56 protein-coding genes, 1 tRNA gene and 1 pseudogene (1 of these 58 cut by a window edge) are annotated in these 54,067 nt (G+C 72.4%); 22 read left to right on the top strand and 36 right to left on the bottom strand.

What is annotated here, in order from left to right; genetic code table 11:
• On the bottom strand, positions 1–379 hold the 5' portion of the coding sequence (locus tag IF29_RS0139455) for a DNA-3-methyladenine glycosylase (RefSeq protein ID WP_030266678.1). The gene continues 263 nt to the left of window position 1, outside the view; the window shows 379 of its 642 coding nt (coding positions 1–379); the start codon lies at positions 377–379; its stop codon lies beyond the left edge, outside the window.
• A 114-nt stretch (positions 380–493) separates the two neighbouring features.
• Between IF29_RS0139455 and IF29_RS0139450 the strand changes: the two genes are divergently transcribed.
• A complete protein-coding gene (locus tag IF29_RS0139450; protein ID WP_030266676.1) occupies positions 494–1,027 on the top strand; it encodes a YbhB/YbcL family Raf kinase inhibitor-like protein in 534 nt (177 codons plus the stop codon).
• A 137-nt stretch (positions 1,028–1,164) separates the two neighbouring features.
• Positions 1,165–1,665 (top strand): HNH endonuclease, encoded by a 501-nt coding sequence (locus tag IF29_RS0139445; protein WP_030266672.1) that lies wholly within the window; start codon positions 1,165–1,167, stop codon positions 1,663–1,665.
• Between the two features lie 104 nt (positions 1,666–1,769).
• On the opposite strand, the gene IF29_RS0139440 is transcribed toward IF29_RS0139445, so the two are convergent.
• From IF29_RS0139440 to IF29_RS0139415, 6 genes are all read right to left on the bottom strand, one after another.
• Positions 1,770–3,776, bottom strand: coding sequence for an outer membrane protein assembly factor BamB family protein (locus tag IF29_RS0139440; RefSeq protein ID WP_030266669.1), 2,007 nt, complete (start codon positions 3,774–3,776; stop codon positions 1,770–1,772).
• A gap of 61 nt (positions 3,777–3,837) precedes the next feature.
• On the bottom strand, positions 3,838–4,164 hold the full coding sequence (locus IF29_RS0139435; RefSeq protein WP_037598451.1) for a 4a-hydroxytetrahydrobiopterin dehydratase: 327 nt from the start codon (positions 4,162–4,164) through the stop codon (positions 3,838–3,840).
• Between the two features lie 106 nt (positions 4,165–4,270).
• A complete protein-coding gene (locus tag IF29_RS0139430) occupies positions 4,271–5,026 on the bottom strand; it encodes a sulfite exporter TauE/SafE family protein (protein WP_030266663.1) in 756 nt (251 codons plus the stop codon).
• A 128-nt stretch (positions 5,027–5,154) separates the two neighbouring features.
• A complete protein-coding gene (locus IF29_RS0139425; protein ID WP_030266660.1) occupies positions 5,155–6,123 on the bottom strand; it encodes an SPFH domain-containing protein in 969 nt (322 codons plus the stop codon).
• Positions 6,124–6,209: 86 nt separating this feature from the next.
• Positions 6,210–6,620, bottom strand: a complete 411-nt coding sequence (locus tag IF29_RS0139420; RefSeq protein ID WP_030266657.1) for an NfeD family protein — start codon at positions 6,618–6,620, stop codon at positions 6,210–6,212.
• Positions 6,621–6,753: 133 nt separating this feature from the next.
• Positions 6,754–7,545, bottom strand: coding sequence for an ABC transporter ATP-binding protein (locus IF29_RS0139415; protein ID WP_030266655.1), 792 nt, complete (start codon positions 7,543–7,545; stop codon positions 6,754–6,756).
• Between the two features lie 99 nt (positions 7,546–7,644).
• On the opposite strand from IF29_RS0139415, the gene IF29_RS0139410 reads away from it, so the two are divergent.
• Complete coding sequence (locus IF29_RS0139410; protein ID WP_037598447.1) at positions 7,645–8,460, top strand: hypothetical protein; 816 nt, start codon at positions 7,645–7,647, stop codon at positions 8,458–8,460.
• A 90-nt stretch (positions 8,461–8,550) separates the two neighbouring features.
• Here IF29_RS0139410 and IF29_RS0139405 read toward each other — a convergent pair whose 3' ends face one another.
• From IF29_RS0139405 to IF29_RS0139395, 3 genes are all read right to left on the bottom strand, one after another.
• On the bottom strand, positions 8,551–8,787 hold the full coding sequence (locus tag IF29_RS0139405) for a chaplin (RefSeq protein ID WP_030266650.1): 237 nt from the start codon (positions 8,785–8,787) through the stop codon (positions 8,551–8,553).
• 195 nt (positions 8,788–8,982) lie between these two features.
• On the bottom strand, positions 8,983–9,633 hold the full coding sequence (locus IF29_RS0139400; protein WP_030266647.1) for a response regulator: 651 nt from the start codon (positions 9,631–9,633) through the stop codon (positions 8,983–8,985).
• Positions 9,626–10,729: a GAF domain-containing sensor histidine kinase gene (locus tag IF29_RS0139395; protein ID WP_232242839.1), complete on the bottom strand. Its 1,104-nt coding sequence runs from the start codon at positions 10,727–10,729 to the stop codon at positions 9,626–9,628. Before IF29_RS0139395 ends, IF29_RS0139400 begins: the two co-directional genes overlap by 8 nt.
• Positions 10,730–11,018: 289 nt before the next feature.
• Here IF29_RS0139395 and IF29_RS0139390 point away from each other — a divergent pair, with 289 nt between their 5' ends.
• From IF29_RS0139390 to IF29_RS0139380, 3 genes are all read left to right on the top strand, one after another.
• Positions 11,019–11,717 carry an SDR family oxidoreductase gene (locus IF29_RS0139390; RefSeq protein ID WP_030266642.1) on the top strand — a complete coding sequence of 233 codons (699 nt, stop codon included), beginning with the start codon at positions 11,019–11,021 and terminating at the stop codon, positions 11,715–11,717.
• Between the two features lie 185 nt (positions 11,718–11,902).
• Positions 11,903–12,982 (top strand): S-adenosylmethionine:tRNA ribosyltransferase-isomerase, encoded by a 1,080-nt coding sequence (locus tag IF29_RS0139385; RefSeq protein ID WP_380525119.1) that lies wholly within the window; start codon positions 11,903–11,905, stop codon positions 12,980–12,982.
• Positions 12,983–13,012: 30 nt separating this feature from the next.
• Positions 13,013–13,381 carry a winged helix-turn-helix transcriptional regulator gene (locus IF29_RS0139380; protein WP_232242833.1) on the top strand — a complete coding sequence of 123 codons (369 nt, stop codon included), beginning with the start codon at positions 13,013–13,015 and terminating at the stop codon, positions 13,379–13,381.
• Positions 13,382–13,395: 14 nt separating this feature from the next.
• Here IF29_RS0139380 and IF29_RS0139375 read toward each other — a convergent pair whose 3' ends face one another.
• Positions 13,396–14,196, bottom strand: a complete 801-nt coding sequence (locus tag IF29_RS0139375; RefSeq protein WP_030266634.1) for an MHYT domain-containing protein — start codon at positions 14,194–14,196, stop codon at positions 13,396–13,398.
• Between the two features lie 220 nt (positions 14,197–14,416).
• Positions 14,417–16,948 (bottom strand): FHA domain-containing protein, encoded by a 2,532-nt coding sequence (locus IF29_RS0139370; RefSeq protein WP_030266631.1) that lies wholly within the window; start codon positions 16,946–16,948, stop codon positions 14,417–14,419.
• Positions 16,949–17,132: 184 nt separating this feature from the next.
• On the opposite strand from IF29_RS0139370, the gene IF29_RS0139365 reads away from it, so the two are divergent.
• Both IF29_RS0139365 and serB read left to right on the top strand, forming a co-directional pair.
• Positions 17,133–18,941, top strand: a complete 1,809-nt coding sequence (locus IF29_RS0139365) for a streptophobe family protein (protein ID WP_051726630.1) — start codon at positions 17,133–17,135, stop codon at positions 18,939–18,941.
• Between the two features lie 76 nt (positions 18,942–19,017).
• Entirely contained in the window at positions 19,018–20,259 is a 1,242-nt protein-coding gene (gene serB / locus IF29_RS0139360) for a phosphoserine phosphatase SerB (protein WP_030266626.1), read from the top strand.
• Positions 20,260–20,337: 78 nt separating this feature from the next.
• On the opposite strand, the gene IF29_RS0139355 is transcribed toward serB, so the two are convergent.
• The 3 genes from IF29_RS0139355 to IF29_RS0139345 are packed head-to-tail and all read right to left on the bottom strand — an operon-like array spanning position 20,338 to position 22,430.
• On the bottom strand, positions 20,338–20,859 hold the full coding sequence (locus IF29_RS0139355; protein WP_030266622.1) for a SixA phosphatase family protein: 522 nt from the start codon (positions 20,857–20,859) through the stop codon (positions 20,338–20,340).
• A 52-nt stretch (positions 20,860–20,911) separates the two neighbouring features.
• The gene (locus IF29_RS48710; RefSeq protein ID WP_269665112.1) at positions 20,912–21,034 is read right to left on the bottom strand and encodes an SGM_5486 family transporter-associated protein; all 123 of its coding nucleotides are present in this window, start codon (positions 21,032–21,034) and stop codon (positions 20,912–20,914) included.
• 52 nt (positions 21,035–21,086) lie between these two features.
• Positions 21,087–22,430 carry an MFS transporter gene (locus tag IF29_RS0139345; protein ID WP_063757726.1) on the bottom strand — a complete coding sequence of 448 codons (1,344 nt, stop codon included), beginning with the start codon at positions 22,428–22,430 and terminating at the stop codon, positions 21,087–21,089.
• Between the two features lie 113 nt (positions 22,431–22,543).
• Between IF29_RS0139345 and IF29_RS0139340 the strand changes: the two genes are divergently transcribed.
• Positions 22,544–23,221: a FadR/GntR family transcriptional regulator gene (locus IF29_RS0139340; RefSeq protein ID WP_030266614.1), complete on the top strand. Its 678-nt coding sequence runs from the start codon at positions 22,544–22,546 to the stop codon at positions 23,219–23,221.
• A gap of 90 nt (positions 23,222–23,311) precedes the next feature.
• On the opposite strand, the gene fabI is transcribed toward IF29_RS0139340, so the two are convergent.
• From fabI to IF29_RS0139325, 3 genes are all read right to left on the bottom strand, one after another.
• A complete protein-coding gene (gene fabI / locus IF29_RS0139335; protein WP_030266611.1) occupies positions 23,312–24,079 on the bottom strand; it encodes an enoyl-ACP reductase FabI in 768 nt (255 codons plus the stop codon).
• A 5-nt stretch (positions 24,080–24,084) separates the two neighbouring features.
• Positions 24,085–24,789, bottom strand: coding sequence for a 3-oxoacyl-[acyl-carrier-protein] reductase (gene fabG, locus IF29_RS0139330; protein ID WP_030266608.1), 705 nt, complete (start codon positions 24,787–24,789; stop codon positions 24,085–24,087).
• A 107-nt stretch (positions 24,790–24,896) separates the two neighbouring features.
• A tRNA-Met gene (locus tag IF29_RS0139325) sits at positions 24,897–24,970 on the bottom strand.
• A gap of 104 nt (positions 24,971–25,074) precedes the next feature.
• On the opposite strand from IF29_RS0139325, the gene IF29_RS0139320 reads away from it, so the two are divergent.
• From IF29_RS0139320 to IF29_RS0139295, 7 genes and pseudogenes are all read left to right on the top strand, one after another.
• Positions 25,075–26,607: a TldD/PmbA family protein gene (locus IF29_RS0139320; protein ID WP_030266605.1), complete on the top strand. Its 1,533-nt coding sequence runs from the start codon at positions 25,075–25,077 to the stop codon at positions 26,605–26,607.
• Positions 26,607–27,992, top strand: coding sequence for a metallopeptidase TldD-related protein (locus IF29_RS0139315; RefSeq protein ID WP_030266602.1), 1,386 nt, complete (start codon positions 26,607–26,609; stop codon positions 27,990–27,992). The genes IF29_RS0139320 and IF29_RS0139315 overlap by 1 nt, the downstream gene beginning before the upstream one ends.
• A 110-nt stretch (positions 27,993–28,102) precedes the next feature.
• Positions 28,103–28,456 (top strand): DUF3099 domain-containing protein, encoded by a 354-nt coding sequence (locus tag IF29_RS0139310; protein ID WP_030266599.1) that lies wholly within the window; start codon positions 28,103–28,105, stop codon positions 28,454–28,456.
• 275 nt (positions 28,457–28,731) lie between these two features.
• Entirely contained in the window at positions 28,732–28,917 is a 186-nt protein-coding gene (locus IF29_RS0139305) for a hypothetical protein (protein WP_030266596.1), read from the top strand.
• Positions 28,918–28,935: 18 nt separating this feature from the next.
• Positions 28,936–30,096: pseudogene (locus IF29_RS49145) on the top strand (FxsB family cyclophane-forming radical SAM/SPASM peptide maturase); the annotation flags it as partial.
• 675 nt (positions 30,097–30,771) lie between these two features.
• Entirely contained in the window at positions 30,772–31,404 is a 633-nt protein-coding gene (locus IF29_RS49140; RefSeq protein ID WP_380525121.1) for an aKG-HExxH-type peptide beta-hydroxylase, read from the top strand.
• On the top strand, positions 31,404–32,660 hold the full coding sequence (locus IF29_RS0139295; protein WP_157624161.1) for an MFS transporter: 1,257 nt from the start codon (positions 31,404–31,406) through the stop codon (positions 32,658–32,660). The genes IF29_RS49140 and IF29_RS0139295 overlap by 1 nt, the downstream gene beginning before the upstream one ends.
• A 228-nt stretch (positions 32,661–32,888) precedes the next feature.
• Here the strand turns inward: IF29_RS0139295 and IF29_RS0139290 are convergent, their stop codons facing one another.
• Positions 32,889–33,098, bottom strand: a complete 210-nt coding sequence (locus tag IF29_RS0139290; RefSeq protein ID WP_030266586.1) for a hypothetical protein — start codon at positions 33,096–33,098, stop codon at positions 32,889–32,891.
• Between the two features lie 18 nt (positions 33,099–33,116).
• Positions 33,117–34,124, bottom strand: coding sequence for a GTP 3',8-cyclase MoaA (gene moaA / locus IF29_RS0139285; protein WP_030266583.1), 1,008 nt, complete (start codon positions 34,122–34,124; stop codon positions 33,117–33,119).
• 241 nt (positions 34,125–34,365) lie between these two features.
• On the opposite strand from moaA, the gene IF29_RS0139280 reads away from it, so the two are divergent.
• Entirely contained in the window at positions 34,366–34,593 is a 228-nt protein-coding gene (locus tag IF29_RS0139280) for a hypothetical protein (RefSeq protein WP_030266581.1), read from the top strand.
• 52 nt (positions 34,594–34,645) lie between these two features.
• Here IF29_RS0139280 and IF29_RS0139270 read toward each other — a convergent pair whose 3' ends face one another.
• Positions 34,646–35,689, bottom strand: coding sequence for a zinc-dependent alcohol dehydrogenase family protein (locus tag IF29_RS0139270; RefSeq protein ID WP_030266577.1), 1,044 nt, complete (start codon positions 35,687–35,689; stop codon positions 34,646–34,648).
• Positions 35,690–35,822: 133 nt separating this feature from the next.
• Between IF29_RS0139270 and IF29_RS0139265 the strand changes: the two genes are divergently transcribed.
• The 4 genes from IF29_RS0139265 to IF29_RS0139250 all read left to right on the top strand — a co-directional run bounded on the left by IF29_RS0139265 (position 35,823) and on the right by IF29_RS0139250 (position 40,479).
• On the top strand, positions 35,823–36,857 hold the full coding sequence (locus tag IF29_RS0139265; RefSeq protein WP_051726628.1) for a DEDDh family exonuclease: 1,035 nt from the start codon (positions 35,823–35,825) through the stop codon (positions 36,855–36,857).
• A 67-nt stretch (positions 36,858–36,924) separates the two neighbouring features.
• Positions 36,925–37,863: an SURF1 family cytochrome oxidase biogenesis protein gene (locus tag IF29_RS0139260; protein ID WP_051726627.1), complete on the top strand. Its 939-nt coding sequence runs from the start codon at positions 36,925–36,927 to the stop codon at positions 37,861–37,863.
• A 48-nt stretch (positions 37,864–37,911) separates the two neighbouring features.
• Positions 37,912–39,714: a glycoside hydrolase family 15 protein gene (locus IF29_RS0139255; RefSeq protein ID WP_030266568.1), complete on the top strand. Its 1,803-nt coding sequence runs from the start codon at positions 37,912–37,914 to the stop codon at positions 39,712–39,714.
• A gap of 3 nt (positions 39,715–39,717) precedes the next feature.
• Positions 39,718–40,479 carry an SDR family oxidoreductase gene (locus IF29_RS0139250; RefSeq protein WP_030266565.1) on the top strand — a complete coding sequence of 254 codons (762 nt, stop codon included), beginning with the start codon at positions 39,718–39,720 and terminating at the stop codon, positions 40,477–40,479.
• Between the two features lie 129 nt (positions 40,480–40,608).
• Here the strand turns inward: IF29_RS0139250 and IF29_RS0139245 are convergent, their stop codons facing one another.
• The 10 genes from IF29_RS0139245 to IF29_RS0139200 form a co-directional block, all read right to left on the bottom strand.
• The gene (locus IF29_RS0139245) at positions 40,609–41,205 is read right to left on the bottom strand and encodes a hypothetical protein (protein WP_030266563.1); all 597 of its coding nucleotides are present in this window, start codon (positions 41,203–41,205) and stop codon (positions 40,609–40,611) included.
• Positions 41,202–41,831, bottom strand: coding sequence for a DUF6286 domain-containing protein (locus IF29_RS0139240; RefSeq protein WP_063757725.1), 630 nt, complete (start codon positions 41,829–41,831; stop codon positions 41,202–41,204). Before IF29_RS0139240 ends, IF29_RS0139245 begins: the two co-directional genes overlap by 4 nt.
• Positions 41,828–42,202, bottom strand: coding sequence for a hypothetical protein (locus IF29_RS0139235; RefSeq protein WP_051726626.1), 375 nt, complete (start codon positions 42,200–42,202; stop codon positions 41,828–41,830). The genes IF29_RS0139240 and IF29_RS0139235 overlap by 4 nt, the downstream gene beginning before the upstream one ends.
• Positions 42,202–42,393: a hypothetical protein gene (locus tag IF29_RS0139230; protein ID WP_030266555.1), complete on the bottom strand. Its 192-nt coding sequence runs from the start codon at positions 42,391–42,393 to the stop codon at positions 42,202–42,204. The genes IF29_RS0139235 and IF29_RS0139230 overlap by 1 nt, the downstream gene beginning before the upstream one ends.
• Positions 42,390–42,845, bottom strand: coding sequence for an Asp23/Gls24 family envelope stress response protein (locus IF29_RS0139225; protein WP_030266551.1), 456 nt, complete (start codon positions 42,843–42,845; stop codon positions 42,390–42,392). The genes IF29_RS0139230 and IF29_RS0139225 overlap by 4 nt, the downstream gene beginning before the upstream one ends.
• Positions 42,846–42,981: 136 nt before the next feature.
• A complete protein-coding gene (locus IF29_RS0139220; RefSeq protein WP_030266547.1) occupies positions 42,982–43,785 on the bottom strand; it encodes an enoyl-CoA hydratase/isomerase family protein in 804 nt (267 codons plus the stop codon).
• Between the two features lie 180 nt (positions 43,786–43,965).
• Positions 43,966–44,199 (bottom strand): helix-turn-helix domain-containing protein, encoded by a 234-nt coding sequence (locus tag IF29_RS0139215; protein ID WP_030266545.1) that lies wholly within the window; start codon positions 44,197–44,199, stop codon positions 43,966–43,968.
• A gap of 345 nt (positions 44,200–44,544) precedes the next feature.
• Positions 44,545–46,143, bottom strand: coding sequence for an ABC-F family ATP-binding cassette domain-containing protein (locus IF29_RS0139210; RefSeq protein WP_030266543.1), 1,599 nt, complete (start codon positions 46,141–46,143; stop codon positions 44,545–44,547).
• A 78-nt stretch (positions 46,144–46,221) separates the two neighbouring features.
• Complete coding sequence (locus IF29_RS0139205; RefSeq protein ID WP_030266541.1) at positions 46,222–46,998, bottom strand: hypothetical protein; 777 nt, start codon at positions 46,996–46,998, stop codon at positions 46,222–46,224.
• A gap of 115 nt (positions 46,999–47,113) precedes the next feature.
• Positions 47,114–47,446, bottom strand: a complete 333-nt coding sequence (locus tag IF29_RS0139200; RefSeq protein ID WP_030266538.1) for a YnfA family protein — start codon at positions 47,444–47,446, stop codon at positions 47,114–47,116.
• A 113-nt stretch (positions 47,447–47,559) separates the two neighbouring features.
• Between IF29_RS0139200 and IF29_RS0139195 the strand changes: the two genes are divergently transcribed.
• Positions 47,560–48,573 carry a glycoside hydrolase family 26 protein gene (locus tag IF29_RS0139195; protein ID WP_030266535.1) on the top strand — a complete coding sequence of 338 codons (1,014 nt, stop codon included), beginning with the start codon at positions 47,560–47,562 and terminating at the stop codon, positions 48,571–48,573.
• Here IF29_RS0139195 and IF29_RS0139190 read toward each other — a convergent pair.
• The 5 genes from IF29_RS0139190 to murJ all read right to left on the bottom strand — a co-directional run.
• Positions 48,560–49,753 carry a GNAT family N-acetyltransferase gene (locus IF29_RS0139190; protein ID WP_084715510.1) on the bottom strand — a complete coding sequence of 398 codons (1,194 nt, stop codon included), beginning with the start codon at positions 49,751–49,753 and terminating at the stop codon, positions 48,560–48,562. The genes IF29_RS0139195 and IF29_RS0139190 overlap by 14 nt on opposite strands.
• The gene (locus tag IF29_RS0139185; RefSeq protein WP_051726624.1) at positions 49,750–50,535 is read right to left on the bottom strand and encodes a Wzz/FepE/Etk N-terminal domain-containing protein; all 786 of its coding nucleotides are present in this window, start codon (positions 50,533–50,535) and stop codon (positions 49,750–49,752) included. The genes IF29_RS0139190 and IF29_RS0139185 overlap by 4 nt, the downstream gene beginning before the upstream one ends.
• A gap of 18 nt (positions 50,536–50,553) precedes the next feature.
• A complete protein-coding gene (locus tag IF29_RS0139180; RefSeq protein WP_030266524.1) occupies positions 50,554–51,759 on the bottom strand; it encodes a glycosyltransferase in 1,206 nt (401 codons plus the stop codon).
• Complete coding sequence (locus tag IF29_RS42890) at positions 51,756–52,670, bottom strand: polysaccharide deacetylase family protein (RefSeq protein WP_084715509.1); 915 nt, start codon at positions 52,668–52,670, stop codon at positions 51,756–51,758. Before IF29_RS42890 ends, IF29_RS0139180 begins: the two co-directional genes overlap by 4 nt.
• Positions 52,660–54,067 (bottom strand): murein biosynthesis integral membrane protein MurJ (gene murJ, locus IF29_RS0139170; protein WP_037598435.1); only part of this gene is annotated, 1,408 nt, incomplete at its 5' end. The genes IF29_RS42890 and murJ, both read right to left, overlap by 11 nt.

Below are 54,067 nucleotides of genomic sequence, written 5' to 3'. Positions count from 1 at the left end.
CGGCGCTGCGCGAGCTGGGACGGCGGCGACGGGCCAGCTCCTCGCCGGAGCGGATCTCACCCGCACGGAGCAGGACGCCGGAGGCGGTGGTGCCGGGCCCGGTCACCAGATTGGCGCAGAAGTGCATGCCGTAGGTGAAGTAGACGTAGACATGGCCGGGTTCCCCGAACATCACCGCGTTGCGGGCGGTCATGCCCCGGTAGGAGTGGGCGGCCGGGTCGGCGGAGCCGCTGTAGGCCTCGACCTCGGTGATCCGCAGCTCCACCGCTCCCTCCGGGAGGTCGGAGACCAGCGTGCGGCCGAGCAGGTCGGGGGCGACGAGTTCCGCCGGGCGGTCGAAGAAGGCGCGGCCGAGGGCGGCGGGGGCAGGGCGGGGCATGGGGTCGAGGGTACGGGCAGGCGCGTCGGCCGGCGCCGCCGCGGGGGCCCGGCGTCCGGCCGGCACGGGTAGCGTTGGGGCCGACTAACCAGCGCTACGCAGGAGGTTGCACAGATGTCCGCAGCAAGGCGGCCCCTCCCCCACGACTTCCACCCGCCGGTCCCGGAGCTCGCCGTCAGCAGCGAGGACTTCACCGACGGCGGTGTCCTCCCGGACGACCACGTCTACAGCGAGGGCAATGTGTCCCCGCAGCTCAGCTGGGCCGGGGCACCGGCCGGGACCAAGAGCTACGCGGTCACCTGCTACGACCCAGACGCTCCCACCGGCAGCGGGTTCTGGCACTGGTCGGTGTTCGACATCCCGGCGAGTGTGACCGAGCTGCCCAGGGGCGCCGGCAGCGGCGACTTCAAGGGACTGCCGGAGAGCGCGGTCCAGGTCCGCAACGACTACGGCACCAGGGACTTCGGCGGCGCCGCGCCGCCGCCCGGGGACGGCGCGCACCGCTACGTCTTCACCGTGTACGCCGTGGACCAGGAGAAACTCGGTCCTGACGCGGAGGTCTCGCCGGCCGTGGTCGGCTTCAACCTCCGCTTCCACACCCTGGCCCGCGGCCAGGTGATCGCGGAGTACGCGGCTCCGGAGGGCTGAGCAGCCGAAATATTGCGTTGTTCCGGGGGTGCTCCGGCCCGCACAGTGGTCTCGCGTACTCCGAGGGGAACGGCCCTCGGCGGCGCGGCGCCGCCGTGCGGGCGGGGCAGATCCTGTACCGCCTGGAGGTGGCCGGAATGCGCAACACCCTCGTGCTGAACGCGAGCTACGAGCCGCTGTCGACGGTGTCGCTGCAGCGTGCCGTGGTGCTGGTGCTCCAGGACAAGGCCGTGGTCGAGCACGCGCACCCGCTGCGCCGGGTCCGGGCCGCCTCGGTGGATCTGCCGCTGCCGCGGGTGGTGCGACTGCGGCGCTACGTGCGGGTGCCGTTCCGACAACGGGCTCCGTGGTCACGCCGCGGGGTGCTGGTGCGGGACGGGTTCCGCTGCGCCTACTGCGGGCGGCGGGCGACCACCGTCGACCATGTGCTGCCACGGTCCCGCGGGGGTGGGGACACCTGGCTGAACACGGTCGCGGCGTGCGCCGCCGACAACCACCGGAAGGCCGACCGGACGCCGGAGCAGGCCGGGATGGTGCTGCTGGCGACCCCGTTCGAGCCGACCCCGGAGGCCTCGCTGATGCTGGCGCTGGGGGCGGACCAGGACGACCTGCCGGACTGGCTGCCGCTGCCGGCCTGAGCAGGGTGCAGCGGGGGTGCAGCCGGGGGTGCAGCGGGGGGTGCAGAGCTGCCGTCGGCCCGGCGCGGGGGACCGGGCCGACGGTGGGGGGCTTTCGGACAGGCTCAGCCGGCTGCGGTGAAGCCGGTGGCGGCGGTGCTGTAGGTGCTGGTGAACTCGGGCAGGGCGACCACCAGGTTGCCCTGGTAGAGGATTCGGCCCGAGGTCAGCAGCGAGCCGGTGTTCTGCGGGAAGCCGCCGCCGGGGGTCTCCTTGCCGGTGGTCAGGTCGAAGTGGCTGAGCCGGGCGGTCTGGCCGATCCGCTCCTCGGTGGCCACCACCGCGTCGTTGCCGTCGACGCCGACCAGCGCGATGTTGCCCTTCTCCTGCGGCGTCGACTGCCACAGCTGCTTGCCGTCGGCCAGGGTGAAGGCGGTGAGGACTCCCCCGCTGCCGGCGGCGGCCTTCGGCGGGGCCAGCTCGGCGACCATGGTGGTGGGCGTGAAGAAGAGCGCCGGGTCGGGGTCGAAGCTGCCGTGGATGGAGTCCAGGGTCCCGGCGGTCTGCGAGACGTAGATCGTCGCCTGGGTGTCGCCCTTGCTGCTGAAGGACATGATGCTGTCCTTGGTGGCGTCGGACATGTGCACGGCCACGACGGCGGGGGTGGCCGACAGCACCGTGTAGGAGGAGGCGCTCGCGGGCAGCCCGCGCCACCAGGCGAGCTTGCCGGTGTCCGCGTTCAGCGAGATCGCCTGCTGCTTGGGGTTGCTGTCGGCGCAGGTGCTCTGCACCAGCAGGGTGCTGCCGGTGCCGCTGCCGCTGATGCCGCCGCAGTACTTGCCCGGGCCCGCGTAGGTCCAGCTCTGCTTGCCGGTGGCGATGTCGTAGCCGACCACGCCGGAGTCGCCGACCGCGACGGCCCGGGTGTCGTTCACCATCACCGAGGCCCCGTACGCGGAGGTGGTCTTGGCGATGGTCGCCTTCCACTTCTGCTGTCCGGTCGCGGTGTCGACGGCGACGAGCTGGGTGCAGGCCTGGCCGGTGCCGGCCTTGGCCTGGAACAGCACGGCGCCGATCCCGGCCGAGTTGACGGTGGCCGACATGGCGCACGGGACGGCGCCGGCGCTGGGCGGCGCCACCGTCCAGAGCTTGCTGCCGCTGGTCGAGTCGTAGGCGGTGACCCCGGTGCCGTCGCCGCGGACCAGTGCCTTGGTCAGCAGCCAGGAGCCGAGCAGACCGTCGTTGCCCTGGGCCGCCCCGGCGTCGGCCGCTGCCGCCCAGGCCTTGGTGTGGCCGCCGGCCAGATTGGCGGTGGCGCCGCCGCCGGCCGCGGTCTTCTTGCCGCTGCTGCCCTGGCCGGCCACCACCACACCGGCGACCACCACGACGATCAGGGCGACCACGCCGACGGCCGCGCGCAGCAGGAACTTCCTGCGGTCGGTGCCGGGTGAGCGGCCGGTCGCGGCGGCCAGCAGCCGGGCCGAGAGGGCGGGGTCCTCCGGGGCGTCGTCCTCGTCACGGGTCCCGGTGTCGGCCTCGGCTCCCGCGCCGGCTTCAGGGATGTCGGCGGCAGAGGAGTCGGGCTCGGGTTCCGGCTGGTCCGCGGCGGGCCGGGGGTCGTACGGATACGGCTCGCCCGCGGACTGGGACGGGACGCCGTAGGCGTCGGCGGCCGGGTAGTAGCCCGAGGGGTCCGGATAGGGCTGCTGCTCGGGATAGGGCTGGTAGCCCTGCTGACCGTAGTCCTGCTGCCCGTAGTAGCCCTGTGCGTACTCCTGCTGCGGGTACTGCGGCTGCTCGTAGGTCTGCTGCGTCTGCTGCGTCTGCTGCGTCTGCTGCGAGAAGTCCTGCGGCGGGTACTCCTGCTGCTGCCCGTACTCCTGCTGCGGGTACGGCTGCTGGGGGTAGCCCTCCGGCGAGTAGAACTGCTGCTGCTCCTGGGCGGGGTAGCCGTAACCCTCCGGCTGCCAGTACTGCTGCTGACCTTCCGGCGTCGGCCACTCGGGGTTCACCTGCGGATACCCAGGGTCACTGCCGGCGAAGGCGCTGTGACCGTGTTCGTGCCCGTAGTCCTGGCCGTATTCCTGGACGTGGTCCGGGCTCTGGCCGGTGCCGGTTGGGTCGTGTGCCATGGGTTCCGTCAGCTCCCGCCTTCACGATGCGTGCGCCAGCATCTCATGCGGAACTGAGGAATCAGGCGTGCGTACCGGTCGCTGCCGCGAGGACGGATTCGATCGCGGTGTCGATGACGGCGGCCAGCCGCAGGTCCAGGACGGTGATGCCGCCGGCGTCGTGGGTGCTGAGCGCGAAGTGCAGGGTGCGCCAGCGGATGTCGATGTCAGGGTGGTGGTCCATGGCCTCGGCGGCCTCGGCGACGGCCACGACCATGCCGATTCCGGTGGGGAAGTCGGGCGCCTGGAGCGTGCGCAGCAGGGCGTCCCCTTCGCGGTGCCAGTTGGGGACGGACTTGAGGCCTTCGGCGATCTGTTCGTCGCTGAGACGTACGCGGGACGGGCTCATGGGCTTGCTCCTGGTCGGCGGATGGGGTTCAGGTTCCGTTCCCGCTGCGCCTGCGGATATGCGCGGATCCACTGGAAGATGTTGTGACGTTGCGTCAAGTCTCTTGTCAGAGCAGGAGTTTGGCCACGGCGACCAGGCCGACCACGACGATCAGGCCGCGCAGCGCGACCGGTGGCAGCCGGCGGCCGACCCGGGCGCCGATCTGGCCGCCGATGACCGATCCGGCGGCGATCAGCAGCGCCGCGGTCCAGTCGATGGAGGCCGCGAAGAGGAAGAACACCGCGGCGACGCCGTTGACCAGCCCGGCCAGGACGTTCTTGGTGGCGTTGATCCGCTGCAGGTCGTCGTCGAGCAGCAGGCCCATCAGTCCGAGCAGCAGCACGCCCTGGGCCGCGCCGAAGTAGCCGCCGTAGACCCCGGTGCCGAAGACCCCGGCCAGCAGCGCCACCCCGCCGTCGGCGCTGTCCGGGCCGCGGCCGCGGGCGGCCAGGTAGCGGGCCAGCCGCGGCTGCAGGACCACCAGCAGCAGGGCGATGCCGATGAGCACCGGGACGATCGCCTTGAAGGCCCCGGACGGGAGCACCAGCAGCAGGATCGCGCCCAGCAGTCCGCCCAGCAGCGCGGCGCCGCCGAGCCGCAGCAGCCGGGGACGCTGGCCCTGGAGCTCGGCGCGGTAGCCGAGCGCGCCGCTGAGCGAACCCGGCACCAGGCCGAGGGTGTTGGAGACATTGGCGGTGATCGGCGGCAGGCCGACGGCGAGCAGGACCGGGAAGGTGATCAGGGTGCCCGAGCCGACGACCGTGTTGATCGTCCCGGCGCCCGCGCCGGCGGCGAAGACGCCGACTGCTTCCCACGGTGACATGGTTGCGCCCCTCACTCCCGGTTCGTGCCCGGTCCGATCATGCACGATGCGCGGAGTGGAGGGGCGTCGGCGTTTGGGATGTGGGACGGAGGCGGGACGGGGCCCCGCCGGAACCGCCGCCGCCGGCCCTACTCCGGGTCGATCGAGGGGTACTCGCGGCGCTTCTCCATCCGCGGCGAGGGCACCGTGGAGCCGTTGCTGTCGGACGGTGCGTCGCCGCCCCTGGGCGCCAGTCCGCTGAAGGCGCCGCCGAGGCCCTTGAGCGCGTCGCCGACCTCGCTGGGGATGATCCACAGCTTGTTGGAGTCGCCCTTGGCGATCTCCGGCAGCGTCTGCAGGTACTGGTAGGCCAGCAGCTTCTGGTCGGCGTCGCCCTCGTGGATGGCCTCGAAGACGGTGCGGATGGCCGCGGCCTCGCCGTCCGCGCGCAGCACCGCGGCCTGCGCCTCGCCCTCGGCGCGGAGCACCTCGGCCTGCTTCTGGCCCTCGGCGGTGAGGATCTGCGCCTGCCGGGCGCCCTCGGCGGTGAGGATCGCGGCGCGCTTGTCGCGGTCCGCGCGCATCTGCTTCTCCATCGAGTCCTGGATGGAGGTGGGCGGCTCGATGGCCTTGAGCTCGACCCGGTTGACCCGGATGCCCCACTTGCCGGTGGCCTCGTCGAGCACCCCGCGCAGGCCGGCGTTGATGGTCTCGCGCGAGGTGAGGGTGGACTCCAGGTCCATGGAGCCGATGATGTTGCGCAGGGTGGTGACGGTGAGCTGCTCGATGGCCTGGATGTAGCTGGCCACCTCGTAGGTCGCCGCGCGGGCGTCGGTGACCTGGTAGTAGATCACCGTGTCGATGTTGACGACCAGGTTGTCCTGGGTGATCACCGGCTGCGGCGGGAAGGGCACGACCTGCTCGCGCAGGTCGATCCGGTTGCGGATGGTGTCGATGAACGGCACCACGATGTTGAGGCCCGCGTTGAGGGTGCGGGTGTAGCGGCCGAACCGCTCCACGATGGCCGCGCTCGCCTGCGGGATCACCTGGATCGTCTTGATCAGTGCGACGAACGCCAGCACGACCAGGATGATCAGGACGATGATCACGGCATTCACGGGGACTCCACTTCCAGAACTACCAGACTGCCGGGGGACCTTGGGGACGAGCGGGCTGCGGACGAGTGGGCTGCGGGACGAGCGGGCTAGAGGACGAGTGCGGTGGCGCCGTCGATCTGGGCGACGTTCACCTGCTGGCCCGGTGCGAACACCTGGCCGGGATCCAGGGCGCGCGCGGACCAGACCTCGCCCTGGAGCTTGATCCGGCCGCCGTGCTCGTCCACCTGCTCCAGGACCAGCGCGGTGGCGCCGGTGAGCGCCTCGATCCCCATCCGCACCTGGGGCCGGCTGCGCAGGCTGCGCATCGCCACCGGGCGTACGAAGACCACCAGCAGGACCGAGACGGCCAGGAAGACGACGAACTGCGCGACCGTCCCCGCACCCAGGGCGGAGGTGAGCGCGGCGGCACCCGCCCCGATCGCGAACATGCCGAACTCCGGCATGGCCGTGATCACCAGCGGCACGCCGAGGGCGGCCGCGACGATCAACCACCACATCCAGTTCTCCACAGCCTCATGGTAGGGGCGGAGAGGGGTGCGGGGAGAGGGCTTTGCGCAGGTAGTCCGGATGTTGACGTTGTGAAGGAAGGGAGTGGCGCAGGGTGCGCGGCCGCTGTCGCTCCCCGGACCGTCAGCCCATGGGGAGGCCGCGGGCGGCCCAGCGGTCGCCGTGGCGCTCCAGGGTGAGCGGAAGGCCGAAGCAGAGCGAGAGGTTGCGCGCGGTGAGGGTGTCGTCGATGGCGCCCGCGGCCAGCACCCGGCCCTGGCGGATCATCAGGACGTGGGTGAAGCCCGGGGCGATCTCCTCGACGTGGTGGGTGACCATCACCATCGCCGGGGCCTTGGGGTCGCGCGCCAGCGCGCCGAGGCGGCGCACCAGGTCCTCCCGGCCGCCGAGGTCCAGGCCGGCCGCGGGCTCGTCCAGGAGCAGCAGTTCGGGGTCGGTCATCAGGGCGCGGGCGATCAGGGTGCGCTTGCGCTCGCCCTCGGAGAGGGTGCCGAACCGGCGGTCGGTGTACTCGGCCATGCCGAGCAGGTCGAGCAGCAGCCGGGCCCGGGTCTCGTCGGAGGTGTCGTACTGCTCGCGCCAGGTGGCGGTCATGCCGTAGGCGGCGGTGAGGACGGTGTCCAGCACGGTCTGCCGACGCGGCAGCTTGTCGATCATCGCGGCGCCGGCCAGGCCGATCCGGGGACGCAGTTCGAAGACGTCGACGCTGCCCAGCTTCTCGCCGAGGATCGCGGCGGTGCCGGTGGAGGGGTACAGGTAGGAGGAGGCGATCTGGAGCAGCGTCGTCTTGCCCGCGCCGTTGGGGCCGAGGATGACCCAGCGCTCGCCTTCGGCGACGGACCAGGACACCTGCTCCACCAGCGCGCGTCCGTCCCGGACCACGGATACGTCCACCAGCTCGAGCACGTCGCTCATGCGTACGCCTTCCCCACTGCCTTGTCTTGATGCCTCTGTGTATGCGTCGAGGGAAAACCTACGCCACGGAAGTGTGCGAGTTCTCCGTAGGCTTGCCCCATGGCGCAGAACACCGGCGAAAGCCGTCCCGATGACCGATTCGACGAGCCCCGGTCGGGGCGTCTCGTTGCCTGGGGCAACGCCTGGCTGGGCGGCTTCGCCTCGCCCGACCACGCCGGCGAGGGGATCAGGGGCCGGGACGACGCCCATACCGTGGAGGGGATCGAGGGGGCGGCCGGGTCCGGCCTGACCCTGGCCCTGGGGCGGCTGCGGGCACAGGGGGTGACGGGGTTTCGGCTGGCGCTGCCGGCGCCGGGGCATCCGGTCGGGCTCACCGGCCCGGCGTCCTTCAACGAGCGGGCGCTGCCGGCCGGGGAGGCGGTGCTGACCGTCGGGGAGCTGTCGCTGGGCCTGGTCCCCGAGGTGGTGCGGCACGGACCGGTCGGCGACCAGCTGGTCCGGGTGGTGTGGCACGCGTCACCCGTGGAGCCGGGGATCCCCGCGGACGTCCCGCAGCTGCGGGACGCCGAGCGGGAGCTGGCGCAGACCCTGCGGGAGGCCACCGAACTGCTGCTGCGGCTGGACGTGGCCGGCGCCGGCCCCGAGGTGCAGCGGGCGCTGGAGGCGTACCGCCGGCGGCGCCAGCCCGAGCTGCTGGCGCCCGGCTACCAGCCGCGCGCGGTACGGGTGCTGCAGTCGGCCCGGCAGGTGCGGGCGGTACTGGACCTGGCCGCCACCACGGACGGGGCGGCGGTCAGCGCCGGCGAGATGGCGGCGCGGGAGGCCGCGATGCGCCCGCTGGAGCGGGCGGCCCGGCGGGCGGCGGTGGCCGCCTACAACGCCATGGTGGACGAGCCGGCCCGGGATCCGTTCTAGCCCGCGACCCGTTCCGGGCGGCGGTACGACGGCACCCGCGCCCCGCGCGGAGGTTCGGCCTGCGGCGGGGGCGCGGGTGCCGGCGCTGCGTCAGTCGTTCTGGCAGCAGTTGCCGTGCGCCGGGTTGAGCAGGCCGATCACATTGACGGTGTCGCCGCAGGCGTTCACCGGGATGTGCACCGGGACCTGGATGGTGTTGCCGGACACGACGCCGGGCGAGCCCACGCTGTGCCCGGCCGCGACGGACTGCGCCGAGGCGGCGCCGGCGCCGGCCAGGACGGCCGCACCGGCGGCGGTGGCGACGAGAGCACCCTTGCGAACGTTCATTTCTGTGTCCTCCTTGAGCGGGCCCGGCGCCGCACTTCGGCGTCGGGCACTTCGTCGTGGAGGCTAGGGACAACCCACCGGTGAGTTCACCTTTTGACACTCTTTCGGGTTGATGTGACTGTTGCGCAGCTCTGCCGCTCACTCCCCCATTTGCCACGTTCGCGCCCCTCGCGCCGTGGCGTTCGTCCGATGGTCCTACCGGGTTGCCCCGTTGCGGACCGCCCAGAGCGCCGCCTGGGTGCGATCGGCCAGGTCGAGTTTCATCAGGATGTTCGAGACATGGGTTTTCACCGTCTTCTCGGACAGGTGCAGCGCCCGGGCGATCTCGCGGTTGGAACGGCCGTCCGCGATGTGCCCCAGCACCTCCTGCTCGCGCTCGGTCAGGGTGCCGCCCCGCCCCTGCGGCCCGCGCGGGGACTCGTCCGCGAGCAGCGCCCCGGCCAGCTCCGGCTGCAGCAGCACGTGTCCGGCGTGCACCGAGCGGATCGCCCCGGCCAGGGCCTCCGGGTCGACGTCCTTGTAGACGTAGCCGGCCGCGCCGGCCCGCAGCGCCGGGACCACGGTGCGGTGCTCGGTGAAGCTGGTCACCACCAGGACCCTGGCCGGGTTGCCGCGCTCCTTGAGGATGCGCAGCGCCTCGATGCCGTCGGTGCCCGGCATCTTCACGTCCATCAGCACCACGTCGGGGTGCAGCTCCTCGGCGCGCTCGACGCCCTCGGCCCCGTCCGCGGCCTCGCCGACCACCTCGATGTCGTCCTGCACCTCCAGGAAGGTGCGCAGCCCGCGCCGGACCACCTGGTGGTCGTCCACCAGCAGGACGGTGATGCGCTTCGTCCTGTCAGCCACCGGGTACCTCCAGTACCACCACGGTCCCCCGACCGGGGGCCGACTCGATCCGCAGCGTGCCGCCGACGCCGGCGGCACGGTCGCGCATGGACACCAGGCCGAGGTGCCGGCCGGCCCGCCGCACGTCGTCGGGGACGAAGCCGGCCCCGTCGTCGGTGACCGTCAGCACCGCGCCGCGGCCCGCCCGGCCCGGGTGCAGCTCCACCCGTACCGCCGTCGCGCCGGAGTGGCGCAGGGCGTTGTGCAGGGCCTCCTGGGCGACCCGCAGCAGCGCGGCCTCCTGGGCCGAGGGCAGCGCGCGGACCCGGGTGTGGGTGAAGCTGACGCGCGCCGCGTGGGCCCGGTCCAGCACCTCGATCTGGGAGCTGAGGGTCGGCAGCAGCCCGTCCTCGTCCAGCGCCGCCGGACGCAGCTCGATCACCACGCCGCGCAGCTCCTCGGCGGCCTCGGCGGCGAGCCGGGAGACCTCGGCCAGCTCGGCGCGGGCCCGGTCCGGGTCCCGGTCGATCAGGGCGGAGGCGGCCTGGGCGGTCAGCCGCAGCGAGAACAGCTTCTGCGAGACCGCGTCGTGCAGGTCGTGGGCGATCCTGGCGCGCTCGCCGGCCAGGGTGAGCTCGCGGCTGCGCTCGTAGAGGCGGGCGTTGGTGAGGGCGATGGCGGCGTGCGCGGCGAGGATGCGCAGCAGGTGCTCGTCGTGGGCGGTGAAGACCTCGTCGGCGCGGCTCTTGTTGGCCAAACTGTGCTTGTTGGCAAGAAACAGGGCGCCGATGATGTCCTCGCCGTCCAGGATGGGGACGCCGAGGAAGGCGCTCATGTCCGGGTGGGCGTGCGGCCAGCCGCCGAAGCGGGGGTCGTCGCGGACGTCGGCGAGGCGCTGCGGGGCGGTGTCCTTGAGCATCGCGGCGAGGATGCCGTGCTGCCGCGGCAGCGGGCCGATGGCCCGCCACTGGGCGTCGCTGATGCCGTCCACCACGAACTGGGCGAAGCCGCCGTGGTCGTCCGGGACCCCGAGGGCCGCGTACTCGGCGCCCACCAGGGTGCGGGCCGAGGCGACGATCCGCTGCAGCACCTCGCGCACCTCCAGGTGCCGGCTCATCGCCAGGACCGCGGAGCTGATCGCCTCGATGCCGCCCAGGCAGGGCTCGTCGGCCGCCGCGTGCGCGTTCGGCTGCTCGCTGCTCGGCTGCTCGGTGCTCGGACGTTTGGCCATGCCGTCACCGTACCGCCGGGGTGATCGCCGGGCATCGGGCGGAGGAGGTGGCGGAGCAGGGCCGAGGGACTAGGACCAAGGGCCCGCCCCGCCGCTCCCCCACGGCCGAGGTACCGCCCGGGCGGTGCTGCCTACGGTCGAAGGCAGCAGGAGACGACGGATCGAGGAGTGGGACATGGCTGTCGCAGTGGTGACCGGAGCTTCGCGGGGACTGGGCCGGGCGCTCGCCCGGGCGCTGGCCGAACAGGGCTGGTCCCTGGTCCTGGACGCCCGGGGTGCGGAGGCGCTCGGCGCCGTCGCGGCGGAGCTGGACGGACCGGTGGTGGTACTGCCGGGGGATGTGGCCGACCCCGGACACCGGGCCGAACTGGTCTCGGCCGCACGCGGGTTGGGCGGGATCGACCTGCTCGTCAACAATGCGAGTGTGCTCGGCGCCGAGCCGCTGGTGCCGCTGGCCGAGCAGTCGCTGGCCGGTTTCGCCGAGGCGCTGACGGTCAACACCGTCGCGCCGCTGGGCCTGGTGCAGGCCGCGCTCCCGCTGCTGCGGGAGTCCGGCGGGGCGGTGCTGAACATCAGCTCGGACGCGGCGGTCGAGGCCTACGAGACCTGGGGCGGCTACGGGGCCACCAAGGCGGCGCTGGACCACTGGTCCGCGGTGCTGGCCCAGGAGGAGCCCGCGCTGCGGGTCTGGTCGGTGGACCCGGGCGACATGCGCACCGCGATGTACGCGGCGGCGGTGCCCGGCGACGACGACAGCGGGCGTCCGCTGCCGGAGCAGGCTGCCGTCCCGGCGCTGCTGGAGCTGATCGGCAGCGCGGCGGGCAGCGGGCGGTACACGGTGTCGGGCCGGACGGTGAAGGAGTGGACGCGGTGAGCGCACAGCGGCGGACCGGGGAGGTGGCAGTGGCGGTGGAGCGGATCGGAGTGCCGCCGTTCCCAGCGGAGCGCCCGGGGTCCCGGCAGGACCGCAAGCGGCTGGGCAGGCGCGGGGACCGGGCCGGGCACCTGGCCGCCCCGGCACCGGCCCCGACACCGACGGCGGACCTGACGACGGACCCGGTGGCGGCGCTGGAGGGGTTCGGCCTGGACGAGTTCGAGCTGCCGGACGAGCTGGAGGCGACCGCGCCGCCGGAGGAGCGGGGCCGCTCGGGCCGGGACGACGTCCGGCTGCTCCTCGGCGCCCGGGGCCCGGAGGGGGAGCTGACGGTGGGTCACCATGCCTTCCGGGAGCTGCCGCAGCTGCTGCGCCCCGGTGACGTGCTGGTGGTGAACGTCTCAGCGACCCTGCCCGCCGCGGTCGACGGACGGGTGGCCGGCACCGACGCGCCGGTCGTCGTGCACTTCTCGACCCGGCGGTCCCGGCACCGCTGGGTGGTGGAGCTGCGGACGCCGGACGGGCACGGCAGCACCCGGGAGCGCGGGCAGGCGGACGGCGCGGCCACCGTGCGGCTGGCCGGCGGGGCGTCGCTGCGGCTGCTGGCGGGTGTCGGGCCGCGGCTGTGGGCGGCGGAGTTCGCCGTCCCGGACCCGCTGGCCTACCTGGCGGCGCACGGGCGGCCGATCCGCTACGCCTACACCGACGCGGACCGCCCGATCGCCGCCTACCAGACGGTGTTCGCCCGGCCGCCGGCCGAGGTGCGCGGCGGGTCGGCGGAGATGCCCAGCGCGGCCCGCCCCTTCACCGCCGAACTGGTGACCCGGCTGGTCAGCCGGGGCGTGCAGATCGTGCCGATCACCCTGCACACCGGGGTCGCCTCGCTGGAGTCCCACGAACCGCCCTACGCGGAGTGGTTCGAGGTCCCGGAGCCGACGGTACGCGCGGTGCGGGCGGCCCGGCGGGCCGGATCGCGGGTGGTGGCGGTGGGGACGACCGCGGTGCGGGCGCTGGAGTCGGCCGCCGACGCCGACGGTGTGCTCCGTGCGACCTCGGGCTGGACCGAGCTGGTGATCACCCCGCAGCGCGGGGTGCGGGTGGTCGACGGACTGCTGACGGGGCTTCATGAACCGCGCGCCTCCCATCTGTTGATGCTGGAGTCGATCTCCGGACGGCCGCTGCTCGACCTGAGCTACGCCGAGGCGCTGCGCGAGCGCTACCTCTGGCACGAGTTCGGCGACCTGCATCTCATCCTCTCCCGGTGACCGGACGCACACGGAGCGTATGATCGCCGTGTGAACGAGGAGTCGGGGCAGTCAGGGCAGTTGAGGCAGTCGGGGCAGGAGCCGGAGCGGTCGGCGGCGCTGTTCGCGCTGTTGGGGAAGCGCTGGACGCTGTCGCTGCTGGCCGCGCTGGGACGCGGGGACGACCGCTTCGACCAGTTGCGGGCCGCGGCACCGCGGTTGACCGCGCGGATGTTGTCGTCCCGGCTGTCCGAACTGGTCGGCGCCGGGCTGCTGGTACGCGAACTGGCGGCCGGGCCACCGCCGTTGGTGCACTACCGGCTGACCGCCACCGGGGCCGCGCTGGGTCCGGCGCTGGCGGGCTTCGACCGCTGCCTGGAGCGGGCCGCGGCCGCGACGCCCGGCGAGGAGGCGGCCTGATCCCCGGCCGTGGCTCAGCGCCCGCGGAACTTGCCCTCGAACAGGTCGACCTGGATGCGCTCCTCGGAGACCGCCATCCGCTCCTCCCGTTCCTCCCAGCCCTCCTGCGGCGACATGGCGACGGTGATCGCCGCCACGGTCAGGAACACCACGATGCCGACCGCCACCGGCAGGATGAAGTCCCCGGCCGGGACGCCGTCCGTGGGCGCCGTCCCGGACAGCCGGACCTGAACCGCCTGCATCGCCGTGTAGTGCATCGCGGTCACCGCCACCCCGGCGACCAGCGCGGACACCAGCGACGCCCACAGCTTCCTGATGTTCAGGGTCATCCACAGCGCGGCGGTGGCGGCGAAGACGGCGATGCCCACCGAGAGGATCACCACCGGCACGTTGTAGTCCACGGTGCCGTTGAGCTCCATGGCGTACATGCCCATGTAGTGCATCACGGCGACACCGCTGCCGGTCAGCACCCCGCCGACCAGCAGGGTGTTCAGGTCCGGCGGGCGGTGGCCGACGTAGAAGACCCCGATGCCGACCACCACGATCGCCAGCAGCAGGCTGGCCAGGGTGAGCGGGATGTTGTAGACGATGGTGGCGCTGGTGACGGAGAACCCCAGCATGGCGATGAAGTGCATGGTCCAGATGCCGCAGCCGATCGAGCAGGCGGCCAGGAACAGCCAGCCGCGGCGGCGGTCCTGGGGCAGGTCAAGGGCCCGAACGGTGCAGCGGAGGCCCAGGGCCGCACCGATCACGGCCACGACGTAGGCCAGCAGGGGGTTCACCCAGCCGTAGGTGAAGCCGTCCATGTGTGCCATGCGGGTCGTCCCCGTTCAGTTGTCAACACCTGTGATTCCTGTGAGGTACGCCGGAATGCTATGAGTCGGCGGAGATCCTTTCTCGGGATTGGCGATCGCGGTCGCCGGGGTTACCAATTCGATGCCTGGTGCACATGCCAAGGAGCCGCCCGCCTGTCAAAACAGGCGGACGGCTCCTTGGTCGGACACCGAGTTCGGACGCCCGGGTCGGGCAGCCGGCTCAGCGCTGGCGCATCACCTCGGGCTCGTGCCGGCGCAGCAGCCGGACCACCAGCACCGCGCAGACCACGCCGAGCAGCACCAGGGCGCCGGTGTCGACGGACCACTGGGTCAGGGTGTGCTTCCACAGCGGGTCGTCGGCGTGCGCCGGGTCGCCGATGTGGGCCAGGTCGATGGTGGAGGCCACCGCGGCGACCGCCCAGCGCGAGGGCACCAGCCAGACCAGTTGGGCCACGCCCGGCTGGGTCAGCTTGACCAGCACGCCGCAGAAGACCACCTGGAGGATGGCCAGCAGCACCAGCAGCGGCATGGTCTTCTCGGCGGTCTTGACCACGGCCGACACCACCAGGCCGAGCAGCATCGAGACGATGCCGAGCAGGGTGAAGACGATCACCATCTCCGGCAGCGGCGACGAGGAGAACACCAGGCCGTGCGCGGGCAGCTTGTTCGGCAGGATGCCGATCACCGAGAGCACGATCGACTGCAGCGCGGTGATCAGGCCCAGCACGATCACCTTGGACATCATGTACGCCGAGCGGGACAGGCCGACCGCGCGTTCGCGCTCGTAGATCACCCGTTCCTTGATCAGTTCTCGGACCGAGTTGGCCGCCCCGGTGAGCACCACCCCGACGGCGATCACCAGCAGCAGGGTGCCCGCGTCCGAGTTGGGTTTCTGCGGATCGCCCGTGCCCACCAGGCCGGCCGAGGTGCCCAGGGCCAGGCTCATCGCGCCCATGATCAGCGGTAGCGCGATCAGCAGGCCGACGAAGCCCTTGTCCGCGCCGATGACCGTGAAGTAACGGCGGATCAGCGTGGACAGCTGGGAGCCCCAGCTCTGCTGCTTCGGCGGCTTGGACTGCTCGTGCTGTATCTGCACGGACTGGGCCTGCACGGCTTCGACGTCGGCCGAGTACATCTGGTAGTGTACCGAGCCGCGGAAGCGTCCGGCCCAGTCGTGGTCCGGGTAGTTCTCGAAGGCCTGGAAGACGTCGGCCCAGGTCTCGTACCCGAAGAAGTGCAGCGCCTCCTTGGGCGGGCCGAAGTAGGCCACCGCGCCGCCCGGCGCCATCACCAGCAACCGGTCGCAGAGCGCGAGTTCGGCCACCGAGTGGGTGACCACCAGGATCGTGCGGCCCTCGTCGGCCAGGCCGCGCAGCATCTTCATGACGTCGCGGTCCATGCCCGGGTCCAGACCCGAGGTGGGCTCGTCCAGGAAGATCAGCGACGGCTTGGTGAGCAGCTCCAGGGCGACCGAGACGCGCTTGCGCTGGCCGCCGGAGAGGGCGGTGATCCGGTTGTCGGCGCGCTTCTCCAGGTGCAGCTCGGTGAGCACCTCGTCCACCCGGCGGGCCCGCTCGGAGGCCTCGGTGTCACCGGGGAAGCGCAGCTCGGCCGCGTACTTCAGGGCCGTACGGACCGTCAGCTGGGAGTGCAGGATGTCGTCCTGCGGCACCAGGCCGATGCGCTGGCGCAGCTCGGCGAACTGCTTGTAGAGGTTGCGGCCGTCGTACAGCACGTCGCCGTTGTCGGCCGGGCGGTAGCCGGTGAGCGCCCGCAGCAGCGTGGACTTGCCGGAGCCGGACGGGCCGATGACCGCGACCAGCGACTTCTCCGGGACGCCGAAGCTGACGTTGTTCAGCAGGATCTTCTCGGTGCCCTTGTGCTGGACCTTGACCAGCAGGTGCCGGGCCGAGAAGGAGACCTCACCGGTGTCGACGAACTCCTCGAGCTGGTCCCCGACCAGGCGGAAGGTCGAGTGGCCGACGCCCACGATGTCGTTGGGGCCGAGCAGCTGACGGGAGATCGGCTGGCCGTTGAGGTAGGTGCCGTTGTGGCTCTCGAGGTCGACGATCTCGTAGCGGCCGTCCTGCAGCTGGCGCAGTTCGGCGTGGTGCCGGGAGACCGAGAGGTCCGAGACCACCAGCTCGTTGTCCAGCCCGCGGCCGATCCTGATGGTGCGCAGGCCGCCGGCCAGGTTGCGGACCATGGTGGGGTTGCGCGAGCCGTAGACCGGCTCGGGCGCGGGCTGCGAGGGCTGCGGGGCGTAGCCGCCGCCCTGCTGCGGCGGCACCGCCGCGCCCCCGCCGCCGCTGTACTGCTGCTCCCACTGCGGGGCCTGCTGGGCCTGCTGCGGCTGCTGCTGGACGTAGCCGGCCTGGGCGGCGGACTGGGCGCCGGGGTTGAAGCGGGCCGTGCCCTGGTCGTGCCAGGCGTCACCGCCGACCGGCGCGACCGGGCTGGGCAGGCCCGCGAAGGAGAGCCGAGGACCGCTCTCGGCGTTGCCGAGGTTCACCACGGTGCCCTGTCCGAGCTGGACCTGGTTGGCCCGGTGCCCGTTGGCGAAGGTCCCGTTGGTGCTGCCCAGGTCCTCCATGACCCAGCCGTTGCCGTGGTACGCGATGGTGGCGTGGCGCCAGGAGACCCTGGCGTCGTCCACCGCCACGTCGGACTGCGGGTCGCGTCCGATCGAGTAGCTCCGGCCCGGTTCCAGAGTCCTGCGTTGTCCGTTGAGTTCAAGTACCAGCTGCGGCACTGTTGCCTGCCCCACGATGTAGTCCCCCGAGATAGTCCCCACTCTTGACAGGGGAAGTTTAGGGATGCCGAACGATGGGGGGAATCATTCCAGCTCGATCGACGTACGGGGAACCGGACCCCACTACCGTGACCCTGTGGCAACCTGACGGCAGAGCAGCAGTTCGCATGGGGGCGGTTAGACGATGACGGTGTACGGGCACCAGCGGCCGGCGGCGGGCGCGGCCGGACCGGGCGGCAGACTGCGCGACGGAGCCCTGTACGGGGCGGTCTCCGGTCTGGTGGCGGTGAGTTGGGCCTTCGCGGCGATGGCGGCGGTGGCGGCACTGGGGATCCACCTGCTGGGCCTGGACACCTATGCCTCGCTGGGCTCGCTGACCGCGGCCCTGGTGGCGATGGCGGTCGGCGGAAGGATCAGCCCCTCGGGTGACGTCTCGTTCTTCGGAATCGACGCGGCGGGTGCCCAGGGGGCCATCGGGATCATCCCGCTGGGCCTGAGCCTGGTCGGCGCGGTGGTGCTGGCCTGGCTGTTCGTCAGGCCGCTGCGCCGCTACCCGGTGCTGGACCCGGGGCCGCTGCTGGCCCGGGCCGGCGGCGCGGTGGTCGGCTTCATGGTGCTGCTGGCGGTCGGGGCCTGGGCCGGCAACGGCACGGTGGCCATCAAGCTCAACTCGCTGCCCGGCACCGGGAGCGGCAGCGGTTCGGGCTCCGGCAGCGGCGATCCGCTCGGCGGCCTCGGCGGCCTGATCGGCAACAACAGCTCGGGGTCCGGGTCGGGTTCGGGCTCCGGCGGGATCGGCGGTCTGCTGGGCGGTGTCGGCAGCGTCCTCGGCGGCGGCACCGATCCGACCGTGGGCTTCAAGGTCGACCTGGCGCCGACGCTCGCCCTCGGCCTGCTGTGGGTGCTGGTGGTGCTGGCGCTGGCGCTGGCCGCCTCCAGGCGCTGCCCGCTGCCGGTCGGCTGGGAGCCGCTGCGCCGGACCGTCCGCCCGGTCGCCTCGGCCGTGGTGACCGTCCTGGTCGGAGCGGTACTGGTGGGCGCGGTGTCCGGGATCGTGGTCGGGCTGATGGGCAACGGCGGGGCCAAGACCGTGGGCGCGGCGCTGCTGGCTGCGCCCAACGGGGTGTTCCTGGTGGTGGTGCTGGGCATGGCCGTCCCGTTCAACGGCAAGGCCAGCGGTCCGCTGGCGCAGTTCCTGCCCTCCCCCGTCGACCAGTTGCTGAAGGGCGGCACCGGGCAGAGCATCACCCTGTCCAAGCTGGCCCAGCTGGACGGCCGGGTGTGGCTGCTGCCGGTGGCCGTGGCACTGATGCTGCTGGCGGTCGGCGTGGTGGCGGCGGTGCGGACCCCGCGTCCGGTGCTGCCGCAGAGCGGGGCGCGCGAGGCGGCCGGAGCCGCGCTGCGGCTGGGGGTGGGCATGGCCGTGGTCACCCCGGTGCTGCTGGTGCTGGCGGACGTGTCGGTGAACGCCAACCTGTCGGTGTTCGGCTTCAACGCGGTCGGCGCCGGGCTGAGCATCAGCGGGAACCTGCTGATGGGAGTGGTGCTGGGGCTGGTCGAGGGAGCGGTGTTCGGCTTCCTCGGCGCGCTGCTGGTGGCTCAGTTCGCCTCCGCCAAGCGGGTGTCGACGGCGCCGTCGCTGCCGGGCGGCGGTGCCGGCCACGGCGACTACGGCGACTCGCCGGGCCGCACCGCGGAGTACCCGGCCGGTTACCCCTCGCCGTACCCCGACGAGTACCCGGCGACCCGGCCGCAGCCCTACCGGCAGCCGCCGTCCCAGCCGCAGCAGCCGCCGCAGCAGCCCTATCTGCCGCCCGGCGGGCGGCCGCCCGCCCCGGCGCCCGACAACCCCTACGCCACTCCCCCGGCCGCCCCGCCGACCCCGCCCCCGGCCGGGCCGCCACCGGTGGCACCGCCGCCCGGCGGCTACAACCCGTACTCGGGCGGCCCCGCACAGACACCTCCGCCGCCCACGGCCCCACCTGGGAGGTAACGACTCCGGGCCGGCTGTCCGGTGGGCGGGACGGTACGCGGAGCGGCGCCCGCGGCCGGGTAGCGTTGGCCGCATCATGAGCGCTCAGTCCCCGGCCCCCGAGGCCGCCCCCGCTGCGACGTCGGACGCCCCCGCACCCCGGACTCTGCTGGTCAAGGTGTTCGGCAAGGACCGCCCCGGTATCACCACCGGCCTGTTCACCACCCTCGCCGAGTACGGGGTCGACGTGGTCGACTTCGAGCAGGTGGTGACCCGGGGCCGGATCGTGCTCTGCGCCCTGGTGACCGCCCCGCCGCAGGAGGGCGAGCTGCGGGCCACCGTGCACCAGTGGGCCGACCGGCAGCACCTGCAGGCCGAGGTCATCTCCGGCACCGGCGACAACCGTCCGCGCGGCGAGGGCCGCTCCCATGTGACCGTGCTGGGCCATCCGCTCAGCGCCGCCTCGGTGGCCGCGCTGAGTGCCCGGATCACCGACTGCGGCGGCAACATCGACCGCGTCTTCCGGCTGGCCAAGTACCCGGTGACCGCGGTGGAGCTGGCCGTCTCCGGGGTCCCCACCGAGCGGCTGCGGGCCGAGCTCGCGGCCGAGGCGGCGGTGCAGCGGGTCGATGTCGCGGTGGTCCGCTCGGGCCTGCAGCGGCGGGCCAAGCGGCTGATCGTGATGGACGTCGACTCGACGCTGATCCAGGACGAGGTGATCGAGCTCTTCGCCGCGCACGCGGGCTGCGAGGCCGAGGTGGCGGCGGTGACCGCCGCGGCCATGGCCGGCGAGCTGGACTTCGCCGAGTCGCTGCGGGCCCGGGTGGCGCTGCTGGCCGGCCTGGACGCGGAGGTGGTCGCCAAGGTGCGCGCCGAGGTCCGGCTGACGCCGGGGGCCAGGACGCTGATCCGCACCCTGAAGCGGCTCGGCTACCAGGTCGCCATCGTCTCCGGCGGCTTCACCCAGGTCACCGACGACCTGGTGGAGCGCCTCGGCCTGGACTTCGCCGCGGCCAACACCCTGGAGGTGGTGGACGGGAAGTTCACCGGCCGGGTGGTCGGCGAGATCGTGGACCGGGCCGGCAAGGCCCGGATGCTGGCCCGCTTCGCGGAGGCCGCCGGGGTCCCGCTGGAGCAGACCGTCGCCATCGGCGACGGCGCCAACGACCTGGACATGCTCAACGCGGCCGGCCTGGGCGTCGCCTTCAACGCCAAGCCGGTGGTCCGCGAGGCCGCCGACACCGCGGTCAACGTCCCGTTCCTGGACACCGTGCTCTACCTGCTGGGGATCTCCCGCGAGGAGGTCGAGGACGCCGACGGCCCGTCAGCGGCGCACTGAGCCGCCGGGGCCGGGGGTACGGCCCGGGGGCGTGCGGGAGGACCCGCACGCCCCCGGGCCCGGAGACGGACCTTCTGCTCAGTCCTTGGGCGACCAGAAGGTGGTGAGGTGGGCCACGCCCGGCTCGACGGCCTTCCAGGGCGTGTCCAGGGTGAGCACGGCGACCGCGGAGGTCGGGAAGCCGCTGCTGCGCAGCCGGGTCAGGGTGTCGCCCTCGAAGCCGCCGGCGAGCACCTCGGTCAGGCCCTGCACGCCCGGGTTGTGGCCGACCAGCAGGACGGTCCCGACCTCCTCGGGGACCGCTTCCTGCACGACCTCGATCAGCCGGCCCGGGCTGGCCTCGTAGAGGCGCTCCTCGTAGACCGTTCTGGGCCGGGTCGGAAGCTCGTGGGCGAACAGCTTCCAGGTCTCCCTGGTGCGCTCCGAGGTGGAGCAGAGGACCAGGTCGGGGATGATGCCGGTGCCGGCGAGCCAGCGTCCGGCGACGGGTGCGTCCTTGCGGCCGCGGTCGGCCAGCGGCCGCTCGTGGTCGGGCACGGCGGGCCAGTCGGCCTTGGCGTGCCGGAGGACGATGATCCTGCGGGACGAATCGACGCTCATACCTGCCAGCTTCCCAGAATTCCCGGGGCCGGGTACTGGGAGCGGGACCAACTCAGCCCATTGTGGTGGCGAACGAGGCGATGACCCCGATCACCACCAGGATGGCGAGGATCAGGCCGAACATCTGCAGCAGCTTCTTGTTGCCGCCGGTGGGATTGGGGTCGAGAACTGGCATGCCGACGAGTCTGCCACCGGGTCCCGGATGAGAACCGGCGGGGTCCTGCCTCTTACCCTCGGCCGGGGCGGGGCGCCGTTTCGTCCGCGATCCCGACTGCGATCCCGTCCGCGATCCCGACTGCGATCTCGTCCTCGATCTGGCGCGGACGGGCCGCCCGGCGGCCGACGAAGGCCTGGACGCCCATCAGCACCGCGAGGAAGGCCAGCGGCCCGTACCAGCCGTGCTCGCGCTGGTAGAGGACGCCGATCAGGATCGGTCCGGGCACCGAGATCAGATAGCCGACGCCCTGGGTGAAGGAGGAGAGCCGGGTCACGCCCTCCCCGGTCCGGGAGCGCAGCCCGATCATGGTCAGGGTGAGCGGGAAGGCGCAGTTGGCCAGACCGGCCAGCAGCGCCCAGATCCAGGGGGCGGCGGCCGGGGCGAAGGCCAGGCCGGCGTAGGCGGCCAGACCGGCCACGGACAGCGCGATCACGATGGCGCCCTGGTCCGGACGGCGTGCGGCGTAGGCCGGGATGACGAAGGAGAGCGGGGCGCTGACGACCATGGTCACGGCGAGCAGCAGTCCGGACTCGGAGTCCGAGATCCCGGCGTCCTGGAAGATCTGCGGCAGCCAGCCCATGGTGGCGTAGGCGGCGGTGGCCTGCAGGCCGAAGAAGACGGCGAGGGCCCAGGCGGTGCGGCTGCGGGTGATCGGCAGCCTGACCCGGACGGCCGCCGCGACGGCCGGACCGGAGGAGCCGGAACGGTCGCGGCGGGCGAGTCCGAGGTGGGCCAGCCAGACCAGCAGCGCGGCGGCCGCGGTCAGCGACCAGATGCCGAGGCCGACCCGCCAGCTCCCGCCCAGGGCGTTGGTCAGCGGGACCGCGACCGCGGCAGCGGCGGAGGTGCCGAGGGCCAGCGACATCGAGTACAGCCCGGTGACCGGGCCCACCCGGTCCGGGAAGTAGCGCTTCACCAGCACCGGCATCAGCACGTTGGAGACCGCGATGCCGCCCAGGGCCAGGGCGCTGAGCAGCAGGAACAGTGCGCTGTCCGGGGCGATCGACCGGGCCGCCAGGCCGAGCGCGATGGCGCCCATACCGGCGCAGACGGTGGTCGCGGGACCGACCCGGCGCGCCAGGGTCGGTGCCAGCAGGCCGAACAGGGCGAAGCAGAGCGAGGGCAGCGCGGTCAGGATGCCGGCCACCACCGCGCTCATCCCCAGCGTGCCGCGCACCTGGTCCAGCATCGGGCCGAGCGCGGCCACGGCGGGACGCAGATTGAACGCGGCCACCGCGATGGCCACGGCAAGCAGCCAGCGGGCGCGCTGGGGGGTGAGGACCGGGGAGGGGGACGGGGACGAGGGCGTGGAGGTGGATGCGGGCGTGGGTGCGGTGGTCTCAGCGGCAGGCATGGCACCATCATAGAATGATGGGATGACTTCAGGTCACGCCTTTTGCTCCAAGCCTTTGGCGATCGAGAGGCGCGATGATGGGATCACTCCACACACCTCGACAAGGAGAGTCCATGGCACTGACCTCGCCCCGGCGTGAGCCGCTGGCCGACCAGGTGATCGCGCAGCTGCGGATCCAGATCACCTCGGGCGAGTGGCCGGTGGGCTCCCGCATCCCCACCGAGGTCGAGCTGGTCGAGCAGCTGGGGGTGGCCCGCAACACCGTCCGCGAGGCGGTGCGGGCGCTGGCCCACAACGGGCTGCTGGACATCCGGCAGGGCTCGGGGACCTACGTCCTGGCGACCAGCGAGCTGGCCGGGGTGATGCACCGGCGGTTCGCCGACGCGGAGCAGCAGCAGGTCGCCGAGTTGCGGGCGACGCTGGAGTCGTCGGCCGCGCGGTTGGCCGCGGGGCGTCGGACGGCGCAGGACCTGGAGCTGCTGGAGCTCGCCAGTGAGCGGCGGGAGGAGGCATGGAAGGGCGGCGACACCGAATCCTTCATCCAGGCGGACGCGGCCTTCCACCAGGCGGTGGTGGCCGCCAGCCACAACGAGGTGCTGGCCGCGCTCTACGCGGACCTGGGCGAGGTGCTGCGGGCGCACCTGCGCAACGACGTGGGGCCGGTGCTGGCCGCGGACCGGTATGTGCCGCATGCCGACATCGTCGAGGCGATCAGGTTGCGGGACGGGGCACGAGCTGCGGAGCGGGCGGCCTGGGTGGTGGGGCGGTGCAGCATTGAGGAAGGCGCCTGAGGGGGCGCGGGGAGCTGTTCGGGCGACCGTGCACCTTGGGTGGTGGTTGGCCGCGCAGTTCCCCGCGCCCCTGAATTCAGCTGCGCTGAATCAGGCGCCGATGGCGTGGAGGCCGCCGTCGACGTGGACGATCTCGCCGGTGGTCTTGGGGAACCAGTCCGAGAGCAGCCCGACCACGCCGCGGCCGGCCGGCTCGAAGTCGGTGACGTCCCAGGGCAGCGGGGAGCGGACGTTCCAGGTGTCGGCCAGGGTGTCGAAGCCGGGGATCGACTTGGCGGCCATGGACTTGAGCGGACCGGCCGAGACCAGGTTGCAGCGGACGTTCTGCTTGCCGAGGTCACGGGCCAGGTAGCGGGAGGTGGCCTCCAGCGCGGCCTTCGCCGGGCCCATCCAGTCGTACTGCGGCCAGGCGATGGTCGCGTCGAAGGTCAGGCCGACCACCGAGCCGCCCTCCGCCATCAGCGGCAGGCAGGCCATGGTCAGCGACTTCAGCGAGAACGCCGAGACGTGCACGGCGGTGGCCACGGACTCCCACGGGGTGTTCAGGAAGTTGCCGCCCAGGGCGTCCTGCGGGGCGAAGCCGATGGAGTGGACCACCCCGTCCAGGCCGCCCAGCTCCTCGCGGACCTTGTCGGCCAGCCCGGCCAGGTGCTCCGGGTTGGTGACGTCCAGCTCCAGCACCTTGCACGGCTTGGGCAGCTTCTTGGCCACGCGCTCGGTCAGGGTGGGGCGCGGGAAGGCGGTGAGGATGATCTCCGCGCCCTGCTCCTGGGCCAGCTTGGCCACCTGGAACGCGATGGAGGTCTCCAGCAGCACGCCGGTGACGAGGATGCGCTTTCCTTCGAGGATTCCACTCATGTCGGTCAGTGACCCATGCCCAATCCGCCGTCGACGGGAATGACGGCTCCGGTGATGTACGCGGCCTCGTCGGAGGAGAGGAAGCGCACGGTGGACGCGATCTCGGCCGGATCCGCGTAGCGGCCCAGCGGCACGCCCGCGACGATCTCGGCCCGGCGCTCGTCGCTGAGCACCGCGGTCATGTCGGTGTCGACGAAGCCGGGAGCGACCACATTGACGGTGATGTTGCGCGGGCCGAGCTCGCGCGCCAGCGAGCGGGCGAAGCCCACCAGGCCGGCCTTGGAGGCGGCGTAGTTGGCCTGGCCCGGGGACCCGGTCAGGCCGACCACCGAGGAGATCAGCACGACGCGGCCCTTGCGCGCCCGCATCATCAGCTTGGAGGCGCGCTTCACGACGCGGAACGCGCCGGTCAGGTTGGTGTCCAGGACCGAGGTGAAGTCCTCCTCGGACATGCGCAGCAGCAGGGTGTCCCTGGTGACCCCGGCGTTGGCGATCAGGACCTCGACGGGGCCGTGCTCCGCCTCGACCTCCTTGAACGCCTGGTCGACCTGCTCAGCGTCGGTGATGTCGCACTTGACCCCGAAGAAACCCTCCGGGGGCTCACCGGAGCGGTAGGTGACGGCGACCTTGTCGCCCGCCTCGGCGAAGGCTCGGGCGATCGCGAGGCCGATGCCCCGGTTGCCTCCGGTGACGAGAACCGAGCGGCTCAACGGTCCACCTCTTCTCTCCTGGGTGACAGCTACTGGCTACTGGCAGGACCAGCCAACGCATGAGTACGCAGGCCTACGCATGGCGACGCTCCTTCTGACTTCGCGAGTAGCGGGGACAGGATTTGAACCTGCGACCTCTGGGTTATGAGCCCAGCGAGCTACCGAGCTGCTCCACCCCGCGTCGTTGTGTCCACACCGTACCCCGGCCGCCCGGATAAAAGCGAATGGGTTGTGGCGGGCGTAGGGCAGGATGCCGAACGAGACCCCATCATCTGGAGGAGTTTGATGACGGACACATCACCGTCCCTCGATCCCGCCTTCCTGGCGCTGCCGCTGCGTTCGCTGGCCGATGCGGCGCTGGCGCGGGCCGCCGAACTCGGTGCCAGCCATGCCGACTTCCGGCTGGAGCGGGTGCGCAGCGCGTCCTGGCGGCTGCGGGACGCGCGGCCCGCCGGGACCTCGGACACGCTGCAGCTCGGCTTCGCCGTGCGGGTGGTCCACGGCGGCGCCTGGGGCTTCGCGGCCGGGGTGGACCTGACCCCGTCGGCGGCGGCGCGGGTGGCCGAGCAGGCCGTGGCGATGGCCCGGCTCTCGGCCGGCATCGGCGCCGCCTCCGGTACCGAGGACCTGGTGGAGCTGGCCGAGGAGCCGGTGTACCCGGACGCGACCTGGGTCTCCTCCTACCAGGTGAACCCCTTCGAGGTCTCCGACGCGGAGAAGACCGCGCTGCTCGCCGACTGGAGCAGCCGGCTGCTGGGGGCCGAGGGCGTGTCCCATGTGTCGGCGACGCTGCTCACCGTGCAGGAGAACAAGTTCTACGCCGACAGCGCCGGGACGGTCACCACCCAGCAGCGGATCCGGCTGCACCCGGAGCTGGAGGCGGTCTCGGTGGACGAGACCACCGGGGCGTTCGACTCGATGCGGACGCTGGCGCCGCCGGTGGGGCGGGGCTGGGAGTACCTGCGCGGGACGGGCTGGGACTGGGAGTCCGAGCTGGCGGAACTGCCGGTGCTGCTGGCCGAGAAGATGAAGGCGCCGAGCATCGAGGCCGGGCGCTACGACCTGGTCGTCGACCCGACCAACCTGTGGCTGACCATCCACGAGTCGATCGGCCACGCCACCGAGCTGGACCGGGCGCTGGGCTACGAGGCCGCGTACGCCGGGACCTCCTTCGCCACCTTCGACCGGCTCGGCAGCCTGCGCTACGGCTCAGACGTCATGCACGTCACCGGGGACCGCACCGCCGAGCACGGCCTGTCCACCATCGGCTACGACGACGAGGGGGTGCGGACGCAGTCCTGGGACCTGGTGAAGGACGGCACCCTGGTCGGCTACCAGCTGGACCGGCGGATGGCCAGGCTCAAGGGCCTGGGCCGGTCCAACGGCTGCGCCTTCGCCGACTCCCCCGGCCATGTGCCGGTGCAGCGGATGGCCAACGTGTCGCTGCAGCCGGCCGCGGACGGACCGGACACCGCGGGGCTGATCGCGGGCGTCGAGGACGGCGTCTACATCGCCGGGGACCGCTCCTGGTCCATCGACATGCAGCGCTACAACTTCCAGTTCACCGGGCAGCGGGCCTACCGGATCCGGGGCGGGCGGCTGGCCGGGCAGGTCAAGGACTTCGCCTACCAGGCCACCACCACCGACTTCTGGGGGTCCATGGAGGCCGTCGGCGGCCCGCAGACCTACCAGCTGGGCGGCGCCTTCAACTGCGGGAAGGCACAGCCGGGCCAGGTCGCGGCGGTGTCGCACGGCTGCCCGTCGGCGCTGTTCCGCTCCGTCAACATTCTCAACACGCAGCAGGAAGCGGGTCGCTGATGTCTTCTCCTTCGGAGCTGGTCGAGCGGGCGCTGGAACTCTCGCGCACCGACGGCTGCGTCGTCATCGCCGACGAGGAGTCCAACGCCAACCTGCGCTGGGCCGGGAACGCGCTGACCACCAACGGGGTGACCCGGGGCCGGACGCTCACCGTGATCGCCACGGTGGACGGCGGCGAGGGGACGGCCTCCGGCGTGGTCTCCCGCGAGGCGGTCACCGCGGACGAGCTGGAGTCGCTGGTCCGGGCCGCGGAGGCGGCGGCCCGCGAGGCGGGCCCGGCCGAGGACGCCCAACCGCTGGTACGGCCGGGCGGCCCGGCCTCGGCCGACTTCACCGCGGACCCCGCCGAGACCGGCGTGGACGTCTTCGCGGCCTTCGCCCCGGCGCTCGGGGAGTCCTTCGCACGGGCACGGAAGAGCGGCCGGCTGCTGTACGGCTTCGCCAACCACTCGGTCACCTCGACCTATCTGGGCAGCTCCACCGGCCTGCGGCTGCGCCACGACCAGCCGACCGGCACGGTCGAACTCAACGCCAAGACCGCCGACCTGTCGGACTCGGCCTGGGTCGGCGCCGCGACCAGGGACTTCACCGATGTGGATCCGGCCGCCCTGGAGGAGCAGCTGGCCCAGCGACTGGTCTGGGGCGAGCGCCGGATCGACCTGCCGGCCGGACGCTACGAGACGCTGCTGCCGCCCTCGGCGCTGGCGGACCTGCTGGTCTACATGAGCTGGTCGGCGGTCGGCCGGGACGCCGCCGAGGGCCGTACGGTCTTCTCCAAGCCGGGGGGAGGAACCCGGATCGGCGACCGGCTGGCGCAGCTGCCGGTGACGCTGCGCAGCGACCCGACCCACCCGGGCCTGGAGACGGCCCCCTTCGTGGTCACCCGCTCCTCCGGCGGGGACTCCTCGGTCTTCGACAACGGGCTGCCGATCGGGCCGACCGACTGGATCAGGGACGGCGAGCTGACCAACCTGCTGACGACCCGTCACTCCGCAGGTCTGACCGGGCTGCCGGTCCGGCCCGCTCCCGACAACCTGGTCGTCGACGCGGGGGGCACCGCCTCGATGGAGGAGATGGTGGCCCGGACCGAGCGCGGGCTGCTGCTGACCTGCCTCTGGTACATCCGCGAGGTGGACCCGGCCACCCTGCTGGTCACCGGGCTCACCAGGGACGGCGTCTACCTGGTGGAGAACGGCGAGGTCACCGGGGCGGTCAACAACTTCCGCTTCAACGAGTCCCCGGTGGACCTGCTGGGCCGGATCACCGAGGCCGGACGGACCGAGCGTTGCCTGCCGCGCGAGTGGGCCGACTGGTTCACCAGGGCCGCGATGCCGCCGGTCCGGGTGGCCGACTTCAACATGAGTTCGGTGAGCCAGGCGTCCTGACGGGCCAGCGGGACGGCCGGGGCGGCCGGTGGGAGAATCCTGGGAATCTCCTGCAGAAACCGGGTGCCCCGGCCACGATGCCGCACGTGGCGCGGCGTACCGTGACGGACATGGGGAAGTCCAAGGGCAAGGTCGAGGTCGTACGGATCACCGGGGCTCGTTCGAGCCTCAGCGAGGACGTGCGCGGGCGGCAGCGTCGCTACATGATCGCCATGGCGGTGCGCACGCTCTGCGTGATCCTGGCCGTGGTGCTCTGGAAGGAGTCCCGGATCGTCGCGATCATCGCCCTGGTCGGCGGGATATTCATCCCGTACCTGGCCGTGGTGATCGCCAACGCCGGCCGCGAGAATTCCCCCGGCATGCCCGACACCTTCATCGGCCACCAGCCCCAGCCGATGCTGGAACCCGGGACCGAGATCCCGTTCCCCGCGGCCGAGACCAGCGCTGCTCCGCCACAGGCCTGAGCCGCCGACAGCGGACCCATAGGGTCCGGAAATACGCACACATTGAATTCACCGTCGGCACGACCGTCCCGAACGGATGTCGACGGTCTTCTCCGTGCCCCTGCCGCTGACCTGATCTGCGAATTCATCGCCGCGAAACAATTCTCACTGATCGTCATTCCGAGAATTGATCTGCGGGGCCCGGAAAGGATCATTTCGGATCCGTTGACATGCCCCGGGGCCGAGCCTAGCTTCAAACCCTGTCCGTACACGGCTCACCAAACATGTTTGGAGGCATGATGCAGGGCACAGTGGAACAGGACATTTCGACGGAAGTGGCCGATCTCGACGAGGTCTCCCTGGAACTCATGGGGGCTTCCGAGGACCTGGCGTTCTCGAAGATCGTGGAAAGGATCGTGCCGACGTACACCCGGGTCGAGCGTCTGAAGGTGACCGCCTTCCAGAGCAAGATCAAGGGATAGGGACACGGCGGCTGCGGCGTGCGGACAGCCGCGCACCGCAGCCGTCGCCCGCACCATGCGCTCTTCCCGATCACAACGCCGAGGACTGCCGTGGACTCTCCGCCCGTCCCCTTCTCCGACTTCATTCTCAAGGTCCACAGCCGCTGCAACCTGGCCTGTGACTACTGCTACGTGTATGAACACGCCGACCAGAGCTGGCGGACCCGCCCGCTGGTGATGAGCGAGACCACGATGGCAGCGGTGGTCGGGCGCATCAGGGATCATGCACAAGGCCACCGTCTCTCCCGGGTCAGCATCGGCATGCACGGTGGCGAGCCGCTGCTCGCCGGTCATGACCTGATCGAAAAGCTGGCGGTCCGGTTACGCGACTCCCTGCAGGGAATCTGCGATCCGGAGTTGTGGATCCAGACGAACGGGGTGCTGCTGGACGAGCGGTTCTGCGAGATCTTCCTGGCCCAGGGCATCGAGGTCGGCATCTCCCTCGACGGCGGAAAAGTCGCGAATGACCGGCACCGGGTCCATGCGAACGGGAAGAGCAGCTTTTCCGCCGTTGTGCGCGGAATCTCACTGCTGGCCTCGGAGCGCTATCGCTCCCTGTTCTCCGGCCTTCTGTGCACAATTGACACACTGAATGATCCCATAGCTGTCTACGAATCGTTGGCGTCCTTTGATCCACCGGCCCTGGACCTGCTGCTACCGCATGCGAACTGGGAGAATCCGCCTGCACACCAGGACGGTCCGGGCACCGCGTACGCGGACTGGCTCATCCGCATCTTCGACCGATGGAATGCAGACCTCCGCCCTTTCCCCATTCGCCTCTTCGACTCGATCATCGACACCTCGTTCGGGGGCTCCAGCGGAGTCGAGACGATAGGTCTCGGCTCGGCGGAGATGGTGGTGGTGGAGACTGACGGCACCCTGGAGCAGGTGGACCATCTGAAGTCGACGTTCGAAGGGGCCGCCTACACCGGACTCGATGTCCTGGAGAACTCCTTCGACGAGGCGGCAGCCCATCCCGGGATACGCGCCCGACAGGTCGGACTCGCAGGCCTGGCTGCGGAATGCCAGGCCTGCCCCCTGGTCACCAGCTGTGGCGGCGGCCTCTACGCCCACCGGTACCGGGCCGGCTCGGGCTTCGACAACCCGTCGGTCTACTGCGCCGATCTCTACAGACTCATCGAGCACATTCGCGTGTCCATCGACGCCGATGAGCACACCCGCCCCTCACCGTCGGAGCGGGTGCACCGGATTCCCCGCTCAAGCCTGCGGCAGCTGGGGCAGGGTCACGGGGACCGTGCCGCGATCAATACCCTCAGAGCCGGTCAGCGCAGCTTGGGCCGACTGCTCATCGCCTCCGTCTACCACGCGACACCGGCAGAGCCTGCCGCTCGTCGGGCCTGGCTGGCGCTGACACGCATCGAGCGGCACGCTCCCGCCGAACTGGCTGCCGTCCTTGCTCATCCCTACATCAGGATCCGCGCCACGGACTTCCTGGCCAGGGCAGCAGAGCAGAGGGCAGGGAACGGGAACAGCACCGAGAGCGAACTCCGCACGCTGCAACGTGAGGTACTGGTCGCGGTGGCGGGCGCGGCCGCCGCGCGCACGGGGACCGTCCTGACTCTCCCGACGACGGTCGACGGGCACGACCTCTACCTGCCGACCCTGGGCCTGGCCCGGTTTCCCTCCCGGGGGCAGCCGACGGAAATCACCCTCACCTCGTCACCGCAGTCGCTCACCATCGACGCGGATGACGGCTCGGGGCTGGTCCTGGAGAGGGGATCCGGTGGTGTGACCGCCGTCCGGAGCGACGGAGTCCACTGGCAGCCGACCCGCAGCAGGACCGTCCAGGGAGTCATGGTCGCCCTGGTCGACGACGACCCCTACCGGAACGTCTACGCCGAGGAGCCGTTGCCCCCGGTCTCCGACGCCGAAGCGGCCCTGTGGTGGGAGCTCCTGGATGGAGCCCTCGACCTCATCCGGCGCGAGTTCCCGGCCTACTGGCCCGGAGTGACGGGGATCCTGGCGGCGATCACCCCGCTCCGCCCCCGTCACGACGGAGCCCAGGTCAGCGGTACCTCCAGAGATGCTTTCGGCGCCGTAGGAGTCGCCGCACCCGACGGACCGGAGACGCTGGCCCTGCTGCTCCTGCACGAGATCCAGCACGCCAAGCTCGGGGCACTCATGGATGTCGTCGACCTCTACGACGAGCAGGACTCCCGGTTGTACCCGGCCGCATGGCGGGAAGACCTGCGCCCGTTGGAGGGCCTGCTCCAGGGCACCTACGCCCACATCGCCGTGGCTGACTTCTGGAGGAGCCGGAGCAGCCGCCCGCACGAAGGGGCCGACGGCGTCGCACAGCGCGAATACCTGCGCTGGCGCAGGGGGACGGACCAGGGCATCGAGATCTTGGTGGGCTCCGGTTCGCTCACGGAGATCGGTCTGGAACTCGCGCTCCAGATGCGGTCCGCCGTGCAGGGGTGGGCGTGATGGCCGCCACCGGGTCGACGAACTACCGGCTGCTCTACGCCGCCAACGCGGTGTCCCGAACCGGGTCGACCTTCTTTCCGGTCGGCCTCGCCTTCGCCGTACTCGATCTCACCGGATCGGCCGCCGACCTCGGCTACACCCTGGGCGCCTCGGCCCTGGCCGAACTCGGGTTCCTGCTGGTGGGCGGTGCGGCGGCGGACCGGTGGCCAAGGATCCGGGTGCTGCTCATATCCGCCCTGTGCTGCGCCGTGATCGAGGTGCTGACCGCGACCGCACTCCTGCTGGGGTCGATCCACATCTGGGAACTCGTGGCCCTCTCGGCGACAGCCGGCCTGTCGGGCGCGTTCTCCCGCCCGGCCGCACAGGGTCTGATCCCGATGGTGGCGCCGGCCGGGAGGCTCCAGCGGTCCATCGCCCAGATCCGGCTGGCCAACAGCACCTGCTTCATCGTCGGGCCCTCCCTGGCCGGACTCCTCGTCGCGGCGACCGGTCCCGGCTGGGCCATCCTCATCGACGCGGTGAGCTACGCCGCCGCCCTTCCGCTGCTGCTGAGGCTGCGGAGCCGACTCGGCCCCGTGGAACCGGAGGAGGTCGAGGACTCCGCCGGGATCTTCGGCCAGATCCGGGAGGGGTGGACAGAGTTCTGGAGCCGCCCCTGGCTGTGGACAGTGGTCATCCAGAGTGCATTTGTGAACATGGGTGACTACGCCGGGTTCTTCCTGCTCATGCCCGTGGCCACGCGCGAACTCTATGCGGGTGCGTCCAGCCTGGGATTCCTGATCTCGGCGACCGGTGCCGGCTTCGTCATCGGGGGGCTGGTCGGGCTCTCCTGGAAACCGCGGCGTCCCCTGCCTGTCGCCGTGGCCTACCTGCTCGGGTGCGGCGCGCCGCTGTTGGCACTGGCCCTGGAGCAGCCGTTCTGGGTGGTACTGCTGGCGGCCCTGGTCGGCGGATTCTGCTCGGAGCAGCACGGCGTCCACTGGGACACCCTGCTGCAGCGGCACCTGCCCCAGCGGATCATCAGCCGGGCCTACGCCTACGACCAGCTGGGGTCCGAGCTGTTCACCCCCATCGGCTACTTCTTCGGCGGAGCCATCCTGGCAGCCATCGGCCTGGTTCCGGCCCTCTGGACATGCGTCGGTCTGATCGCGGTGCCGACGGCTCTGGTGTTCTCCTTCGCCGTGGTCCGCGGGGTGTCCGACCCCGGCCAGGAGGATCCGATGACGGAGGAGCCGGCGTTGGACTCCGTCGCATGACCCTCCTCGGGAGCGATCAGGGTTCTCACGGGAAGCTCCCAGGCTCCTCCCAGCCTTAACGGAGTCCTAAGAGCAGGTCGTCGGGTTTTCTCGTTTCCCCCTCTCAGAGGGCGTTTGCGCATGCAATACTTCATTCGCGTTCCGGACCTTTACCGGAACCGAAGGACCGATGCCGGGCAGCTCCCCCCGTGGCTGCCCGGCATCTTCGTGCGGTGAACCGGTGCGCCGTCACCCGGTCCAGTCGGCGAACGGGACGACGTCCTTGAGGAAGCCCCGCAGGTCCAGGAACTGTGAGAGGTGCTCCTTGTGCTCGTCGCAGGCGAGCCAGGTCTTGCGGCGTTCCGGGGTGTGCAGTTTGGGGTTGTTCCAGGCCAGGACCCAGACGGCGGGCAGGCGGCAGCCCTTCGCGGAACAGTGCGGGATCTCCTCGGTACTCATCCCTGGAGTATCGCCCGCTCAGCCGCCGATGGCGGACATCGGACGGTCCGGCTGGTGGAACGAGGGCTCGTCGATGCCGGCGCCGGCCTTCTTGCCCCACATGGCCTTGCGCCACAGCTCGGCGACGGCCTCGTCGCCGGCGCCGTCGCGCAGGGCGGCGCGCAGGTCGGTCTCCTCGGTCGCGAACAGGCAGTTGCGGATCTGACCGTCGGCGGTCAGCCGGGTCCGGTCGCAGGCCCGGCAGAACGGACGGGTGACGCTGGCGATCACTCCGACCCGGGCCGGGCGGCCGTCCGCCCCGGTCCGGCCGTCGACCAGCCAGCGTTCGGCCGGGGCGGCACCGCGCCGCTCGTCCGGCTCCGGACTGAGCGTGAAGCGCTCGCCGAGGCGGGCCAGGATCTCCTCCGCGGTCACCATGTCGGCGCGGTCCCAGCCGTGCTGGGCGTCCAGCGGCATCTGCTCGATGAAGCGCAGCTCGTAGCCGTGGTCCAGGCACCAGTCGAGCAGGTCGGCGGCCTCGTGGTCGTTGACGCCCCGCATCAGCACGGTATTGATCTTCACCGGGCTCAGCCCGGCAGCCTCGGCCGCGGCCAGGCCGGCCACCACGTCGTCCAGCCGGTCGCGACGGGTGAGGGTACGGAAGGTCTCCCGGTCCAGGGTGTCCAGGGAGACGTTGACCCGGTCCAGGCCGGCCTCGCGCAGCGCGGCGGCGGTGCGGGCCAGGCCGATGCCGTTGGTGGTCAGCGACAGTTCGGGGCGGGGGTCCAGGGCCGCGCAGGCGGCGACGATGCCGACCAGACCGGGGCGCAGCAGCGGCTCGCCGCCGGTGAAACGGACCTCGGTCACCCCGAGACCGGTGACGGCCAGCTGCACCAGGCGGACGATCTCCGCGTCGGTCAGCAGTTCGGGCTTGGGCAGCCACTGCAGGCCCTGCTCGGGCATGCAGTAGGTGCAGCGCAGGTTGCAGCGGTCGGTCAGCGACACGCGCAGGTCGACTGCACGGCGTCCGAATGTGTCGATCAACATGGCGACCCGCTCCCCTTGACTGTCTCCCAGGGTAGGACCTGGGACGGCCCACCAGCCTCAGCACTGCTGCCCCGGCACTGCTCCGGCACTGCTTCGGCACCGTTGCCAGGGCGCTTTGTCGATGAATTTCTCTACCGATGGCAGCCGCTCCGGCCGATACCGGAGGCGGGGGTCCGTCGTTGTCCCCTGTGAACCCCTTCGAGTGCGCACCGTCCCTGCGGGACAGCTGCGGAGGTCTGCCATGCCCAGGCGCCCCACATCCCGGAGCCGCGGCTCCGAACCCGAGCCCGGTGCCCAGCCCGGTGCCCAGCCCGGACCGGTCCGGCCGCCCTTCGGGACGGTCCGGCTGGAGCGGGCGATCACGCCGGTGCCCCCGCCGGCCACGGTCCGCCACCCGCCCGGGCTGCCGCTGGGCCCCTCGGTGCCGATGCCGGTACTGAGCTTCGCGGCGCTGCGTCGGCTGCCGTAGCCGGGCCGCCCTCCGGTGCTGACGGCGGAGGGCGGCCCGGGGTCGGGCGGCGTCAGAAGGTGATCTTGACCTTGAGCGCGGTGCGCTCGTCCATGGCCTTGTAGCCGCCGGGGACGCCGTCCAGGCCGACCACGGCGTCGAAGACCGGGGAGGGGTCGATGGTGCCGTTCAGGATGTCGGCCAGCAGTTCCGGGATGTAGGCGCGGGCCGGGGCGACCCCGCCGCGCAGCGCGACATTGCGGTCGAACATCTGGCCGATGTCGACCCCCGCGCTGCCGCCGTGCGGCACGCCCACGTAGCCGACGGAGCCGCCGTCGCGGGCGATGGAGATCGCGGTGCGCATGGACTCCTCGGTGCCGACCGCCTCCAGCACCGCATGCGCGCCGACCCCTCCGGTCAGCTCCCGCACCGCCTCGACGGCCGCCTCGCCGCGCTCGGCGACGATGTCGGTGGCGCCGAAGGTCCTGGCGATCGCGGTCCGGTCCGGGTGCCGGCCCATGGAGATGATCCGGTCCGCGCCCAGGCGCCGGGCGGCCAGCACCCCGCACAGGCCCACCGCGCCGTCGCCGACCACCGCGACCGTCCGCCCCGGGCCCACCCCGGCCCCCAGGGCGGCGTGGTGCCCGGTCGCCATCACGTCGGACAGTGCCAGCAGCGCGGTCAGCAACCGCTGGTCGCCGGCGGCCTCCTGGGGCAGCTGGACCAGGGTGCCGTCGGCGAAGGGGACCCGGACCGCCTCGCCCTGGCCGCCGTCCGAACCGGGGGTGCCCCAGAAGCCGCCGTGCGGGCAGGAGGTCTGCAGCCCCTCGACGCAGAACTCGCAGACGCCGTCCGACCACACGAACGGGGCGACGACCAGGTCGCCGGGCTTGAACCCGCGCACCTCGGCGCCCACGGCCTCGACCACCCCGAGGAACTCATGACCGATCCGCTGCCCGGGCTGGCGCTGAGCGACGCCCCGGTAGGCCCACAGGTCACTGCCACAGATACAGGCCAGCACGGTCCGCACCACCGCGTCCGTGGGCTTCTGCACCGCGGCGTCCGGGACCTCCTCGATACGGATGTCGTTGGGGCCGTGGATCACGGTGGCACGCATGGAGGGATCCCACTCTTTCGGGTGACAGGGGACGAACAGGCTTCGAACAACCTACGGACCACGATATTCCGTTTCCCGGAGGCGCGGCTGCCGTGGCCCGAGCTGTCAGAGCGGGCCCGTATTCTGAACGACCATGGAACCGACCCGCCTGGACGACATCGACGCGCAGCGCGCGGGCCGCGACGCAGTCCGACCCGCGGTGCACCCCTACCCCCAGGGCGGCTGGGCCGTGGTGGACGTCGAGACGACCGGCCTGGGCCGGACCGACCGGATCGTGTCCGTGGGTGTCTACCGGCTCGACCCGGTCGGCGAGGTGCTGGACCACTGGTACACCCCGGTCAACCCCGAGCGCGATCCGGGGCCGGTCTGGATCCACGGTCTGACCAGCGAACACCTGGAGGGCGCGCCCACCTTCCCGGAGATCGCCGACCGGCTGGCCGAGCAGCTGTCCGGGCGGGTGCTGGTCGCCCACAACGCGCTCTTCGACTGGTCGATGATCTCCCGCGAGTACGCCCGGATGGGCGGTCGGGCCCCGGTCGAGCAGCGGCTGTGCACCATCGTGCTGGCCCGGGACCTGCGGCTGCCGCTGGCCAACCACCGCCTCGGCACCCTGGCCGGACACTTCGGGGTGATCCCCCGTCAGGCGCACCATGCGCTGGACGACGCCCGGGTGCTCGCCGAGGTGTTCCGGCCGAGCCTGCGGATGGCCGTGGAGGCGGGTCTGCCGCTGCCGTTCCAACCGTGCGTGGCGCCCGCGCTGGTGGACCACCTCGCGGACGACGCCGACGCCGCACCGCCGAATCGCGGCGGATCCGGATCCCTGCGGTCCGCCGGCTGGAGCCCCTACCGCCCGGCGCGGCGGCGCCCGGCCTGCCCGTACCCCAACCCGGGCCGGTGGGAGCCGGAGCAGCCGCTGGTGCAGGGGATGCGGGTGGCGATCAGCGGCGACACCGCCACCGACCGCGAACTGCTGGAGGACCGGCTGACCGAGGCCGGCCTGCACGTGGCCGGCTCGGTGAGCAGCCGGACCAGCCTGCTGGTCACCAACGAGCCGGGCGGCTGGACCACCAAGGCGCGCCGCGCCCGCGAGGTCGGCACCCCGGTGGTGGACGAGGCAGCGTTCCTGCACCTGCTGCAGGGCGTGGTGCCCCAGCAGCGCCAGGCCTGACGCCCCCTCCGGCGCCAACCCGGAGCCCGCCGTAAGCGGACAGATCGGGCGGGGGTACCTTCAATGGGTGCTGCGCATCCTGCTGACCCGGCGCTGGGTGATCCTGACTCTGGTCTTCTTCGTGCTGATCCCGGTGATGTACCTGCTGGGCATGTGGCAGTTCCACCGCTACCAGCAGACCAACGTCGGCAACCAGCTGATCTCGCAGAACCTGTCGGCGAAGCCGGTCCCGATCGGGTCGCTGAGCCGGCCCGGGGCCACCGTGCCCGGCAGCGAGCGCTACCGCAGCGTCACGGCCACCGGCCACTACGACATCGCGCACCAGTTCGTGGTGCGGCACCGCACCGACGCGGCCGGGGACACCATCGGCTACTACGTGGTCACCCCGCTGATCACCGCCGACGGTGACGCCGTGCTGGTGAACCGGGGCTGGGTGGATCCCGGCAACACAACCGGCGACCAGTACCCCAAGGTGCCCGGGGCGCCGTCCGGCACGGTCACCGTCACCGGGCTGCTGCAGCCGGACGAGACCACGGCCGTCAGCGGCATCCGCGACGTCAAGGGGCTCCCCGACCGGCAGTTCATGCTGATCAACAGCGTCCAGCAGGCCGCGCACCAGCCCGAGCCGGTGGTGGCCGGGTACCTGCAGCTGGAGAGCACCAGCCCGAAGGCCCCGGCCGGCGACTCCGCCGAACTGGTGCCGCTGCCGAACAACAACGACAGCAGCAGCATGGCGGTGGTCGGCAAGGGCGTGCACCTGCCGTACGCGGTCCAGTGGTGGTTGTTCGCGCTGCTGGTCCCGATCGCCTGGGGCTCGCTGCTGCGCCGCGAGGTCAAGGACCGCGAACGCAAGGCCGTGGTCGCCGAGAAGAAGGCCGCCTTCCTGGCCGCGCAGCAGGCCAGAGCCGGACGACCTGCCGGACGACCTGCCGAAGTACCGGCGGAATCGGTGTCGGACACGCCCGAGGAGACGGTTGGCGCCCCCGCCGGGGCGACCGGGGAGTAGCGTCCGGGCCAGGAGCCGCAGGCCTTTCGGAGTGAGGGGGACGCACACATGCCCGGACGTATCGAGGACTACGCGCTGATCGGGGATCTGCAGACAGCGGCCCTGGTCGGCCGGGACGGCTCCATCGACTGGCTGTGCCTGCCCCGGTTCGACTCGCCCACCTGCTTCGCGGGTCTGCTCGGCGACAAGGAGCACGGCAGCTGGCGGTTGGCGCCCGAGGGCGCCACCGAGTGCACCAGCCGCTCCTACGTGGGCGACAGCCTGGTCCTGGAGACCGTCTGGGAGACCGACACCGGCACCGTCAAGGTGATCGACTTCATGCCGCAGCGGGACCGCACCCCGGATGTGATGCGGATCGTGGTGGGCGTCTCGGGGTGCGTGAAGATGCACGCCGAGATGCGGCTGCGGTTCGACTACGGCCGGGTGGTGCCGTGGATGCGGCGCACCGACCACCACCGGGTCGCGGTGGCCGGCCCCGACTCGGTGTGGATGCGCGGGCACTCGGCGATCCGCACCTTCGGCAAGGACTTCACCACCTTCGGCCACTTCGAGGTCAACCCCGGCGACCGGATCCCCATCGTGCTGAGCTGGCTGCCCTCGCACCACTCCAGCCCGCCGCGCCAGGACGCCGAGGCGTCGCTCCAGGAGTCGCTGCTGGGCTGGCAGGAGTGGTCCGCCGTCAGCAAGTACCGCGGACCGTACCGGGATCCGGTGATGCGCTCGCTGATCGTGCTCAAGGCGCTGACCTACGAGCCGACCGGCGGCATCGTCGCCGCCGCCACCGCCTCGCTGCCCGAGGAGATCGGCGGCGAGCGCAACTGGGACTACCGCTTCTGCTGGCTCCGCGACTCCACCATGACCCTGTCCGCCCTGCTGCGCAGCGGCTACGTCGAGGAGGCCTCGGCCTGGCGCGAGTGGCTGCTGCGCGCCATCGCCGGCGACCCGGCCGACCTGCAGACCATGTACGGGGTGGCCGGCGAGCGCAGGCTCACCGAGTTCACCGCCGACTGGTTCCCCGGCTACGAGGGCTCGGCGCCGGTCCGCTTCGGCAACGCCGCCGTGGACCAGCTGCAGCTGGACGTGTACGGGGAGGTGATAGACACCCTGTACCTGGCGCTGACGGCGGGAATACCGATGGAGCGTCATGTCTGGGCGCTCATCAACTCGTTCATGCGTTTCCTGGAGGACCACTGGAGCGACCCCGACGAGGGTCTGTGGGAGGTGCGCGGCGGCCGCCGGCACTTCGTGCACTCCAAGGTGATGTGCTGGGTCGCCTTCGACCGCGCGGTGAAGATGGCCGAGATCACCGGGATGCCCGCGCCGCTGGACCGCTGGCGCGAGGTCCGCGACGAGATCCACCAGGACGTCTGCGCCAAGGGCTTCGACGCGGAGCTCGGCAGCTTCACCCAGTACTACGGCGGCAAGGAGCTGGACGCCTCGACCCTCTTCGTGGTCAAGACCGGCTTCCTGCCCGCCGACGACCCCCGGGTGGTCGGCACCGTCGACGCCGTCCAGAAGGGCCTGGACCACGACGGCTTCGTGCTGCGCTACTCCACCGGGGAGCCCGAGGACTCCCAGGTGGACGGTCTGCAGGGAACCGAGGGCGCGTTCCTGGCCTGCTCGTTCTGGCTGGCGGACGCGCTGATCGCGATCGGTCGGGTGGAGGAGGGACGGCAGCTGTTCGAACGGGTCGCCGCCATCTCCAACGACCTGGGGCTGATCTCCGAGGAGTGGGATCCGAAGGCCGAACGGCAGCTCGGCAACACCCCGCAGGCCTTCACCCATGTCGCCCTGGTCAACACCGCCTTCGCGCTGGAAGAGCCGAAGAAAGCACGACAGGAGGAACTCTGATCCATGGACCTCGGACTTGAGGGACGCGTCTACGCCGTCACGGCCGCCAGTCGCGGCCTCGGCTTCGCCAGCGCGGAGGCACTGGTCGCCGACGGAGCCAGGGTGGTGGTCACCGGACGCGGCCAGGCCTCGGTGGACGAGGCCGTCAAGCGGCTGAGCGGCCCCGCCTCGGCGGTCGGCGTGGTCGCCGACAACGCCGCACCGGACACCGCGGAGCGACTGATCGCCGCGGCGGAGCAGCACTTCGGCCGGATCGACGGGGTGCTGATCAGCGCGGGCGGCCCGCCGGCCGGATCGATGCTCTCCGCGACGGACGAGGAGTGGGTCGGCGCGTTCGAGTCGGTCTTCCTGGGGGCGGTGCGGATCGCGCGGCGCTTCGCGGCGGAACTCGGCGAGGGCGGCGCGATCGGGTTCGTGCTGTCCGGCTCGGTCCGGGAGCCGATCGGCGGGCTGGCGATCTCCAACGGCCTGCGGCCGGGGCTGGCGATGGCGGCGAAGACCCTGGCGGAGGAGCTGGGGCCGCGGGGCATCCGGGTGTTCGGGCTGCTGCCGGCCCGGATCGACACCGAAAGGGTCCAGCATCTCGACTCCCTCGGCGGCGACCCGGAAGGCGCCCGGGCCCGTGCCTCGGCGGGGATTCCGCTGCGGCGCTACGGGAGGCCGGAGGAGTTCGGGAAGGTGGCGGCGTTTTATCTTTCCCCGGCGGCGTCGTATTTGACCGGAGTCATGGTGCCGGTTGACGGCGGTGTGCTGAAGGGGATTTGAGCGAGGGCGGATTGCGGGTGCGGGTGGTGCATGGTTTCTGTTCGCGCATGCAGTTCAACAAGCACAGCCCCGCGCCCCTAAGGGATTAGGGGCGCGGGGAACTGCGCGAACAGAAACCCCCACAAACGGTCACTGGACCCTCGGAACCGAACCGGATTCCACCCGCACCCGCGCCTCCGCCGGCAGCGACACCCCCGTGGTGCGCCGTGCGTCACCGAGCGGTCCCGCCGCGAGCTCGTGCAGGACGGGCCCCGGCGCCGCCCCCGGGGCCAGGGTGAGGGTGATGCGGGCGCGGGGACGGCGCGCGCGGCCGAGGATGCGCACCCGGGCCCGGGACACCCCGGGGATCTGTTCGGCCCCGTCGGCGACGGCCTGCGCCAGCGCCCCGCCCCGCAGCCGGACCGGGACGTCCGCCGCCGCCGGCACGGCCACCCGGTCCGCCGTCCCGGTGCGGAGTTGGGCCAGCAGCCACCACAGCGACAGCAGCGCGACCACCCCCAGCGCGGCGAAGACGCTCGGCCACCACCAGCCGTCGCCGCGCCAGCGCACCCGGTCGGCCGGGTCCAGCACCGCGTGGTGCGGGTCGGTGACGGTCCAGTCGGACGGCAGGCCCAGGTGCCAGCGGTGGTTCAGGTCGAGTCCGCCGGCCAGCAGCAGCAGTCCCCCGGCGAGCAGCACCAGGCCGACCAGGGCCAGCAGGGTGCGGTTGACCGCGGTCCGGCTCATGACCTCCTCCTGCCCTTGCTCTGCGTCCTGACCTTGACGTTCACCATCGGCGGCCGGACCAGGCCGAGCCGGCCGCGCTCCACCGACAGGTGCTCGGCCAGGGCCGTCTTCACCTCGCCGGGGTCCCCGAAGCCGACCACCGCGCGGACCCGGGCCCGGCGCCGCCCGACCTTCACTCCGGCCTCCCGCACCCCCGGCGTCTCCAGGGCGGCGCGGCGCAGCATCGCTGCCGCCGCGCGGCGGTCCAGGGCGGCCCGCAGGCCGCCGGTGTCCTCGGTGGCCAGCGGCAGCAGCCGGCGCAGTCCCGGGGTGGCGGCGAGCAGCAGCAGCCACAGGCCCAGCGCGCAGACCACGGCCGAGCCGGCGATCACCCAGGCGTCGTCGAGGTGACGGTCCGCCAGTTGGTCGCTGATCCAGGTGCGCCAGGCATGGGCCCGGTTGCCGCTGCGGATGTAGATCTCCTCGTACAGCAGCGCGCCGGCCGCGGCGACGGCCACCAGCGCGGCGAGGGCGGCGGCGTTGCGGCGGGCCGACCAGAACCGCCGTGCCCGCACCGCGTCCGGTCGGTCCGGCGCATCTGCGGCAGCCGGGGCGGGCGCCGTTCCGGCCGGCGAGGCGACGCTCATCGCAGCCTTCCGCTCGGGGCCGCCGGGACCAGGCGTTCCACCACCAGGGCGACCCTGGGGTCCTCGGAGCCCGCGAGCTGCACCACCCGCTCGGTGACCCGGTGGTGGACCGCGCGGGTGACGGCGGCGAGGTCGAGGGGGTAGGGCAGGTCGAGGCCCACCCTGATGCTGACCCCGTGCCGCCCCTGCGAGGCCTTGGCCCGGGGGGAGTCGATCCGGTCGGGGTCGGCCCCGTCATCGGGCAACTGGTCCGCGAGGGCCTCGGCGGCCGCGCGGGCGGCGATCCGCTCCAGCACCCGGTCGGCGAGGCGGATGCTGCCGCGCTCGCCGGGGGCGGGCAGGCCCGGGGCGGGGACGGCGCCGTAGGCCATCAGCTCTTCCGGTCCCTCGGCTTGGTGCTGCGGATCAGGTCGCCGAACTCCAGGTCGCCCTCCAGCAGCCGGCCGGCCACGAAGCCGACCGCGCCCAGCGCCGCGACCAGCAGGAACGCGGCGAAGCCGCCGAAGTAGCCGGCGAAGCCAAGGGCCATGCCCACGGCCAGGCCGATCAGTGCCATGCTCACTGGACCCTGCTCTCGGTGGTTTCGTCGTCGTCCTGCTCGTCCGGCAGGTGCACGTCGTTGACGGCGATGTTGACCTCGACGACCTGGAGACCGGTGATCCGCTCCACGGAGCTGATCACGTTCTTCCGCACCACCGCCGCCAACTCCGCGATGGGGACGCCGTACTCGACCACCAGGTCGATGTCGAGGGCCGCCTGCCGCTCGCCGACCTCGGCCTTGACGCCCTTTCCGACATTGGGCCGGTTGCCCGGGACCCGGTCGCGGACGGCACCGAAGCCGCGGGATCCGCTGCCCAGGGCGTGGATGCCCTGGACGTCCCTGGCGGCCATGCCGGCGACCTTCTCCACCACGCCGACGGCGATGGTGGTGCGGCCGCGCTCACCGCTGGGGGCCAGTTGTACCGTCTCGCGCTGGCCGGGCTTGGGGGCGCTGGGCTTGGTCACATCAGTCATGGTGTGGGCTCCCTGTCGGGGTGCCCGGTTCAGCAGGACGTTTCTGCATATACCGGGCATATCATCTCGACCCTAGGGGAGCCCCACGACACGCACACCGCAGTGGAGTCGAACGGGTGAGCCTGCCGCCCGGCGGCTACTCGCCGAGTCCGGCCAGGTCGCGCAGCCGGCGCAGCTGGGCGGCGCGCTCGGCCGCGCGCTGCTCGTCGTAGTCGCGGCCGCCGGCCCCCTGCAGCAGCGCCTTGGTCTCCACCAGGGCGTCCCGGGGCGCCGCGAGCAGCGCCCCGGCCAGGTCCGCCGCGGCGGCATGGAGTTCGTCGGCGGGCAGTGCGGCGTTGGCCAGGCCGATGCGCACCGCCTCGTCCGCGCCGACCCAGCGGCCGGTGCCGCAGATCTCCAGCGCACGGGCCGGGCCGACCAGGTCCACCAGCGGCTTGGTCCCGGCCAGGTCCGGCACCAGGCCGAGGGCGGTCTCGCGCATGGCGAACTGGACGTCCCGGGAGACCAGTCGGAGGTCGCAGGCCAGGGCCAACTGGAAGCCGGCGCCCACCGCGTGGCCCTGGACCGCGGCGATGCTGACCAGGTCGGGGCGGCGCCACCAGGTGAACGCCTGCTGGTAGCCGGCGATGACCTGGTCGCCCTCCTCCCCCTTGGCCAGGTCCAGCAGGCCGCGTTCGCCGGGGATCCCCTCGGGGGTGAAGGCGGCCCGGTCGAGACCGGCCGAGAAGGACTTGCCCTCGGCCAGCAGCAGCACCGCGCGCACCGTCCCGGGCAGGCTGCGGCCGACGGCCGCGAGCGAGCGCCAGAGCGCGGGCGACTGGGCGTTGCGCCGTTCGGGTCGGCACAGCGTGACCGTCGCGACGGCGCCGTCCTCGGCGAGCTCCAGGCGCAGGCCCGCCTCCCCCCACTCCGAGGGGTCGGCGCCGGGGCCGGAGTTCATGGTGGGCGCGGAATGGGACACGAGGACCTCCAGCAGCAGTGGCGAAGTCAAGCTACTGAAGGGTAACCACTACGGACGCGACGATCGGCGACCGGGTGGGAGACCTGTGCTGCGGGACTCCCCCAGCCGCCGAAGCGTCAGGGATCTGACGTGCTGATGGGTCGTACTGATGGATACGGTTCAGGACGTGGCCGCGGCGGTCGCCTTGGCCTTACCGCGCGTGGCGCCACCGCGACCGCGGAGGGAAACTCCGGACTCGCTGAGCATGCGGTGGACGAATCCGTAGGACCGGCCCGTCTCCTCCGCCAACGCCCGGATACTCGCACCGGAGTCGTACTTCTTCTTCAGCTCGGTCGCGAGCTTCTCCCGTGCGGGGCCCGTTACCCGGCTGCCCTTTTTCAGAGTCTCGGCCACCCGTGCCTCCTCGTAGCAAGTGCTCTGTCGGAATCCCATGATCACCCATGGGTGGCCTCCTGGCCACCCATTCCGCAAGGTCGGCAACGGAAATCCCGGCGGGTAGTGGCGTACCGCGCAGCTGACCAGCGTGCGGTTTGCTGTCGCACGCCCGGGGATGTCGCCGTGACATGGCGTGAAAATGCTGATCAGCAGCGGTGAATGGGCAATGCACGGGATTCCCGAATGAGGAGAATCGGTGTCAGTTCACTCGTACAGGTGGTGGCCTCGGCGATATGAACTCTTCTGGTCCAGATGCATGATCCAGCGACTACACCGCCCGGTCAGACGGGGGTCCGCCGGGGCTCAGGCGAGGGAGACCAGATCGGCGTAGCCCTCGTTCCACAGGTCCTCGATGCCGTCCGGCAGCAGGATGATCCGCTCCGGCTCCAGCGCCTGGACCGCGCCCTCGTCGTGGGTGACCAGAACGACGGCACCGGTGAAGGAACGCAGCGCGCCCAGGATCTCTTCCCGGCTGGCCGGGTCGAGGTTGTTGGTGGGCTCGTCGAGGAGCAGCACGTTGGCGCTGGAGACCACCAGGGTGGCCAGGGCCAGCCGGGTCTTCTCGCCACCGGAGAGCACCCCGGCGGGCTTGTCCACGTCGTCGCCGGAGAACAGGAACGAGCCGAGGATCTTGCGCACCTCCACCAGGTCCATGTCCGGGGCGGCCGAGCGCATGTTCTCCAGGATGGTGCGGTCGTTGTCCAGGGTCTCGTGCTCCTGGGCGTAGTAGCCGATCTTCAGCCCGTGGCCGGGGATGAGCGCTCCGGTGTCGGGCTCCTCCACCCCGGCGAGCATCCGCAGCAGCGTGGTCTTGCCGGCGCCGTTCAGGCCCAGCACGACCACCTTGGAGCCCTTGTCGATGGCCAGGTCGACGTCGGTGAAGATCTCCAGCGAGCCGTAGGACTTGGACAGCCCCTCGGCCATCAGCGGGGTCTTGCCGCAGGGGGCCGGGTCGGGGAAGCGCAGCTTGGCGACCTTGTCGCTGACCCGGACCGCCTCCAGGCCGGACAGCAGCTTCTCGGCGCGGCGGGCCATGTTCTGCGCGGCCACCGTCTTGGTGGCCTTGGCGCGCATCTTGTCGGCCTGCGAGTTCAGCTGCGAGGCCTTCTTCTCGGCGTTGGCCCGCTCGCGCTTGCGGCGCTTCTCGTCGGCCTCGCGCTGCTGCTGGTAGAGCTTCCAGCCCATGTTGTAGACGTCGATGCAGGTGCGGTTGGCGTCCAGGTAGAAGACCTTGTTGACGACCGTCTCCACCAGGTTGATGTCGTGGGAGATGACGATGAAGCCGCCGCGGTAGGTCTTCAGGTAGTCGCGCAGCCAGATGATGGAGTCGGCGTCCAGGTGGTTGGTGGGCTCGTCCAGCAGCAGGGTGTCGGAGTCCGAGAACAGGATCCGGGCCAGCTCGACCCGGCGGCGCTGGCCGCCGGAGAGGGTGTGCAGCGGCTGGGCCAGGATGCGGTCCGGCAGCCCGAGGCTGGCGGCGATGGTGGCCGCCTCGGCCTCGGCGGCGTAGCCGCCCCTGGTGACGAACTCGGTCTCCAGGCGCGAGTACTTCTTCATCGCGTCGTCACGGGTCGCGCCCTTGCCGTTGGCCATCTTGTCCTCGGCGATGCGCATCTTGCGCAGCACCTCGTCCAGGCCGCGGGCGCCCAGGATGCGGTTGCTGGCCAGGACGTCCAGGTCGCCGGTGCGGGGGTCCTGCGGCAGGTAGCCGACCTCGCCGCTGCGGGTGACCGACCCGGCGGCCGGGGCGCCCTCACCGGCCAGCACCTTGGTCAGCGTGGTCTTGCCGGCCCCGTTGCGGCCGACCAGGCCGATCCGGTCGCCCGGGGCGACCCGGAAGCTGGCGGACTCCAGCAGGATGCGGGCACCCGCACGCAGTTCGATGGCGTTGGCGGCAATCATGGCGAAGTAACTCCCGGGACGGCGAGGCGCTGGCGCGGGCCGTCGAGCGGGGCCCTGCTTGAGGCGGAGGCTTCCAGTCTAACGGGGGCCGGGCAGCTGCCTGATCGGCAAGGTGAGCGCGGGCTTGCCGGTGAGGCGCTGGAGCACCTGGGTGCTGAGCCAGGGGACGTCGCGGACGCCCACCGTGGTGGTGCCGGTGGCGACCGGCCGGGCCAGCGGGCTGGACGGGAGCTGCCAGACCCGGCCGCTGCCGTCGAAGGCCTCGACGGTGCTGCCGTGGTCGCAGGGCCGGGCCAGCACCAGCAGGTCGTCCAGGGCCAGCGCCTGGGCCGGCGCGTAGGAGCAGCCGACCTGGGGCAGGGTGTCGCTGCGGATGGAGCCGTCGGCGGTGTTGTACTCCATCACCACCTGCGGGGTGGGCACCAGGAAGACCTTGCCGCGGTCCAGCGAGGCGACCAGCACGCCCACGTCGGCGGGGTGCTGGCGGAGCCGGTCGGCCAGGCCGGGGACGAAGCGGTGCCAGGCCACCGCGGCCGGATCGGTGCGGACGCCGGTGAGCATCCCGTCGTTCCAGACCGCCACGGTGATGCCGGCGAGCGGCACCACGCTCACCGGCTCGGCGCCGGGCCGCTTGTAGGACCACAGGGTGTGACCGCTGTCGCTGCCCCTGGTCGCGTACAGCTGCACCGAGCCGTCGGCGCCGATCCGCAGCACGCCGCCGTCCTCCTTGGAGACCGTGTCGTTGCTGTGGACCACCACCGAGTCGCCGAACGGGGCCGGCCGGTGGTCGCGCGCAGCGGCGCCCACGCCGATGGCGGCGAGGATCACGATGAGGGCTGCGAGCGCGGTACGCATGTTCACTACCGTAGGTCGACGGGGCGGGGAAGGGGTGCAGGGTCGGAAAAATGGCGGTCCCAGGAGCGTAACGTTTCTCCATTTGGACACCGGTCGGGGCCCTCGGCGGCCCGCCTCAGGCGCGCGGCTGGTAGACGATCAGCGCCGCTCCCAGCAGGCAGACCGCGGCGCCGGTCACATCCCATCCGGTGGGGCGGAAGCCGTCCACCGCAACGCCCCAGGCCAGCGAACCGGCGACGAACACCCCGCCGTAGGCGGCCAGCACCCGGCCGAAGGACGCGTCCGGCTGCAGCGCCGCCACGAAACCGTAGGCGCCGAGCGCCAGCACGCCGCAGACCGCGTACGGCCAGCCCCGGTGCTCCTTCACCGACTGCCAGACCAGCCAGCAGCCGCCGATCTCGGCGAAGGCCGCCAGTACGAACAGCAGGATCGAACGCGTGACGGTCATTCCCGCACGATATGACGGATCACCGGTGAATCAGCCGCAGCCCCAGGTGTGTCCCGTCACGCTGGACGGTGCCGGGACCTAGCGTGGGCCGGAACCGGTCGAGGGAGGATGTCATGCTGCGCCGCCGTGCGGTGACGCTGCTGGTCACGGCGGTGCTGGTGGTCGCCGCCGGGATGGGGCTGCTGTGGTGGTCCGGGGGCGGCGGCAGCGGCCGGGGGCCGGTCGCGGACCCGACCGCGGTGCCCCCGCACCAGGTGCCGTTCGGCGCCTTCCTGGGGTCGACCGAGTCGGACGACGCGATGGGGCAGCTCTCCGCCTGGCTGGGCGGCGCGCCGATCCGGGTCGGGCACACCTACCTCCCCGGCGGCTCCTGGTCGGACATCGAGGGCAGCGCCACCCTGCTCGGCCCGTGGGCGGCCTGGCGGGACGCCGAGCCGGACCGGCTGCTGGTGCTGGGGGTGCCGATGCTCCCCGACAACGAGGGGCAGGTCCCCGACGACCAGGTCCGGCAGCTGCTGGAACAGGGCGCCGCCGGACGCAACGACGCGCACTTCACCGCGCTGGCCCGGACCCTGGTCGCACTGGGCGCCCCCGACACCGTGCTCACCCTGGGCTGGGAGATGAACGGCACCACCTACACCAGCCGCTGCGGTCCCGACCCCGCCGCCTGGAAGCAGTACTGGCGCCGGATCGTCACCGCCATGCGCGCGGTGCCCGGACAGCGCTTCCGCTTCGAGTTCGCCCCGACCAGGGGCGCCGACGCGCACCCCTGGCCGGACTGCTACCCCGGGGACGACGTCACCGACGTCATCGGCATGGACAGCTACGACATGGCCGGCTCCGATCCGGACCGGACCGCACCGTTCTCCAGTTATGTGGCCGAGCCGTACGGCCTGCTGGCCCAGGTCCGCTTCGCCGCGGCGCACCGCAAGCCGGTGTCCTACCCGGAGTGGGGGATGTACGACCGGGGCGACGACCCCGCGTACGTCAGGGGGATGCTGGACTGGGCCGCCACCCACGACACCCTCTACCAGACCATCACCGACTACTGCCCGCACGGGGTCTGGCGCTGCACCGGCAATCCCCGTTCCGGCCAGGTGTTCCGGCAGGCGCTCAGCGCGCGGTGAGCTCCCTGAGCCTGGTGCGGAGCGGGGCCAGCCAGGGGGCGCGGGTGCGCAGCGAGCGGACCGCGCCGGCGCGCAGGCCGATCGCCGCCGCGTACAGGGCCACCGCCGGCCCCCCGCCCAGCAGCAGCCGCTCGTTGCGGGCCTGCTCGGGACGCCAGCGCTGCTTGTAGGGCTCGTCGCCGCGCAGCAGGCTCAGCTCGCCGCGACCGGTGGCGGCGGCGTGCGCCAGGCTCTCGCGGAACAGTATTCCGGCGACGTCCACCCGTTCCCGCAGGTCGGGGTGGACGCCGTAGACGTAGATCGCGGACAGCCCGCGCACCTGCAGGGTCAGGTCGCAGGCCACCAGCTCGCCGTCCAGGCGGTACTGGCGGACGGCGGCGCGGCCGGCCGCGGCCATCCGCTCGGCGGAGCGGGACAGGTGCTCGGCGAAGCGCGGGCGCAGGTGCTCGGGGGTGACGCCCCGGCCGCGCCACTGCAGTTCGTGCAGGGCCAGCAGCTCGCCGAGGGCCCGGGGCACGTCCTCGACCGGCACCAGCCTGGTCTCGATCCCGGCGGCCTCCAGCTTGCGCAGCTTGACCCGGCTGCGCTGCGCGGTCCGTCCCGGCAGCCGGGACAGCAGTTCCTCCACCGGCACACCGGGCAGGTGCTGGCACAGCGAGTCCGGCAGCCGCCGGGCCGCTCCCGGCCAGTGCTCGGCGATCCGGTGCGCGGCCGAACCCTGGCGCAGCTCGCGCAGGTCCAGCGCGGCCCAGGGCCGGCGCAGGCCGAGCTGCACGGCCATCGCCCTGGCCAGCACCGCCGCGGTCTGCTCGGCGTGGGCGTCGTCCAGCAGCACGTCCAGGAAGTCGGTCAGCCCCTGGCCGACCCCGGACAGCAGCGGCAGCCCGCGCCGACGGAGCATCAGCGGGGCCGCGCCCACCAGCACGCCGTCCCGACGGACCGTCACCACCCGCAGCCGTCCCGGCCTGCCGTAGCTGCGCCACCAGGAGGAGAGCCAGGCGTGGCTCTGGAACGGGGTGGCGGCGGCGCACCGGTCCACCAGCGCGTCCCAGTCGTCGGCCAGGGCGTCGAAGGCGGTGGCGTCCCGGACCGTGCGCACCTCGGTCACCGGGGCCGCAGCCTTCGCGGGCGCCGGTGCGGCGCCCGCGGGGACCGCAGCGGTGAGCTGAGGTGCCGTCATCGACGGGCCCTGGCCGCGGACTGCCGGGCACGGTCGGCATCCGCCTCGGAGCTCGCGGCCGCGGCCGCGCCCTGGGCGGGAGCGGGGGCGGACGCCGGGGCGGGGGTCCGGTCCGGCGTCCCGGCGGGGGCCGGGTCGGCCGGGAGCCCGTCCGCCGGGGCGTCCTCCGCGCTGCTGTCCGAGCGGGGCTGCGGCAGCGCGGAGGGCGCCGCGCCGGCGCCGGCCCGGGACTGCCGGGCCATCATGGCCAGCCCCCCGATCAGCAGGCCGGCCGCGCCGCCCACCGCGACGTCCAGGGTGCGTGAGGGCGAGCTCGGGGCGTCCGGCCTGGCCGCGGCGGCGAAGGTGATCAGCTGGACCCTGGTCTGCTTGGTGACCGCGTTGCCGAAGGTCACCAGCGAACGCGCCACCGCGTTGGCCTCCTGGGCGGCCCGGGCGGCGGTGGGCGCACTACCGGTGATCTGCACCATCGGCGCGTCCGGCGAGGTGGTCGCCTGGATCAGCGGGGCCAGCTTCGCCAGCGGGACGCCGGTGCTCACCGAGGCCTCCAGCAGGATCTCCGGCTGGGTGATCACCCGGCCGTAGGCCTGGGCGAAGTTGACGGCGGTGGCGCTGTCGCCGGTCGCCTGCGGCACCACCATCACATAGGCGTTGGCCTGGTACTGGACCGGTGCGGCCAGCGCGTAGGCGCCACCGCAGGCGGCGCCGAGCGGGACGGCGGCGAGAACGGGCCAGCAGCGGCGCAGGATGCTGCGCACGGCGTTGCGGCTACTGTCGGACATGGCTGCGGGCTCCTTGGGTTATCGAGAGGTTTTCGCCGGGGCAGCGGGCGCATGCGGTTGCGGTTGCGGTTGCACCGGAACGGTGCGGGTGACAGGGGCAGTGGGGCCGGCCGGTACCGGGCCGAGCCGGTCGTAGACCTCGGCGACCAGGGGGGCCAGCCGGGCGATGTCGTAGTGCCGTACCGCCGCCGGCTGCGGCAGCGGCGTCCGGCACTGGCGCAGTCCGGCCAGCTCGGCGGCGTAGGCGGCCGGGTCGGAGCGGACCCGGACCGCGCCGGGGGCCGCCTCCGGCGGCAGCTCGGAGAGCGCGGGTCCGGAGGACCAGCGCACCGGCAGGCCCGCGGCCAGCGCCTCGATCAGCGCCATGCCGAAGGTCTCGGTCCGGGACGGCGCCGCCAGCACGTCCATCGCCGTGAGCAGGTCGGGGACGTCGTCGCGCTCCCCCGCGAACACCACCCGGTCGGCCACGCCGGCCGCGCGGGCGCGCCGCTCCAGGGCCGGGCGCTCCTCGCCGTCGCCGACCAGCAGCAGCCGGGCCGCGCCGGCCCCGGCGGGCATCAGCGCCAGGGCGTCCACCAGGACGTCGAACCGCTTGCCGGGGACCAGCCGGCCGAGGCCGCCGACCACCAGCGCGTCCTGCGGCAGGCCCAGCTCGGCGCGGAGGAACTGGCGGGTGGCGGCCCGGGTCGGCGCGGGCTGCGCGTAGCGGGCCACGTCCACGCCGTTGGGGATGGTCACCACCCGGTGCGCGGGGACCCTCCAGCCGGCCAGGTGCTCGGCGACCGGGTCGGACACCGCCACGGTGCGCTGCCCGAGCCGCTCCGCGGCCAGGTAGAGGGCCCGCACGCCGGGGGTGATCCGGCGCCCCTCGATGATCCCGGGCAGCAGCGAGTGCTCGGTGGCGACCACGGCGCCGACCCCGGCCAGCCGGGCGGCCAGCCGCCCGTAGACCAGGGACCGGTAGAGGTGGCAGTGCACCAGGTCGTAGCGGCCGTGCCGGATCAGCCCGGTCAGCCGGGGCAGCGCGGCCAGGTCGCGGTTGCCCCGCATGCCCAGCTCGAACACCCGGACGCCGTCCTCGCGCAGGCCCTGGGCCACCGTGCCCGGGTTCTCCAGGGTCACCACGTCGCAGTGGTGACGGTCCGGCAGATGCCGGAGCAGCAGCCGGAGCTGCTGCTCCGCACCGCCGGCGGCGAGACCGGTGATCACCTGTAGCACTCTCATCGGGCGTCCTCTCCGTCGACCCGGACTCGCAGGCCGCGCAGCCGGTGCCGGGCGCGCTTGGCGCGCAGTCGCAGTCCGTTGTCGCGTTCGCCGACGTAGGAGCGCGGCAGCGCCCAGCGGCCGGTCAGCGGGCCGTGCGCGATCGCGGCCCCGTAGTGGTAGCCACTGTCGCGGACCGCGGCGGCCGCGGCGGCGTCGACCGCGCCGTAGGGGTAGCAGAATCCTCCGACCGGCTCACCGAGGAGGTCCCGCAGCAGCTCACGGCTGTGCCCGGTCTCCTCGGCCAGGGTCGCGGCCGCGATCCCCGGCAGCGAGCGGTGGTACATGCCGTGCGAGCCGATCTCGACCCCGCAGTCGTGCAGCCGGAAGATCTGATCAGCCGTCAGCAGCGGCTTGCGCGGCCCCTCGTCCCAGACGTTGTGGCCGCCGAGGCGGCCGACCACGACGAAGGCGGTGGCGCTGAAGCCGTACCGCTGCAGCACCGGCAGCACGCCGCGGGTCAGGTCGGCGTAGCCGTCGTCGAAGGTCAGCCCGACCAGGTCGGCCGCCCGGCCGGCCGCGTGCGCGCGCAGCAGCTCGCCCAGGCCGACGCCGCGCAGGCCGCAGGAGTGCAGCCAGGCCATCTGCCGGGCGAAGCGCCCGGGGGTGACGGTGACCTGGTGCGGGTCCTCGGTGTAGTGGTCCACCGAGTGGTACATCAGCGTCCAGGGCGAGTCGGCGGGCCGGACCGCGGGGCCGGTGAACAGCTCGTCGGCCCCGGGGGCGCCGCGCGGGGGCCCGGGGTGGACCGGGTCCGTGCGCACCGGGGCCGGGGCGGCCGGGTCGGTCCCTATCGGGCCGGGGGAGCACGGCGGCTCGGCGGCCGGGTCCGTGAGGACCCTCCGTTCCCGGTGCAGCGGCTCAGCCGCCATGGCGTCCCTCCCCTTCGTCCTTACGGCCACGGGTCCACAGCCGGGCCGAGAGTGCTGCGAGCGGTCCGCTCACCACCGGCGCCCTGAGCGCGGCGGCGGCGAGTACAAAGGCGGCGACGCCGACCACGGCGCCCAGGAGCACCGAGGGCAGCGCCTGGGCGCCGATCGGCCGGGCGGCCAGGTAGGCGGCCAGGGCGGCGAACCCGGCGGCGGCCAGCAGCCGGGCCTGGTCCAGCAGGACCGTGCGCAGCCGCAGGGCCACCCCGCGGGTCCTGATCCCGACCAGCAGCAGAGCCGCGGTCAGGGTGATGCCGGTGGCGTTGGCGGCGGCCAGCCCGATCGCTCCGTGCCGGCCCACGGCCGCCAGTCCGATCCCGGTGGTGACCAGCAGTCCGAGCGCCATCGCGGCCAGCGGGAACCAGTCGCTCCTGGTTCCCGACCTGGCCGGGGCACTGCCGAAGGCCACCACCGGGCGGGTCGAGAAGAACGGCCGGACCAGTGCGCCGACCATGGCCTGGCCGAGCAGGCCCAGGCTGTAGACCCGCATCACCGCGGCGGTGGCGGCGGTGTCCTGGGCGGTGAACGCCCCGCGCTGGAACAGCAGCGCGACGATCTGCGGTGCGCAGGCCATCAGCACCGCGGTACCGGCCAGGACCAGCGCACCGATCAGTCCGAGGTCCTTCTGGACCCGGTCCCTGGCCGCCTCCAGGTCGCCCTCGGCCAGCGCCCTGGCCACCACCGGGAAGGTCACCGTGCACACCAGCACGCCGAGGGTCATCGCCATCTGGGCGACCTTCTCGGCGTAGTTGAGGTGCGAGATGGTGCCCGGGGCCAGCGAGGAGGCGAGGTAGCGCTCGACGAAGACCTGGGACTGGCGGGTGAGGGTGAACAGGGCGATGGGGAGCAGCGCGAGCGGGCTCAGCACCAGGGCCGGGGCGGTGGCGGCTGTCGCCGCGGTGGCCGTCGCGGTCGCGGCCTGGCGCCGACGGAGCGTCAGGCGGGTGCAGTGGCGGGTGAAGGGCGGTAGCAGGACCGCCGTCATCAGGACGCTGCCCAGGGCGACGCCGGCCGCGGCGGCACGGACTCCTAGGGAGCCGTGCAGCAGGATCATCACCAGCAGGATGCCGGTGTTGTAGGCGATGTAGACGGCGCCGGGGGCGGTGAAGCGGCGGTGTGCGCGCAGGCCGGCGCTGAGGTAGCCGGTGAGGCCGAACGGGAGGATGGTGAGGGCGGTCAGGCGGGTGCAGACCACGGCGAGCCCGGGGTCCGGGAGGCCTGGGGCGAGGAGGTGCACCAGGGCGGGAGCGCCCAGCAGCGTTGCTGCTGAGACGGCCGCGAGGAGGAGGGCGAGGGCGGGGAGGGTGGCGGCTACCAGGTCTGAGACGGCGGGGGTGGGG

The sequence above is a fragment of the Streptacidiphilus jeojiense genome (assembly GCF_000719095.1).
Classification (GTDB): Bacteria; Actinomycetota; Actinomycetes; order Streptomycetales; family Streptomycetaceae; genus Streptacidiphilus; species Streptacidiphilus jeojiensis.
Note: the sequence above shows the minus strand (reverse complement) of the source record. Positions and strands in the feature narration are given on the sequence as shown.

What these genes read in the sequence shown, in the direction of transcription:
- IF29_RS0139245 (WP_030266563.1), bottom strand. Translation starts at nt 41,205, where the DNA reads ATGAGCCGGACCGCGGTCAACCGCACCCTGCTGGCCCTGGTCGGCCTG.
- IF29_RS0139270 (WP_030266577.1), bottom strand. Translation starts at nt 35,689, where the DNA reads ATGCGTGCCACCGTGATCCACGGCCCCAACGACATCCGTATCGAGGAG.
- IF29_RS0139340 (WP_030266614.1), top strand. Translation starts at nt 22,544, where the DNA reads ATGGCACTGACCTCGCCCCGGCGTGAGCCGCTGGCCGACCAGGTGATC.
- moaA (WP_030266583.1), bottom strand. Translation starts at nt 34,124, where the DNA reads ATGTTGATCGACACATTCGGACGCCGTGCAGTCGACCTGCGCGTGTCG.
- IF29_RS0139250 (WP_030266565.1), top strand. Translation starts at nt 39,718, where the DNA reads ATGGACCTCGGACTTGAGGGACGCGTCTACGCCGTCACGGCCGCCAGT.
- IF29_RS0139195 (WP_030266535.1), top strand. Translation starts at nt 47,560, where the DNA reads ATGCTGCGCCGCCGTGCGGTGACGCTGCTGGTCACGGCGGTGCTGGTG.
- IF29_RS0139390 (WP_030266642.1), top strand. Translation starts at nt 11,019, where the DNA reads ATGGCTGTCGCAGTGGTGACCGGAGCTTCGCGGGGACTGGGCCGGGCG.
- IF29_RS0139435 (WP_037598451.1), bottom strand. Translation starts at nt 4,164, where the DNA reads ATGAGCCCGTCCCGCGTACGTCTCAGCGACGAACAGATCGCCGAAGGC.
- IF29_RS0139450 (WP_030266676.1), top strand. Translation starts at nt 494, where the DNA reads ATGTCCGCAGCAAGGCGGCCCCTCCCCCACGACTTCCACCCGCCGGTC.
- IF29_RS0139355 (WP_030266622.1), bottom strand. Translation starts at nt 20,859, where the DNA reads ATGAGCGTCGATTCGTCCCGCAGGATCATCGTCCTCCGGCACGCCAAG.
- IF29_RS0139420 (WP_030266657.1), bottom strand. Translation starts at nt 6,620, where the DNA reads ATGTGGTGGTTGATCGTCGCGGCCGCCCTCGGCGTGCCGCTGGTGATC.
- IF29_RS0139410 (WP_037598447.1), top strand. Translation starts at nt 7,645, where the DNA reads ATGGCGCAGAACACCGGCGAAAGCCGTCCCGATGACCGATTCGACGAG.
- serB (WP_030266626.1), top strand. Translation starts at nt 19,018, where the DNA reads ATGAGCGCTCAGTCCCCGGCCCCCGAGGCCGCCCCCGCTGCGACGTCG.
- IF29_RS0139290 (WP_030266586.1), bottom strand. Translation starts at nt 33,098, where the DNA reads ATGAGTACCGAGGAGATCCCGCACTGTTCCGCGAAGGGCTGCCGCCTG.
- IF29_RS0139430 (WP_030266663.1), bottom strand. Translation starts at nt 5,026, where the DNA reads ATGTCACCGTGGGAAGCAGTCGGCGTCTTCGCCGCCGGCGCGGGCGCC.
- IF29_RS0139190 (WP_084715510.1), bottom strand. Translation starts at nt 49,753, where the DNA reads ATGACGGCACCTCAGCTCACCGCTGCGGTCCCCGCGGGCGCCGCACCG.
- IF29_RS0139200 (WP_030266538.1), bottom strand. Translation starts at nt 47,446, where the DNA reads ATGACCGTCACGCGTTCGATCCTGCTGTTCGTACTGGCGGCCTTCGCC.
- IF29_RS0139310 (WP_030266599.1), top strand. Translation starts at nt 28,103, where the DNA reads ATGGGGAAGTCCAAGGGCAAGGTCGAGGTCGTACGGATCACCGGGGCT.
- IF29_RS0139315 (WP_030266602.1), top strand. Translation starts at nt 26,607, where the DNA reads ATGTCTTCTCCTTCGGAGCTGGTCGAGCGGGCGCTGGAACTCTCGCGC.
- IF29_RS0139395 (WP_232242839.1), bottom strand. Translation starts at nt 10,729, where the DNA reads ATGAGCCGGCACCTGGAGGTGCGCGAGGTGCTGCAGCGGATCGTCGCC.
- IF29_RS0139295 (WP_157624161.1), top strand. Translation starts at nt 31,404, where the DNA reads ATGGCCGCCACCGGGTCGACGAACTACCGGCTGCTCTACGCCGCCAAC.
- IF29_RS0139210 (WP_030266543.1), bottom strand. Translation starts at nt 46,143, where the DNA reads ATGATTGCCGCCAACGCCATCGAACTGCGTGCGGGTGCCCGCATCCTG.
- IF29_RS0139180 (WP_030266524.1), bottom strand. Translation starts at nt 51,759, where the DNA reads ATGAGAGTGCTACAGGTGATCACCGGTCTCGCCGCCGGCGGTGCGGAG.
- IF29_RS42890 (WP_084715509.1), bottom strand. Translation starts at nt 52,670, where the DNA reads ATGGCGGCTGAGCCGCTGCACCGGGAACGGAGGGTCCTCACGGACCCG.
- IF29_RS49140 (WP_380525121.1), top strand. Translation starts at nt 30,772, where the DNA reads ATGGTCGCCCTGGTCGACGACGACCCCTACCGGAACGTCTACGCCGAG.
- IF29_RS0139205 (WP_030266541.1), bottom strand. Translation starts at nt 46,998, where the DNA reads ATGCGTACCGCGCTCGCAGCCCTCATCGTGATCCTCGCCGCCATCGGC.
- IF29_RS48710 (WP_269665112.1), bottom strand. Translation starts at nt 21,034, where the DNA reads ATGCCAGTTCTCGACCCCAATCCCACCGGCGGCAACAAGAAGCTGCTG.
- IF29_RS0139405 (WP_030266650.1), bottom strand. Translation starts at nt 8,787, where the DNA reads ATGAACGTTCGCAAGGGTGCTCTCGTCGCCACCGCCGCCGGTGCGGCC.
- IF29_RS0139320 (WP_030266605.1), top strand. Translation starts at nt 25,075, where the DNA reads ATGACGGACACATCACCGTCCCTCGATCCCGCCTTCCTGGCGCTGCCG.
- IF29_RS0139445 (WP_030266672.1), top strand. Translation starts at nt 1,165, where the DNA reads ATGCGCAACACCCTCGTGCTGAACGCGAGCTACGAGCCGCTGTCGACG.
- IF29_RS0139225 (WP_030266551.1), bottom strand. Translation starts at nt 42,845, where the DNA reads ATGACTGATGTGACCAAGCCCAGCGCCCCCAAGCCCGGCCAGCGCGAG.
- IF29_RS0139280 (WP_030266581.1), top strand. Translation starts at nt 34,366, where the DNA reads ATGCCCAGGCGCCCCACATCCCGGAGCCGCGGCTCCGAACCCGAGCCC.
- IF29_RS0139345 (WP_063757726.1), bottom strand. Translation starts at nt 22,430, where the DNA reads ATGCCTGCCGCTGAGACCACCGCACCCACGCCCGCATCCACCTCCACG.
- IF29_RS0139375 (WP_030266634.1), bottom strand. Translation starts at nt 14,196, where the DNA reads ATGGCACACATGGACGGCTTCACCTACGGCTGGGTGAACCCCCTGCTG.
- IF29_RS0139240 (WP_063757725.1), bottom strand. Translation starts at nt 41,831, where the DNA reads ATGAGCGTCGCCTCGCCGGCCGGAACGGCGCCCGCCCCGGCTGCCGCA.
- IF29_RS0139415 (WP_030266655.1), bottom strand. Translation starts at nt 7,545, where the DNA reads ATGAGCGACGTGCTCGAGCTGGTGGACGTATCCGTGGTCCGGGACGGA.
- IF29_RS0139220 (WP_030266547.1), bottom strand. Translation starts at nt 43,785, where the DNA reads ATGAACTCCGGCCCCGGCGCCGACCCCTCGGAGTGGGGGGAGGCGGGC.
- IF29_RS0139365 (WP_051726630.1), top strand. Translation starts at nt 17,133, where the DNA reads ATGACGGTGTACGGGCACCAGCGGCCGGCGGCGGGCGCGGCCGGACCG.
- fabI (WP_030266611.1), bottom strand. Translation starts at nt 24,079, where the DNA reads ATGAGTGGAATCCTCGAAGGAAAGCGCATCCTCGTCACCGGCGTGCTG.
- IF29_RS0139305 (WP_030266596.1), top strand. Translation starts at nt 28,732, where the DNA reads ATGATGCAGGGCACAGTGGAACAGGACATTTCGACGGAAGTGGCCGAT.
- IF29_RS0139255 (WP_030266568.1), top strand. Translation starts at nt 37,912, where the DNA reads ATGCCCGGACGTATCGAGGACTACGCGCTGATCGGGGATCTGCAGACA.
- IF29_RS0139440 (WP_030266669.1), bottom strand. Translation starts at nt 3,776, where the DNA reads ATGGCACACGACCCAACCGGCACCGGCCAGAGCCCGGACCACGTCCAG.
- IF29_RS0139185 (WP_051726624.1), bottom strand. Translation starts at nt 50,535, where the DNA reads ATGTCCGACAGTAGCCGCAACGCCGTGCGCAGCATCCTGCGCCGCTGC.
- IF29_RS0139265 (WP_051726628.1), top strand. Translation starts at nt 35,823, where the DNA reads ATGGAACCGACCCGCCTGGACGACATCGACGCGCAGCGCGCGGGCCGC.
- IF29_RS0139235 (WP_051726626.1), bottom strand. Translation starts at nt 42,202, where the DNA reads ATGGCCTACGGCGCCGTCCCCGCCCCGGGCCTGCCCGCCCCCGGCGAG.